Origin of the sequence: Nocardioides zeae, assembly GCF_030818655.1 — a bacterium.
Lineage (GTDB): Bacteria > Actinomycetota > Actinomycetes > Propionibacteriales > Nocardioidaceae > Nocardioides > Nocardioides zeae_A.
Genome location: NZ_JAUTAN010000001.1, coordinates 2337389 through 2395059, shown reverse-complemented (window position 1 = coordinate 2395059; position 57671 = coordinate 2337389). Strand labels below are relative to the sequence as shown.

Below are 57671 nucleotides of genomic sequence, written 5' to 3'. Positions count from 1 at the left end.
CGCTCGTGTTCGCCTCCACCGGGCCGGGCAGGGTGCTCGTCGGCCTCGGTCAGCGCCCGCTGGTGCTCCTCGCGGCGCAGCTCTCGGTCGTCGTCGGGGTGGCGGTCTACGCTCTCCGCGCCGGCCGTCGGTGACGAGCAGGACCGGGTCCGCGCCCGATTTGGTCGTGCGGGGGCCGGCACGTAGTGTGCTCCCCGCAACCAGAGACCGCCGGTTGTCGTGCCGCGCCCGTCAGGGCGGGGGACGACCGAAGGCTCCGCGTCAGCGGACGACCAGCGCAGGAAGCGGAGAGTAGACCGACGTGCAGCGCACGTCATGTCCACGCCCCGGTGCCTGCGCCGGGGCGTTCGTCGTTTCACGGGGCCTCTCGCGGACGGTCTCACGACCGTAGTTCGGAAGGAGACCCATGGCGCGGCCAGAGAAGGCAGCAGCCGTCGCGGAGATCGTTGACTCGTTCAACGATGCCGCCGGTGCTGTGCTGACCGAGTACCGCGGTCTCACCGTGAAGGAGCTGCAGACCCTGCGGCGCTCCCTCGGCGAGAACGCCAACTACGCCGTGGTCAAGAACACGCTGGCCAAGATCGCTGCCCACGAGGTGGGCATCGAGGGCTTCGACGACCTCCTGAACGGCCCCACCGCCATCGCCTTCATCACGGGCGACGTCGTCGAGGCCGCCAAGGGTCTGCGTGACTTTGCCAAGGCGAACCCCGCCCTGATCATCAAGGGCGGTGTCCTGGACGGCAACGCCCTCGACGCTGCCGAGATCGCCAAGCTGGCCGATCTCGAGTCGCGCGAGGTCCTGCTCGCCAAGGTGGCCGGTGCCCTCACCGCCACGATGGCCCAGGCGCTCTACGCGTTCAACGCCCTCCCCTCGCAGACCGCTCGCCTCGCGGGCGCGCTGCAGGAGAAGGCCGCGAACGATCCCTCGATCCTCGCAGGTGGTGCCGGTGAGCCGGCTGCAGCCGCTGCTGAGGAGGTCCCCGCGGCCGAGGCCGACGAGGACACCCCCGCCGAGGCCTGAGCTCCCGCTCAGCACCGACGCAACCACCACCTGAAGAAACCCCGGCCCGCCGGTCGAGCACCACGGGCCAGAGAAGGAAGGACGCCATCATGGCGAAGCTCAGCACCGAGGAGCTCCTCGACGCGTTCAAGGAGCTCACGCTCATCGAGCTCTCCGAGTTCGTGAAGCAGTTCGAGGAGACGTTCGGCGTCACCGCGGCCGCCCCGGTCGCCGTTGCCGCTGCCCCGGGTGCCGGCGGCGGCGCTGCCGACGCTGGTGCGGCCGAGGAGAAGGACGAGTTCGACGTCGTCCTCGAGGCCGCCGGTGACAAGAAGATCAACGTCATCAAGGAGGTGCGCGCCCTGACCTCCCTCGGCCTGAAGGAGGCCAAGGAGCTCGTCGAGGCGGCCCCCAAGGCCGTGCTCGAGGGCGTTGCGAAGGACGCGGCGGAGAAGGCCAAGGAGGCCCTCGAGGGCGCCGGCGCCACCGTCACGCTCAAGTGACCTCTGCTCGGGCGCACGCCTGAGCCGTCGGTTCGCCGACACAGCCGCGAAGGGCGGCCATCCTGCGGGATGGCCGCCCTTCGTGCGTCTCGGGGGTGATCCGCGTAACATCTCCCGACGTCGCTAGTTGACCCACCAGTAGGTCCGGCGGGACGCGAGGGAGAAGTGCACATGGGTGTCGAGATCAAGGTCGACGGGCTGACCAAGTCGTTCGGCAAGCAGGTGATCTGGCGGGACGTGTCGCTGACGGTCCCCGCGGGGGAGATCTGCGTGATGCTGGGTCCCTCGGGCACCGGCAAGTCGGTCTTCCTGAAGGCGCTGATCGGCCTGCTGAAGCCCGACACGGGGTCGATCGTCATCGAGGGCACCGACATCGCCTCGTGCTCCGAGAAGGACCTCTACGAGATCCGCAAGCTCTTCGGCGTGCTGTTCCAGGACGGCGCGATGTTCGGCTCGATGAACCTCTACGACAACGTGGCGTTCCCCCTGCGCGAGCACACGCGCAAGTCGGAGTCCGACATCCGCGACATCGTCATGGAGAAGATGGACCTCGTCGGTCTGGTGGGCGCCGAGGACAAGCTCCCCGGCGAGATCTCGGGCGGCATGCGCAAGCGTGCCGGCCTGGCCCGTGCGCTGGTGCTCGACCCGGAGATCGTGCTCTTCGACGAGCCCGACTCGGGCCTGGATCCGGTGCGCACGGCGTTCCTCAACCAGCTGATCGTGGACCTGAACGCCCAGATCGACGCGACGTTCCTCATCGTCACGCACGACATCAACACCGCTCGCACGGTGCCCGACAACATCGGGCTGCTCTACCACAAGCACCTGGCCATGTTCGGGCCCCGCGAGATGCTGCTGAGCTCGGAGGAGCCGGTGGTGCGCCAGTTCCTCAACGCCCAGCGCGTGGGCCCGATCGGCATGTCGGAGGAGAAGGACGCCAACGAGCTGGCGGCCGAGGCCGGCCAGGAGCTCCCCCCGCTGCCGCCGATCCCGATGCAGCTCGAGCCCTCCAACGGCATCCCGCGCCGCAGCCAGCGTCCGCCGGGGGAGTGGTGCCGCGACCACGGCGTGACCCCGCCCCCCGGATCGTTCCAGGCCGACGCGGCGATCGCGACCCGCTGAACGCCCGGGCGGGCGCGTCGCTTGACGCGTCCGCTTGCGGGAGCGCATAGTCTCGGCACGACGGCGGCTCTCGGACTGCCTGCTTCGCCGTGCTTGCATCCGGTTGACCAGCAGGGTATGTTAGCGCTTTGCGCCTGCCCTCAAATGCCGATCCGCCTGCCCGGTGGCCGATCGTGTGGTCGGCTGGCGCCACCTTCAGCGAACCTTTCGAAGGAATGGTCTTGGCCGCGAGCAACAACGCTGGTAACCCCCGTCGCATCACTTTCGCGAAGATCGACGAGCCGCTGGAAGTCCCCCAGCTCCTCGATCTGCAGACCAAGAGCTTTGAGTGGCTCATCGGTGACGAGGGCTGGGAGGCCCAGGTCCAGGCCCGGCTCGACGCCGGCGAGGACGTCTCCCCCAAGTCGGGTCTCGAGGAGATCTTCGAGGAGATCTCCCCGATCGAGGACTTCTCCGAGACGATGTCGCTCTCGTTCGAGAACCCGGTCTTCGTGGACCCGAAGTACACGGAGGACGAGTGCAAGGAGAAGGACTTCACCTACTCCCGCCCGCTCTACGTCTCCGCGGAGTTCACCAACAACGAGACCGGTGAGATCAAGGGCCAGACGGTCTTCATGGGCGACTTCCCCATGATGACCCGCAAGGGCACCTTCATCATCAACGGCACCGAGCGCGTCGTCGTGAGCCAGCTCGTGCGCTCGCCCGGCGTCTACTTCGAGCGCTCGGCCGACAAGACGTCCGATAAGGACATCTACACCTCGAAGGTCATCCCGTCGCGCGGTGCGTGGCTGGAGTTCGAGATCGACAAGCGCGACCTCGTCGGCGTGCGTCTCGACCGCAAGCGCAAGCAGAACGTCACCGTCCTGCTCAAGGCGCTCGGCATGACGACCGAGGAGATCCGCGAGGAGTTCCGCAACCCGGCGACGGGCGAGACCTACGAGTCGATCGCGCTGACGCTGGAGAAGGACAACACCACCGGCCAGGACGACGCGCTGCTGGACATCTACCGCAAGCTGCGACCGGGCGAGCCGCCGACGCGCGAGGCCGCGCAGACGCTGCTGAACAACTACTACTTCAACCCCAAGCGCTACGACCTCGCCAAGGTCGGCCGCTACAAGATCAACAAGAAGCTGGGCGCCGGCCAGGCCTTCGACCAGCAGACGCTGACGATCCAGGACGTCGTGGCGACGGTCCGCTACCTCGTGCAGCTGCACGACGCGGGCATCGTGCACGAGGCGCCGGACTTCACCGACGCGTCGGGCTCCGTGGTGATGGGTCCGGACGACAAGCCCGTCAAGGTCGCGGCCGACGACATCGACCACTTCGGCAACCGCCGCATGCGCGCGGTCGGCGAGCTGATCCAGAACCAGCTCCGCACCGGCCTCGCCCGCATGGAGCGAGTCGTGCGCGAGCGCATGACGACGCAGGACGTCGAGGCGATCACGCCGCAGTCGCTCATCAACATCCGGCCGGTCGTGGCGGCGCTGAAGGAGTTCTTCGGCACCTCGCAGCTCAGCCAGTTCATGGACCAGACCAACCCGATCGCGGGCCTGACGCACAAGCGTCGCCTCTCCGCGCTCGGCCCGGGTGGTCTCTCGCGTGACCGCGCGGGCATGGAGGTCCGCGACGTCCACCACAGCCACTACGGCCGCATGTGCCCCATCGAGACCCCGGAGGGCCCGAACATCGGCCTGATCGGCTCGCTGGCGTCGTTCGGCCGGATCAACCCGTTCGGCTTCGTCGAGACGCCGTACCGCAAGGTCGTCGAGGGTCAGGTCACCGACCAGATCGACTTCCTCACGGCCGACGACGAGGACCGGTACGTCATCGCGCAGGCCAACGCGCGCCTGACGGAGGACCTGCACTTCGCCGAGGAGCGGGTGCTCGTCCGCCAGAAGGACGGCGAGGTCGGCGAGATCCCGGCCGACGAGGTCGACTACATGGACGTCTCGCCGCGCCAGATGGTGTCGGTCGCGACCGCGCTCATCCCGTTCCTCGAGCACGACGACGCCAACCGCGCCCTCATGGGTGCGAACATGCAGCGCCAGGCCGTGCCGCTCATCCGCAGCGACTCGCCGTTCGTCGGCACCGGCATGGAGCTCCGTGCCGCCGTCGACGCCGGTGACGTGGTGCTCTCCGAGGCCGCGGGCGTCGTCAAGGACGTGTCGGCCGACGCGATCGAGACGATGAACGACGACGGCACGTACTCGACGTACCGCCTGGCGAAGTTCAAGCGCTCGAACCAGGGCACGTGCATCAACCAGCGCCCGCTGGTCAACGAGGGCGACCGCCTCGAGGTCGGCACGCCGATCGCCGACGGCCCCTGCACGGACGACGCCGAGATGGCGCTGGGTGCGAACCTGCTCGTGGCGTTCATGCCGTGGCAGGGTCACAACTACGAGGACGCCATCATCCTCAGCCAGCGCCTCGTCCAGGAGGACATGCTCACCTCGATCCACATCGAGGAGCACGAGGTCGACGCGCGCGACACGAAGCTCGGCCCCGAGGACATCACGCGGGACATCCCGAACGTGTCCGAGGAGATGCTGGCCGACCTCGACGACCGGGGCATCATCCGGATCGGCGCCGAGGTCACGACCGGTGACATCCTCGTCGGCAAGGTGACGCCCAAGGGCGAGACCGAGCTGACCCCCGAGGAGCGGCTGCTCCGCGCGATCTTCGGCGAGAAGGCGCGCGAGGTGCGCGACACCTCGATGAAGGTGCCGCACGGTGAGTCCGGCACGGTCATCGGCGTCCGCGTCTTCGACCGCGAGGAGGGCGACGAGCTGCCGCCCGGCGTCAACCAGCTCGTGCGGGTCTACGTCGCGCAGAAGCGCAAGATCTCCGTGGGTGACAAGCTCGCCGGCCGTCACGGCAACAAGGGCGTCATCGCGAAGATCCTGCCGATCGAGGACATGCCGTTCATGGAGGACGGCACGCCGGTCGACGTCGTGCTCAACCCGCTGGGTGTGCCGCGACGCATGAACATCGGCCAGATCCTCGAGCTGCACCTCGGTTGGCTCGCGAAGCAGGGCTGGGACCTCAACCTCTCCGGCGACCCCGAGTCGGCGGACTGGAAGCAGCGCCTCATCGCGATCGGCGCCGACAAGGCGGACCCGAACTCGAAGGTCGCGACGCCCGTGTTCGACGGTGCGCGCGAGGACGAGATCATCGGCCTGCTCGACTCGACGACGCTCAACCGCGACGGCGACCGCCTCATCGACCACACGGGCAAGGCGCGCCTGCTCGACGGTCGCTCGGGCGAGCCGTTCCCGGAGCCGGTGTCCGTGGGCTACATGTACATCCTGAAGCTGCACCACCTCGTGGACGACAAGATCCACGCGCGCAGCACGGGCCCGTACTCGATGATCACGCAGCAGCCGCTGGGTGGTAAGGCCCAGTTCGGTGGCCAGCGGTTCGGCGAGATGGAGGTCTGGGCGATGGAGGCGTACGGCGCTGCCTACGCCCTCCAGGAGCTCCTCACCATCAAGTCGGACGACGTGCCGGGTCGCGTGAAGGTCTACGAGGCGATCGTCAAGGGCGAGAACATCCCCGACTCGGGCATCCCCGAGTCGTTCAAGGTGCTCGTCAAGGAGATGCAGTCGCTCTGCCTGAACGTCGAGGTCCTCAGCCAGGACGGCTCGATGATCGAGCTCCGTGACGCGGAGGAGGACGTGTTCCGCGCCGCCGAGGAGCTGGGCATCGACCTGTCGCGGCGCGAGCCCAGCTCGGTCGAAGAAGTCTGAGGGTGACGGTCGGCGGGTGCGGGTGACCCTGCGCCCGCCGGCCCCCCTCGGTCCTTTTGATTGCTTAGAGAACTAACGAAGGAAGCAGCCACTGTGCTCGACGTCAACTTCTTCGACCAGCTCCGGATCGGCCTCGCCACTCCCGACGACATCCGCGGCTGGAGCCACGGCGAGGTCAAGAAGCCCGAGACCATCAACTACCGCACCCTGAAGCCGGAGCGCGACGGTCTCTTCTGCGAGAAGATCTTCGGTCCCACCCGGGACTGGGAGTGCTACTGCGGCAAGTACAAGCGCGTCCGCTTCAAGGGCATCATCTGCGAGCGCTGCGGCGTCGAGGTGACCCGGTCCAAGGTGCGCCGCGAGCGCATGGGCCACATCGAGCTGGCCGCGCCCGTGACCCACATCTGGTACTTCAAGGGTGTCCCCAGCCGTCTCGGCTACCTGCTCGACCTGGCGCCCAAGGACCTCGAGAAGGTCATCTACTTCGCGGCGTACATGATCACGTCCGTCGACGAGGAGGCGCGCCACCGCGACCTGTCCTCGCTCGAGGGCAAGGTCTCCCAGCAGCGCGAGCTGCTGGAGAAGCGTCGCGACACCTCCCTGGAGGACCGCACCAAGAAGCTCGAGGAGGACCTCGCGGCCCTCGAGGCCGAGGGTGCCAAGGCTGACGCGAAGCGCAAGGTCCGCGACGGTGCCGAGCGCGAGCTGAAGCAGCTCCGTGACCGCGCCCAGCGCGAGATCGACCGCCTCAACGAGGTCTGGGACACGTTCAAGAGCCTCAAGGTCCAGGACCTCATGGGCGACGAGATGCTGTACCGCGAGATGAAGCAGTGGTTCGGCAAGTACTTCGAGGGCTTCATGGGCGCCACGGCGATCCAGCGGCGCCTCGCGGACTTCGACATCGAGGCCGAGGTCGAGTCGCTGCGCGACACGATCGCCAACGGCAAGGGTGCCAAGAAGGTCCGTGCGCTCAAGCGCCTCAAGGTCGTCGACGCGTTCCGCAAGACGGGCAACCAGCCCGTCGGCATGGTGCTCGACGCCGTCCCGGTGATCCCGCCGGAGCTCCGGCCGATGGTGCAGCTCGACGGTGGCCGCTTCGCGACCTCCGACCTCAACGACCTGTACCGCCGCGTCATCAACCGCAACAACCGCCTCAAGCGGCTGCTCGACCTCGGCGCGCCCGAGATCATCGTGAACAACGAGAAGCGGATGCTCCAAGAGGCCGTCGACTCGCTGTTCGACAACGGCCGTCGTGGTCGCCCGGTGACGGGTCCGGGCAACCGGCCCCTGAAGTCGATCTCCGACATGCTCAAGGGCAAGCAGGGTCGCTTCCGCCAGAACCTCCTCGGCAAGCGCGTGGACTACTCGGGCCGTTCGGTCATCGTGTCGGGTCCGCAGCTGAAGCTGCACCAGTGCGGTCTGCCCAAGCAGATGGCGCTCGAGCTCTTCAAGCCGTTCGTGATGAAGCGCCTCGTGGACCTCTCCCACGCGCAGAACATCAAGTCCGCCAAGCGGATGGTGGAGCGCGCGACGTCCGGTGCCCGCTACGCGGTCGTCTGGGACGTGCTGGAAGAGGTCATCACCGAGCACCCGGTGCTGCTCAACCGTGCGCCCACGCTGCACCGTCTGGGCATCCAGGCGTTCGAGCCGCAGCTCATCGAGGGCAAGGCAGCCATCCAGATCCACCCGCTCGTCTGCGGCGCGTTCAACGCCGACTTCGACGGTGACCAGATGGCCGTGCACCTGCCGCTGAGCGCGGAGGCGCAGGCCGAGGCCCGCATCCTCATGCTCTCGACCAACAACATCCTCAAGCCCTCCGACGGTCGTCCCGTGACGATGCCGTCGCAGGACATGATCATCGGCCTCTTCTGGCTGACGACCGACCGCGAGGGTGAGCCGGGCGAGGGCCGGGCGTTCCGCTCGCCGGCCGAGGCCACCATGGCCTTCGACCGGGGCGAGATCACGCTGCAGAGCAAGATCACGCTCCGCTTCGACGACGTCGTCGCGCCCGTCGGCGAGGAGGTGGAGGTCGAGTCGTCCGGCTCGGTCCGCTTCACCACCACGCTGGGTCGCGCGATCTTCAACGACACCCTGCCGGCCGACTACCCCTTCGTGAACTACGAGGTGGGCAAGAAGCAGCTGGGTGCGATCGTCAACGACCTCGCCGAGCGCTACACCAAGGTCGAGGTGGCCGCGTCGCTCGACGCGCTCAAGGACACCGGCTTCCACTGGGCGACCCGCTCGGGCGTCACCGTCTCGATCGACGACGTGACGACCCCGGACGCCGCGAAGGCGGAGATCCTGGCGGAGTCGGAGCAGAAGGCCACGAAGATCCAGAAGGACTTCGAGCGCGGTCTCCTCACCGACGACGAGCGTCGTCAGGAGCTCATCGAGATCTGGACCAAGGCCGCCGCCGACGTCCGGGCCGCGATGCAGGTCAACTTCGACCGGAAGAACCCCATCTACATGATGGTGGACTCGGGTGCGTCCGGAAACATGAACCAGATCAGCCAGGTGGCCGCCATGCGTGGCCTCGTGGCGAACCCGAAGGGCGAGATCATCCCGCGCCCGATCAAGTCCAACTTCCGCGAGGGCCTGACCGTCCTCGAGTACTTCATCGCGACGCACGGTGCCCGCAAGGGTCTCGCCGACACCGCTCTGCGGACGGCCGACTCGGGCTACCTCACGCGTCGTCTGGTGGACGTCTCGCAGGACGTCATCATCCGCGAGGACGACTGCGGCACCGAGCGCGGTCTGCCCAAGCAGATCGGCGAGCGGGGCGAGGACGGCGTCGTCCGCAAGGCGGAGAACGTCGAGACCGCGGCGTACGCGCGCTCGGCGGCCAGCGAGATCACCCACCCCGAGACGGGCGACACGCTCGTCGAGGCGGGCGGCGACCTCGGTGACGTCAAGATCGCGGAGCTGGTCGCGGCGGGCATCGAGGAGGTCAAGGTCCGCTCGGTCCTGACCTGCGAGGCCGCCACGGGCACCTGCGCGAAGTGCTACGGCCGGTCGCTGGCGACGGGCAAGCTCGTCGACATCGGCGAGGCCGTCGGCATCATCGCGGCCCAGTCGATCGGTGAGCCGGGCACGCAGCTGACGATGCGCACCTTCCACACCGGTGGTGTGGCGTCGGCCGACGACATCACGCAGGGTCTCCCGCGTGTGGTCGAGCTCTTCGAGGCCCGCTCCCCGAAGGGTCGTTCCCCGATCGCCGAGGCCGCCGGCCGCGTGCGCATCGAGGACACGGACAAGGCCCGCACGGTCATCCTCACGCCGGACGACGGCTCCGAGGAGCAGGAGTACCCGGTCTCGAAGCGTCTGCGCCTCCTGATCTCCGACGGCGACCACGTCGAGGTCGGCGAGAAGCTGACGCTGGGCACGGAGGACCCGCAGGACGTCCTGCGGATCCTCGGTGTGCGGGCCGCGCAGAAGCACCTCGTGGACGAGGTGCAGCGCGTGTACCGCAGCCAGGGCGTGGCGATCCACGACAAGCACATCGAGATCATCGTGCGGCAGATGCTGCGTCGCGTGACGGTCATCGAGTCGGGTGACACCAACCTGCTGCCCTCCGACCTCGTCGACCGCGTGCGGTTCGAGACGGAGAACCGGCGGGTCGTCTCCGAGGGCGGCAAGCCGGCCTCGGGTCGTCCGGTGCTCATGGGCATCACGAAGGCCTCGCTCGCGACCGAGTCGTGGCTCTCGGCGGCCTCCTTCCAGGAGACCACCCGGGTGCTCACGGACGCCGCGATCAACGGTCGCTCCGACAGCCTCCGCGGCCTCAAGGAGAACGTGATCATCGGCAAGCTGATCCCGGCGGGCACCGGTCTCGAGCGGTACCGCAACGTGCGGGTCGAGCCCACCGAGGAGGCCCGCGCCGCGGCGTACTCCGTGCAGGGCTACGACTCGTACGACTACGAGTTCGGCAACACGGGTGGCGGCCAGGCCGTCGCCCTGGACGACTTCGACTTCGGGTCCTACCAGGCCTGATCGACCTCGTCGACCACGACGGCCCGTCCCCGCGCTGCGGGGGCGGGCCGTCGTGCGTCCTACGGCGGGGTGGGAGGATGAGCGGGTGCCCACCCAGACCCTCCCGTCCCGCACGGACGTGCTCGTCGTCGGTGCCGGCCCGGCGGGGTCCGCGGCCGCGACGTGGTCGGCCCGGCACGGCCTCGACGTGCTGCTGCTCGACGCCGCGACGTACCCGCGGGACAAGACCTGCGGCGACGGCCTGACGCCCCGGGCGGTCGGCGAGCTCCTCCGGCTCGGCCTGGGGGACTGGCTGCGCGCGCACACGGTCAACATCGGCCTCCGGGCCCACGGCTTCGGCCAGACGCTCCTCCTGCCCTGGCCCGGCGGCTCGCTGCCCAACTGGGGCTCGGCGGTCGCGCGCACCGAGCTCGACAACCACCTCCGCTCGCTCGCCGTGAAGTCGGGCGCGACGGCGGTCGACGGGGCGAGGGTCGTCGACGTACGTCGCGGTGCGGCCGGCGCCGTCACCGGGGTCGTCGTCGAGCGGGTGGCCGAGCACGGGGGCACCGAGCGCTTCGAGGTCGCCTGCGAGCGGCTCGTCGTCGCCGACGGGGTGCGCTCGCCGGTCGGGAAGCTGCTGGGTCGGGAGTGGCACCGGGACACGGTGTACGGCGTGGCGGGGCGGAGCTACGTGACCTCGACCCGCGCGGACGACCCCTGGATCAGCTCCCACCTGGAGCTGCGGGACGAGTCGGGGGAGGTGCTGTCCGGCTACGGCTGGGTCTTCCCCCTGGGCGGGGACGAGGTCAACCTCGGCGCGGGGACGCTCGCGACGGCCAAGCGGCCGGCGGACGTGGCGATCCGACCGCTGATGAAGCTGTACGCCGACGAGCAGCGCGAGGCGTTCGGCCTCGGCGACGAGCTGCGCATGCCGGCGTCCGCGCTCCTGCCGATGGGCGGGGCGGTCTCCCACGTGTCCGGCCCGAACTGGGTGCTGGTCGGGGACGCGGCGGGGTGCGTCAACCCCCTCAACGGCGAGGGCATCGACTACGGGCTCGAGACGGGCCGGTTCGCCGCCGACCTGCTGGCCGAGGGCCCGGCCGACCTGACCGAGCGGTGGCGCGCGCTGCTGGTGGAGCACTACGGCGAGGCGTTCTCCGTGGCCCGCCGCCTCGCGGGCCTCGTGACGGTCCCGGGGCTGCTCCCGCGGCTCGGGCCGATCGGGATGCGCTCGCGGCTCGGCATGACGCTCGCCCTGCGCTGGATGGGCAACCTGGTCGACGACGAGGACCGAGACCTCGCGGCGCGGGCGTGGCGGGCGGCGGGCCGCCTGTCGGCCGCGCGCGACGCTCGTCCCCCCTTCTCCTGACGCAGCGCCGGGATCCGTCGACCGTGCCGCTCCGAACGACCCTCGTGGCCGACCTGACCTACCGGGCGACGGTGCGCGCCTCCCGCGCCGCGTTCCGCGCTCTGCGCCTCGACGTGCGGACGGAGGGCGCCGAGCACGTGCCCGTCGACGGCCCCGCGCTGCTGGTGGCCAACCACGCGTCGTACCTGGACTTCCTGTTCCTCGGCGTGCCCGCGGTCGAGCGGGGACGGATGCCGCGCTTCCTCTGCCGGGAGCCGATGTGGCACACCCCGGCCGGCTGGGCCCTGGACCGCATGCACCACGTGCCGGTCGACCGCGACGCTCCCGCGGGGGCCTACCTGCAGGCGCGGCGGCTGCTGGAGCAGGGCGAGGTGGTGGGACTGTTCCCGGAGGCGGGGATCTCCTACTCGTTCACGGTGCGCGCCCTCATGCGGGGAGCGGCGGCGCTGGCCCGGGACACGGGCGCGCCGCTCGTGGCGGGCGCCATGTGGGGTGCGCAGCGCATCTGGACGGTCGGACGCACCCCGTGGGGGACCGAGCCGGGTCCGGACTTCAGCCGGCACGGGCGGGTGGTGGACATCCACCTCGACCCGCCGCGGCACGTGGCGCCGGGGGACGACCTGACCGAGGTGACCACGGCGCTCGGCTACCGCATCACGGACCTCCTCGAGGAGCTGCAGCGGCGCCCGCACCACCGGCCGCGGCCGGGGGAGCACGCGCCCTGGTACCCCGCCCACCTCGGCGGCCACGCCCTGACCCCGACCGAGGCCCGTGAGCTCGACTCGGTGCCGCGGAGCGCGGTGTGGCCGACCTGGGGGCCGGGGGCGGGCGCTAGGTTGGAGGGGTGAGCTCCCTTCCCCGTCGCCAGCGCGTCGCGGCCTACGCCGTGATCGTCCGCGACGGCGCGATCCTGCTGAGCCGCCTGGCGCAGCGGGTGACGAAGGACGAGCTGTGGACCCTCCCGGGCGGCGGCCTCGACCACGGCGAGGACCCGCGCGACGCGGTGGTGCGCGAGGTGCGGGAGGAGACGGGCCTCGAGGCGGAGGTGGGCGACACCGCCCGCGTCTACTCGGCCCACCTGCCCGGCGTGTGGCGCGACGGCCGTCGGGTCGACGCGCACGCGCTGCGGATCGTCTACGAGGGCCGCGTGGCCCCGGACGCGCCCCCGCCCCACGTGGTGGAGGTCGACGGCTCGACCATGGACGCGGCCTGGGTGCCGTTGGCCGCCGTGACCTCCGGGACCGTGCCGGTCGTGCCGATGGTGCTGGAGGCGCTCGCGGACGTGCTGCCGTCCCGGCGCCAGCGCGTCGCGGCGTACGCCGTGGTGCGGCGCTTCGCCACGGGCACGGGTCCCGACGACCCCGGCCACGACGAGGTGCTGCTCACCCGCAACTCGGTGCGCGGACCCCACCCCGGGTCGTGGACGCTCCCCGGGGGCGGCGTGGAGCACGGCGAGTCGCCGGTGTCCGCGGTCGCGCGGGAGGTCGCGGAGGAGACGGGCGTGGTCGTCGAGGTCGGGAACGTCCTCGGGGTCCACGACACGCACTTCGTCGGCACGGCGCCGCACGGCGGCACCGAGGACTTCCACGGCGTCCACCTGCTGTACGCCGCGCGCCCGGTCGACGGCGGGGACGAGCCGCGCGTCGTCGACGTCGGCGGCACGACCGACGCGGCCGCGTGGGTGCCCGTCGCCGACGTGCTCGGGGGCACGCTCGACGTGCGGGACACGGTGCTCTTCGCGCTCGGCCTCTGACAGGCCCAGGCCCGCGGGGCTAGGTTGTGGTCATGGCCACGTCGACGGAGACCGTGTTCACCTACGCCGCGCCCGCGCTCAAGATGGGCTCCGGCGCCTCGGCCGAGATCGGGCACGATCTCCTGTCCTACGGGGTGCGCCGCGTGCTCGTGGTGACGGATCCCGGGGTCGCGGCCACGGGCCATCCGGCGCGCATCGCCGAGCAGGTCGCGGCGGCGACCGGCGCCGAGGTCGTCGTCTTCGACCGGGCGCGGGTCGAGCCGACGGACGCCTCGATGATCGAGGCCGTCGAGTTCGGCCGCGCGGAGGGACCGTTCGACGCCATCATCGCCGTGGGCGGCGGCTCGTCGATCGACACCGCGAAGGCGGTCAACCTGCTCGTCACCAACCCGGGTGACCTCATGGACTACGTCAACGCGCCCGTCGGGCGGGCGCAGGCCCCGCAGCACCCGCTGCTGCCGCTCGTCGCGGTGCCCACGACCACCGGCACGGGGGCCGAGTCCACGACGATCTGCGTGCTCGACGTGCTGGCGCTGGAGGTGAAGACCGGCATCAGCCACGCCCGGCTGCGACCGACGATGGCGGTCGTCGACCCCGACCTGACGCTGACGCAGCCCGCGATGGTCACGGCCAGCTCGGGCATGGACATCCTCTCGCACGCGCTCGAGAGCTACACGGCCCGCTGGTACGCCGACCAGCCCGCGAAGCGGCCCGAGCAGCGGGTGCCCTACTGCGGCTCGAACCCCATCTCCGACGCCTGGAGCGAGAAGGCGATGTCGCTCCTCGCCTCGTCGTTCCGGGCCGCGGTCAACGCCGCGCGGTCGGGGGAGGACCCGAGCGAGGCCCGCACGGTGCGCGAGCAGATGGCGATGGCGGCGACCTTCGCCGGTCTCGGCTTCGGCAACGCCGGTGTGCACGTGCCCCACGCCTGCGCCTACCCGATCGCCGGGCGCGTGCGCGGCTACCGCCCGGACGACTACGTCGACCACGACGGCGACCGTGCGCCGATGGTGCCGCACGGCATGGCGGTCTCGCTGACGGCGCCGGAGGCCTTCCGGCTCACGTTCGAGGCCTCGCCGACACGGCACCTCGCGGCCGCGCGGCTGCTCGACCCGCACGGCGCGGTCTCCGCGCCGGACGGCCCCGACCGGCTCCCCGCCGTGCTCGCCTCGATCATGCGCGACGTCGGGATCCCCAACGGGCTCGCGGCCGTCGGGTTCGGCGAGAGCGACGTCGACGCGCTCGTCGAGGGCGCGTGGGCCCAGCAGCGGCTGCTCGCCACGGCGCCCCGCGACATCACCGAGGAGGACCTGGCCGGCGTGCTGCGCGCGTCGATGGAGCACTGGTGACGTGAGGTGACGGCCCCCTAGCGGCTGGCGCGCGCCGCCCGGTAGGACGGCAGCCGCAGGCGGGCCAGCGCCGGGTACTGCGCCAGCCCCGGCACCTGGTGGAGCACGGGGTCGAGCTCGAGCTCGTCGTCGGGACCGTCGAGGTCGTCACCCACGTGGCGGTCGAGCTCGAGGCGCCCGAAGGCGTGCCAGGCGCCCGCACCGCGGGCCCACGAGAGCGTCCAGGCGTTGCCCTGCTCGCCTGCGGTCGGCCACGCCCCGATCACGAGGGGCCCGGCGGGCGTGCGGTAGGGCAGCAGCGTCGTGAGCGGACGAGCGGCTCCCTCGCGGCGGGGTGCCAGCAGGAAGCGCAGCGGGCCGTTCCACCCGGTGCTGGCGAGGAGCACGTCGCCGGTCTCGCCGTCCGCGGTCAGGCGCAGCGCGAGACCCCAGATGTCCGGCACCGGCGCGGGCAGGCCCACGGCGCGGGAGAGCCGCGCGGTGACGAGCAGCTCGGCCCGGCGGTCGAGGAGGTCCACCCCCGTCGTGGGTCGTCCGTCGTCCTCCGCCGCCGTGGTCACGAGGGTGCCGGCCGCGACGGTGCCCGCCGGGTGCAGCGGCTGGGCGGCCGGCCGCAGCGCCGCGATCGTGCCGGTGGCCGCGGCGAGGGCGCCGCCGGCGGCGGAAGCGACGGTGGAGGTGACGGTGGAGGTGACGCGGCGGACGGGAGCGGTGAGGGGCACGGGGCCTCCTGGGAGGGAGCGGACGGGGTGCCCCTCCGGTTGCCCGGGGGCCGCGGCCCATGCGTGATCCCGGCCCCGCCGGTCCGCCTCGGGTCCACCTCGCGGCGACCGCCCTGTGGACGAAGGGGAGCCTGCGGGCCGGATCGTCGGTGGGGGGCTCCACAATGGAGGGGTGACGGTGGAGACGACGAGCTCGCGGAGCCCGGGGAGCGCGACGGACGGGTCGGGCGTGGCGACGGAGGACGTGCTGGCGGCCCTGGCCCGCCGGGGCGTCAGCGACGTGGACGCCTCCACCGTGACGCGGGCGGCGTACTCGACGGACGCCTCCCTCTTCCGGGTCGTGCCCCAGGCCGTCGTGCGGCCGCAGCACCCCGACGAGCTGGCCGCGGTCGTCGACGTCGCCCGTGAGCTGCGGGTGCCGCTGACCATGCGCGGGGCGGGCACGTCGATCGCCGGCAACGCGGTCGGTCCCGGCCTGGTCGTCGACACGGTGAAGCACCTCAACCGGGTGCTCGACGTCGACGCGGAGGCGGGCACCGCGGTCGTGCAGCCCGGCACGATCCACGCCGTCCTGCAGAAGGCGGCGACGGCGGTCGGCTGGCGCTTCGGCCCCGACCCGTCGACCCACACCCGCTGCACGATCGGCGGCATGATCGGCAACAACGCCTGCGGCTCGCGGGCGCTGGGCTACGGCCGGATGGTCGACAACGTCGAGGCGATGTCCGTCGTGATGGGCACGGGGGACACCCTGGCCCTCGGTCCGGGCGGGCTCGCCGGCGCGGTCGGCCCGGGCGACGTGCCCGCCGCGCTGGACCGCCTCGCCGGTGCCCACCTCGCCCCGATCCGCACCCAGTTCGGGCGCTTCGGCCGCCAGGTGTCCGGCTACTCGATGGAGCACCTCCTGCCCGAGAACGGACGCCGGCTCGACCGGTTCCTGACGGGCTCGGAGGGCACGCTCGGCGTCATCACCCAGGCCACGGTCCGGCTGGTGCGCGACGCGCCGGCGCGCACGATGGCGGTGCTGGGCTACCCGTCGATGATCGAGGCCGCCGACGCCGTCCCGGCGCTGCTGGCACACCCGCTCGTGGCCTGCGAGGGCCTCGACGCGCGCATCGTCGACCTCGTGCGCGGGGCCGGCAAGGCCGTCCCTGCGCTGCCGCGGGGCGCCGGCTGGCTCTTCGCGGAGGTGACCGGGGAGTCGCTCGCCGAGACGGAGGCGCTGCTCGCCCGGGTCATCGCCGACTCCGGCGCGCTCGAGGCCCGTGTCGTGCTCGATCCCGCCGAGGCGGCCGCCCTGTGGCGCATCCGCGAGGACGGGGCCGGCCTGGCCGGGCGGTCGCTCGCCACGCCGGCGTACTCGGGCTGGGAGGACTCGGCGGTCCCGCCGGAGCACCTCGGCGCCTGGCTGCGCGACTTCGACGGCCTCCTCAAGCAGTTCGGCCTCGACGGCGTGCCCTACGGCCACTTCGGCGACGGCTGCGTGCACGTGCGCATCGACTTCCCGCTCGTCCACGGGTCCGCCTCGATCGAGGAGGGGCGCGGCGTCTTCCGCGGATTCATGGAGGCCGCGGCGGCGACGCTCGCGACGTACGGCGGGTCGCTGTCGGGCGAGCACGGCGACGGGCGGGTGCGCTCGGAGCTGCTGAGCACGATGTACGACGCCGAGGCCATCCGCCTCTTCGGCGAGGTCAAGGCGATCTGCGACCCCCTCGGCGTGCTCAACCCGGGCAACATCGCCGACCCGGCGCCGCTCGACGCCGACCTCCGCACCTCGCGGCCCCGGGCCCGCGAGCCGCTGCCGCTCCTGCGCTTCACCCACGACGGTGGCTCGATGGGCGACGCGGTGCACCGGTGCACGGGTGTCGGCAAGTGCGTCGTCGGCGGTGGCGCCGGCACGGGGACGGGCGTGATGTGCCCGTCCTACGCGGCGACCCGCGACGAGAAGGACTCCACGCGCGGCCGGGCCCGCGTGCTGCAGGAGGCGATGACCGGCGACCTCGTGCAGGGTGTCGCCGACCCGGCGGTCCACGAGGCGCTCGACCTCTGCCTGGCCTGCAAGGGGTGCGCCAACGACTGCCCGACGGGCATCGACATGGCGACGTACAAGTCGGAGGTGCTCCACCAGACCTACGCGGGGAAGCGGCGGCCCCGCAGCCACTACGTGCTCGGCAAGCTGCCGATGTGGGCACGCCTGACCACGCCGGTCGCGGGCCTGGCCAACGCCTCGCTGAAGGCCGGGCCGATCGCCAAGGTGGCCCGCGCGGTCGCGGGCGTCGACCAGCGGCGCAGCCTGCCGCAGTTCGCCGGGCGCACCCTGCGACGCTCGGCCCGCGCCGACGGTGCGGCCGGTCGGCTCGGGTCGGTCGAGCAGCCGGACGTGTGGATCTGGGCCGACTCGTTCACCAACCACTTCCTCCCGGCGAGCGGCCTGGCGGCCGTGCGCTTCCTCGAGGCACAGGGCCTGACGGTGCGCGTCATCGACGAGCGCGCCTGCTGCGGCCTCACCTGGGTGACGACCGGCCAGCTCGACGCCGCCCGGCGGATCGCGGGGCGCACGGCGGCGACGCTGGCGCCGTACGTCGCGTCCGGGGTGCCCGTCGTCGGGATCGAGCCCTCGTGCACGGCCACGCTGCGCTCCGACCTCGAGGAGCTGAGCGACGCCCCCGAGGCGGCGGCGGTCGCGGCGGGCGTGCGCACGTTCGGTGAGCTGGTCGCGGGCCTCGTGGCCGACGGCCGGGTCACGCTGCCCGACCTCACCGGCACGCACGTGGTCGCGCAGCCGCACTGCCACCAGGCGTCGATCCTCGGCTGGGAGGCCGACGAGCGGCTGCTGAAGGCGGCCGGGGCGAGCGTCACGCGGGTCGGCGGCTGCTGCGGCCTCGCCGGCAACTTCGGCGTCGAGCAGGGGCACTACGAGGTCTCGGTGGCGGTCGCGGAGACGCAGCTGCTCCCGGCGGTGCGGGCGGCCTACGCGAGCGACCCCGAGACCGTGGTGCTGGCGGACGGCATGAGCTGCAAGATCCAGCTCGACGACCTCGCCGACGTGCCGGCGCTGCACCTCGCGGAGCTGCTGGCCTCGCGGGTCTGAGGCGGCAGCGAGGACGGTCGCGGAACAAGGGCCGGCGGGTCCCTGTTCAACCCCGTCGTGACCTCCTCCACGACGCCGTTGCTCCTGACGCCCACGACCCTGCGCTCCGTCACCGTCCCCAACCGGGTGTGGCTGGCGCCGATGTGCCAGTACTCGGCCACCGACGGGATGCCGAACGACTGGCACCTCGCCCACCTCGGGGCCCGGGTGACGGGCGGGTTCGGGCTGGTGCTCACGGAGGCCACCGCGGTGGTGCCCGAGGGTCGGATCAGCCCGGAGGACACGGGCATCTGGAACGACGAGCAGGCCGCTGCGTGGCGCCGCATCACCGACTTCGCCCACACCTGGTCGCCGCACGGCTCGACGCCCATCGGCATCCAGCTCGCCCACGCGGGGCGCAAGGCGTCGACGTGGGCGCCGTGGCGCGGCGGTCAGGACGGCTCGGGCCGGGGCCGCGGCTCGGTCCCGCTCGACCAGGGCGGCTGGACCACGCTGGGGCCGAGCGCGTCGGCGTACGAGGGGTTCGCCGAGCCGCGGGAGATGACCACCGACGAGATCGCGGCCGTCGTGACGGCGTTCGGCGACGGTGCGCGCCGGGCGCACGAGGCCGGGTTCGACGTGGTCGAGGTGCACGCCGCGCACGGCTACCTGCTCCACCAGTTCCTCTCGCCGCTGGCGAACCAGCGGACGGACGCCTACGGCGGCTCGTTCGAGAACCGCATCCGCCTCGTGGTGGAGGTCGTCGACGCCGTCCGCGCCGCGTGGCCGGAGGAGAAGCCGGTGCTGGTGCGGCTCTCCGCGACCGACTGGGTCGAGGGCGGCTGGACGCCGGAGGAGTCGACGCGGCTCGCCGCGGTGCTGGCCGAGCACGGGGTCGACCTCGTCGACGTGTCGAGCGGGGGCCTCGACGCGCGGCAGGAGATCACGGCGGGGCCGGGCTACCAGGTGCCGTTCGCGACCCAGGTGCGCTCGGCCGGTCTCCCCGTCGGCGCCGTCGGTGAGATCACCGACCCGGACCAGGCCGAGGAGATCCTCGCCACCGGGCTGGCCGACGTCGTGCTGCTGGCCCGGGTCGCCCTGCGCGAGCCGGCCTGGCCGCTCCGCGCGGCGGCGGAGCTGGGCGTGGGGCGCCGTTCCGCGCCGTACCCGGCCCAGTACACCCGCGGCGCCTGGCCCGACGCTGGTTGACGGGTCCTAGAATCGGCCCCTGTGAACCCCCGCCACCGCCGCCTCGTCATCCCCGTCGCCCTGGTGGCCCTGATCGTCGTCGTCGTGGTGGCGGCGATCATCTGAGCCAGCCCCACCCGAGAGCCGAGCCGTGACCGAGCCCCTCCTCCGCGTCCTTACCCGGATGCGTGCCCACCTCCTCGACCCCGACGCGCTGGTGCGCGCCGTGGGCTCGGGGCGCCAGAAGGGCACGACCCCGGCGTGGCGGCGGGTCGAGCTGCGCTACGTCGACCTCAAGGCGGGGCGGCACCTGCAGGTGACCCGGTACGACGCGACCCAGGCCCACACCGCCAACCACGCCGCCGGGTCCGCCGAGGCGCGCGAGGTGGTGGACGCGCTGCTCGACGAGCCGTTCGCGAACTGGCACGTCGACACGACGACCCAGCAGCACCAGGTGCGGGTCACGAAGCGGCTCGAGGCGGTCGTCCACACGACGGAGCGCGCGCAGGCGGTCGAGGCCGAGCGCGGGCACGACCGCGACAAGGACCGGCTGCTGGAGCCGGGCGACCCGGTGCTGGTGGCCCTCGGGATCTCCGACGCCGAGGGCCGGGTCAAGCCGACGCGGCAGGCGAAGCTGCGCCAGGTCGAGGAGTTCTGCCGGCTCCTCGACACGGCGGTCGTCGACGCGATCGCCAAGGGCCACCTGCGCCGTCCGACCGCCGAGGAACCGCTGCGGATGGTCGACCTGGGCTGCGGCAACGCCTACCTGACCTTCGCCGCGCACCGCTTCCTCAGCCACGTCCGCGGGCTGCCGGTGCACCTCGTCGGCGTGGACGTGAAGGAGCAGTCCCGCGAGCACAGCACGGCCGTGGCGGCCGGGCTCGGCGTGGGCGACGAGCTCGAGTTCGTCGTCGGGTCGATCGCGGACGCCGACCTCGGTGCGCTGCTGCCCGAGCGGCCCGAGGTGGTGCTCGCGCTCCACGCCTGCGACACCGCCACCGACGAGGCGCTCGCCCGGGCCGTCGACTGGGAGGCGGCGCTCGTGCTCGCGGCGCCCTGCTGCCACCACGACGTGGCGGCCCAGCTGCGCAAGGCGCCGACGCCCGCGCCGTACCAGGTGCTCACGCGCCACGGCATCCTCCGCGAGCGGTTCGCCGACACGCTGACCGACGGGCTGCGCGCCTCGCTGATGCGGCTGTCGGGCTACCGGGTCGAGGTCGTGCAGTTCGTGGAGAGCCAGCACACGCCGCGCAACACCCTGCTCCGCGCGGTGCGCACGGGGTCGCCGGTGAGGGGCGGCGCGGTGCGCAAGGAGTACGACGAGCTGGTCGCCACCTGGGGGATCCGACCCCGCCTGGCGGAGCTGCTGGCCGAGGGCTCCACGGGCGTCGCCGGGGACCGGTGAGACCGGTGCTGCTCCGCGCCCTGGTGACCGCCGCGGTCGCCCTCCCGTTCGCGGCCGGTGCCGCGGCGACGCCCGCCTCCACGGCGGAGGAGGGCACCGAGGTGGTGAGCTTCACCGACCCGGACATCGTCGAGTCCAGCGGCCTCGCGGTCGTCGGTGGGCGGTTCGTGACCGTCAACGACTCGGGGGACAGCGGCCGCGTGTTCGCCGTCGACCCCGCGACGGGCGACACCGTCGGCGTCACCTCGTGGACGCCCGACCCGGTCGACGTCGAGGCCGTCGCCCCGGCGTACGTCGACGGGGAGGCCGCCTCCGAGGTCTGGGTCGGCGACATCGGGGACAACCGCGCGGTGCGGGACAGCGTCGAGGTGCTCCGCGTGCCGGTCGGCTGGGAGGACGCGACGGTGGAGCCCGCGCGCTACGAGCTGCAGTACGCCGATGGTCCGCGCGACGCGGAGTCGGTGCTCGTCGTGCCCGGCACCGACCAGCTGCTCGTCGTGAGCAAGGGCGTGCTCGGTGGCAGCTTCTACGCGGCGCCCGAGCAGCTCGTGGCAGGTCAGGTGAACGTGCTCGAGCCGCTGGCGCCGGCGCTCGGCGTGGCGACCGACGCGGCGTTCTTCCCCGACGGTCGGCACCTGGTGGTGCGCAACTACGGTGCGGCCGCCGTCTACACCTACCCGGGGCTCACCGAGGTCGGGAGCTTCGACCTGCCGGAGCAGCCGCAGGGGGAGGGGATCGCCGTCGACCCCGACGACCCCGGGGCGGTGCTGCTGACCACGGAGGGTCCGCGCACGCCGGTGCTCCGGGTCGCGCTGCCGGCGGACGTGAGCGCGGCGATGGCGCCGGAGTCCCCGGACGCCGGCTCCACCGACACCCCGGACGGGGGCGCGGACGCCGATCCCGCCGTCGACCCGGCCGACGACGGGCCGGGGTGGCTGCCCTGGATCGTCGGTGGCGCCGGCGGGGTCGTGCTGCTCGTCCTGGCGGTCACCCTGGCGCGGGGCTCGCGGCGTTCCTGAGGCAGTCCTGGTGGGGGCTGGTCGGGGCTGGCTAGGGTCGTGAGGTGCCGCGACTCCGCCGAACCTCACCCGACCAGCCCGGGTGGACGCGGGTGCGCGCCGGCCGGGGGTTCAGCTATCGCGACGAGCACGGGGAGCGGCTCGACGACCGGGCCCGGGAGCGCGTCGAGGCCCTCGTGATCCCGCCGGCGTGGAAGGACGTGTGGATCACGCCGCACGACAACGGCCACCTGCAGGCGGTCGGCACGGACGACGCCGGACGGCGGCAGTACCTCTACCACCCCGCCTGGCGCGAGAAGCGCGACGCGGAGAAGTTCGCGCGGATGGTCGAGTTCGGCGCGTCCCTCGCCCGTGCGCGTTCCGTCGTCGTCGGCCACCTCGGGCTGGACGGCATGCCGGAGCCGCGGGCCGCGGCCACGGCCGTGCGCCTCCTCGACCTCGGCTACTTCCGCATCGGCAACGACGTGTACGCCGACGAGAACGGCAGCTTCGGCCTCACCACGCTCGAGCGGCGGCACGTCCGGCGCGCCGGGGAGGCGCTCGTCTTCCGGTTCACGGGCAAGTCGGGCGTCGACCACGAGATCCACATCGACGACACCGCCGTCGTGGCCGCGATCGCGATGATGCGCCGCCGCCGGGCCGAGGACCCGCGCCTGCTCGCCTACAAGGAGGTGCGGCAGTGGCGCTCCGTGCTGCCCGCGCTGGTCAACGACTACGTGCGCGTCACCACGGGCATCGAGGCCACCGCGAAGGACTTCCGCACCTGGCACGCCACGGTCCTCGCCGCCGTGGCCCTCGCCCGCACCGAGGAGCCGGGGGAGACGGCGGCGTCCCGCAAGCGGGCCGTCAGCGGCACGATGAAGGAGGTCGCGGCCTTCCTCGGCAACACCCCGACCCTCGCGCGGAGCTCCTACGTCGACCCGCGCGTGGTCACGGCGTACGAGAACGGCCGCACGATCGCGGCGGCCCTCCGGCGCGCCGACCGCGAGCACGCCGACGACGTCGACGCCCGGCAGGCGGCGCTGGAGCGGGCCACGCTGCGGTTGCTGGGGTAGGTCGGGCCCGGTCGGCTCAGATGCCCCAGTCGTCGCCGCCGCCGGGGATGCCGGTGCTTCCGTCCCAGTCGTCGTAGACGTCGATCGTGGCGACCGTGGAGAGGCCCGCCACGAAGAACGTGGCGCTCACCGTCTGTCCCCGCGACCAGCTGCCCTCGAGACCGTCGGCGTAGCACTGGTAGGTGCCCGGACCCCAGTCCTGCCTGGGGTCCACGCCCTGGAAGGTGGCGACGGGGCCACCTGCGAGCGAGTAGCTGAAGGTCGGGAGGGCCGTGGCGGGCGTGACCTCGAGGAACACCTCGAGGAGCCACCCGCTGGCGTCGTACCGGGTCCGGGTCAGGCTGCCCCCGACGTAGGCGATGCCGGTGGTCGCGCCGACCGAGACGGCGAAGGCAGGCGCGGCGACGACGACGGAGACGGCGGGCACGGTCCAGACGGCGGTGCGCAGGACGGTACGGCGTGTGGGGAGAGCGGTCATGGTGCGACCATCGGCCGAGCCAGCGGGGACCTGAGGCCAACGGTGGGCGATCTCGTCGGCGTCCTCGTGACGTCGCCCGGACCGGATCCGGAACTGTGCGGTCGGGGCGGGTCCGATCGCGCGGGGCCTGCCCCGGCGTCCCAGTTCCGGGCTCGGCATCGGGTCGAGGAAAACGCGGACGGGCTCGGACCTGAGAAGAAAACGCGGACCGGCTCGGGACCGGGGGAAAGAACACGCGGACCCGAGAGCGCGACACGCCGATCCCGCGGCCCGTCCGGTCCGCGTTTTCCTCCCCGGCGCCGCAGGGCCCGCGCACTCTCCTGCTCCGGTACGGCGCGGGGCACGCCGGTCGACGCCGGGCGCCCCCGGGGGACGCAGAACTGTGCGGCTGGGGCGGGGCCGACCGCGCGGGGCCTGCCCCGACGTCCCATTTCGGGGCGGGCCTCGCGCCGCGGCGTACGGTCGGGAGATGGGGTACGCCGAGGTCACCGTCGTCCAGGGCGACATCACGCAGCAGCACGTCGATGCCGTCGTCAACGCCGCGAACCGCCGCATGCGGGGCGGGGGCGGGGTAGACGGCGCGATCCACCGGGCGGGCGGGCCGGCGGTGCTCGAGGACTGCCGCCGCCGGTTCCCGCACGGCCTCGCGACGGGGGATGCCGGCTGGACGACCGCGGGGGACCTGCCGGCGCGCTGGGTGGTCCACGTCGTCGGGCCCAACCACGCGGCGGGGGAGACGGACCGTGCGCTGCTCGTCTCCTGCTACGCGCGGGCCCTCGCCGTGGCCGACGAGCTCGGGGCCCGCACGGTGGCGTTCCCCCTGGTGAGCGCGGGGATCTACGGCTGGCCGCGGCAGGACGCGATCGACTGTGCCGTCGCGACGCTGGCCGGCACGCCGACGGCCGTCGAGGAGGCGCGCATCGTGGCCCACGACGCCGCGACCGCCGAGCAGGTCCGCGCCAGCTTGTCTGAGTGAGTGCTCACTCACTAGGCTGGTCGATCGTGAGCCCCCGAGCGACGCCGATGGCGCCCGACGAACGCCGCCGCACGATCCTCGAGGCGGCGGTGCCGCTCATCCTCGAGCGGGGGCAGTCCGCGACGACGCGCCAGATCGCCGAGGCGGCCGGCGTCGCGGAGGGCACCGTGTTCCGGGTCTTCCCGACGAAGGAGGACCTGCTCGACGCGGTGCTCGACGCGGCGCTCGACCCGACCCGGTTCCTCGAGGAGCTCGAGGCGGTCGACCGCTCGCTGCCGCTCGAGCCGCGCCTCGTCGCCGCGACGACGGTCGTGCAGGGTCGCTTCCGGGAGATCTTCGGCGTCATGACGGCACTCGGCATCCAGGGACCGCCGCGGCGTTCCCGGCACGACGACGAGGACGCGCTCGCCGCGCGGCGGCGCTCGCTGCAGGCGGTCGTCGAGCTCGTGGAGCCGGACGCCGACGCCTTCCGCGTGCCGCCGCGCGAGGTGGCACGGATGCTCCGCCTCCTCACCTTCTCCGGCAGCCACCCGCACCTCTCGGCCGACGAGCCGCTGACGGCGGAGGAGATCGTCGCCGTCGTCCTCCGCGGCACGCTCGCGCCCACCACGACCACCCCCGACAGGAGCGCGTGACCATGCTCTTCCGCCTGCTCCGCGAGCACCTGCAGCCCTACCGGGCCCGGCTGCTCGCCATCGCGCTGCTGCAGCTCGGCTCCACGGGCGCGATGCTCTACCTGCCCAACCTCAACGCGACGATCATCGACGACGGCGTCGTGCAGGGCGACACGGGCCACGTGCTGCGCATCGGCGTCGTCATGCTCGTCGTCTGCCTCGGCCAGACCACCTGCCAGGTCGCGGCCGTGTGGTTCTCGGCGCGGGTCGCCATGAGCGTGGGTCGCGACCTCCGGGGCGCCCTGTTCAGCCGCGTCACCGGCTTCTCCGGCCGGGAGGTCGGCCAGTTCGGGGCGCCGTCCCTCATCACCCGCGTCACCAACGACGTGCAGCAGGTGCAGATGCTGACGCTGATGACCTGCAGCATCGCCATCTCGGTGCCGATCATGATGGTCGGCGGCATCGCGATGGCGCTGCACACCGACGTCGGCCTCTCGTGGATCTTCGCCGTCGTGGTGCCGACCATGTTCGTCGCCGTCGGCATCGTCGTGCGGGGCATGGTGCCGAGCTTCCGCGCCCAGCAGGGACGCATCGACGGCGTCAACCGGGTCCTGCGCGAGCAGATCACCGGCATCCGCGTCGTGCGGGCCTTCGTGCGCGAGCCCGAGGAGACCGACCGGTTCGCCGACGCCAACGAGCAGCTGACCCAGGTGTCGATCCGCGCCGGGCGCTGGCTCGCCACGCTGTTCCCCGTCGTCATGCTCATCGTCAACGTGGCCTCGGTCGCCGTCATCTGGTTCGGCGGCCACCGCGTCGACTCCGGCGACCTCGGCGTCGGCCAGCTCACGGCCTTCCTGGCCTACCTCATGCAGATCGTCATGTCGGTGATGATGGGCACCTTCATGCTCATGCAGATCCCGCGCGCCGCGGTCTGCGCCGACCGCATCGCCGAGGTGCTCGACACCAGCACGAGCGTGCTGCCGCCGGAGCAGCCGGTGACCGTCGTGTCGGGCCACGCCGAGCTCGAGCTGGACGGGGTGGGGTTCACCCACCCGGGCGCCCAGAGCCCGGTCCTCGCGGACGTGTCGTTCCGGGCCGGCCCGGGCGAGACCGTCGCCGTCATCGGCTCCACGGGCTCGGGCAAGACGACGCTCGTCGACCTCGTCGCCCGGCTCATGGACGTCACGGAGGGCGCGGTGCGCATCGACGGCGTCGACGTGCGCCGGCTGGATCCCGCCGCCCTGTGGGAGCGCATCGGCCTCGTGCCGCAACGGGCCTTCCTCTTCAGCGGCACCATCGCCAGCAACCTGCGGCACGGCAAGCCCGACGCCACCGACGGCGAGCTGTGGGAGGCGCTCGAGGTCGCGCAGGCGCGGGACTTCGTCGCCGCGCTGCCCGACGGCCTGGACGCGCCGGTCGCCCAGGGCGGCACCAACTTCTCGGGGGGCCAACGCCAGCGGCTGTCCATCGCCCGCGCCCTCGTGCGCCGCCCCGAGATCTACCTCTTCGACGACTCGTTCTCGGCGCTCGACCTCGCCACCGACGCCCGGCTCCGCGCCGGCCTCCGGCCGTGGACGACGGAGTCCTGCGTGCTCGTCGTCGCGCAGCGCGTCTCCACCATCCGCGAGGCCGACCTCATCCTGGTGCTCGAGGACGGACGCCTCGTCGGCGCGGGACGCCACGACGACCTCGTGGACTCCTGCGCGACGTACGCCGAGATCGTCGCCTCCCAGCTGAGCGCGGAGGAGGCGGCGTGAGCGAGCGCAAGGACACCGGGGAGATCACCGCCACCGAGCGCATCGCGGTGCCGCAGCGCGGCCCGGGCCCGGCCGGCCAGATGAGCGCCGGCGAGAAGGCGATGGACTTCGTGCCCTCCGCCCGTCGTCTCGTGGGCCGGATGCGGCCCCACCGCGCGAAGGCCGCGCTCGTCGCGCTCTTCGCCGTCGGCAGCGTGACGGCCACGTCGCTGGGGCCCTACCTGCTGGGCCGGGCGACCGACCTCGTGGTCGCCGGGCTCGTGGGGCGGGACCTCCCGGCCGGGCAGACGCAGGAGCAGGCCGTCGCGGCGCTGCGCGCGTCGGGGCAGGGCTCGGTCGCCGACCTCGTGGAGGGCATGCGCCACCTCGTGCCGGGCCGGGGCGTCGACTTCGACGCCGTCGGCCAGGCCCTGCTGATCGTGCTGGGGGTCTATGTCGTCGGCGCGCTGCTCGCGTGGCTCCAGGGCTACCTGCTCAACGACGTCGTGCAGAGCACGATCCGCACGCTCCGCGCCGACGTCGAGCGCAAGATCCACGCGATGCCGCTCGCGACCTTCGACAAGGCCCCGCGCGGCGAGCTGCTGAGCCGGGTCACCAACGACATCGACAACGTCGGGCAGACGCTGCAGCAGACGATGAGCCAGCTGCTGACCTCGCTCCTCACCGTCGTCGGCATCCTCGGCATGATGCTGTGGATCTCGCCGCTGCTGGCGCTCGTCGCGCTCGTCGCCGTGCCGGTCTCCCTCGTGCTGACGGGGGCCGTGATGAAGCGCAGCCAGCCGCAGTTCGTCACGCAGTGGCGGCGCACCGGCTCCCTCAACGCCCACGTCGAGGAGTCGATCTCGGGGCACGCGCTCGTCACCGTGATGGGCCGGCGGGACGCCGTGAACGCGACGTTCGCCGAGCAGAACGACCAGCTCTACGACGCGTCGTACCGGGCGCAGTTCGTATCGGGGCTCCTCATGCCGGTCATGATGCTGATCGGCAACGTCTCCTACGTGGTCGTCGCCGTCGTCGGCGCCTTCCGGGTGACTGCCGGCGCCATCACGATCGGCGACGTGCAGGCGTTCGTCCAGTACTCCCGCCAGTTCAACCAGCCCCTCACCACCGTGGCCTCGATGATGAACCTGCTGCAGTCGGGCGTCGCGTCGGCCGAGCGCGTCTTCGAGCTGCTCGACGCCCAGGAGGAGGCCGACGCGTCGGTGGTCGGCGAGGTGGGTGGAGCCGGGCGGGCCGGCGTCGGCGCGCGGGGGCGCGGCGAGGTCGCTTTCGAGCACGTCGCCTTCGCCTACGACCCCGACCGCCCCCTCATCGAGGACCTGTCGCTCGTGGCGCGCCCCGGCGAGACCGTGGCGATCGTGGGGCCGACCGGCGCCGGCAAGACGACGCTCGTCAACCTCGTGATGCGCTTCTACGAGCTCGACGCCGGCCGCATCACCCTCGACGGCGTCGACGTCACCACGCTGTCGCGCCGCGAGCTCCGGGCGCAGGCGGGCATGGTGCTCCAGGACACCTGGCTGTTCGAGGGCACGATCCGCGACAACATCGCCTACGGACGCCCGGGCGCGAGCGACGCCGACATCCTCGAGGCCGCCCGCGCGACGTACGTCGACCGGTTCGTCGCCTCGCTGCCCGACGGCTACGACACCGTCGTCACGGAGAACGGCGAGAACCTGTCGGCGGGGGAGCGGCAGCTCCTCACCATCGCCCGCGCGTTCCTCGCGGACCCGGCGCTGCTCATCCTCGACGAGGCGACCAGCTCCGTCGACACGCGCACCGAGCTGCTGCTGCAGCGGGCGATGGGGGCGCTGCGGGAGGACCGCACGTCCTTCGTCATCGCCCACCGGCTCTCCACGATCCGCGACGCCGACGTCATCCTCGTGATGGAGGGGGGACGGATCGTCGAGCAGGGCACGCACACCGAGCTGCTCGCGGCGGACGGGGCGTACGCCGCGCTCTACCGCTCGCAGTTCGCGGCGAGCGCGCTGGACTGACGACCGGGGGCGAGCTCAGAGCCGCTCGACGACCCAGTCGACGCACGCGGTGAGGGCCTCGACGTCGCTCGCGTCGATCGCCGGGAACATGGCGATGCGGAGCTGGTTGCGCCCCAGCTTGCGGTAGGGATCGACGTCGACGACGCCGTTCGCGCGCAGCACCGCCGCGACGGTGTCGGCGTCGACCCCGCCGGACCCGCTCGGCCCGCTCGTACCGCCCGTGAAGTCGATCGTGCCCACCACGTGGGAGCGGTGGGTGGGATCGGCGACGAAGGGGGTGGTGTACGCCGCCCGCTCGGCCCAGCCGTACAGCACCGCCGCCGAGGCGGACGTGCGCTCGACCATGCCCGCGAGGCCGCCGTGCTCGAGCATCCAGCCCAGCTGCTCGTTCATGAGGAACAGCGTCGCGATGGCCGGGGTGTTGAGGGTCTGGTGCTGGGCGGAGTTGGCGACGGCGGTCCCGAGGTCGAGGAAGGCCGGGATGTACCGCCCGCTCGCCTTCACCTCGTCCACGCGGGCCAGGGCGGCGGGCGACATGAGCGCGAACCAGATGCCGCCGTCGGCGGCGAAGCCCTTCTGGGGCGCGAAGTAGTAGACGTCCGTCTCCCGCACGTCGACGGGCAGCCCGCCGGCGGCCGACGTCCCGTCGACGACCACGAGCGCGTCCGCGTCGGCGCCGGGCACGCGGCGTACCGGCGCCATGGCGCCCGTCGAGGTCTCGTTGTGGGGCCAGGCGTAGACGTCGACCCCCGCGACGGCCTCGGGGACCGCCACCGAGCCGGGCGCGACGTCGAACACGGCCGGGTCGGCCAGCCAGGGCGCCGCCGTCGTCGCGGTCGCGAACTTGCCGCCGAACTCGCCGAACACGCCGTGGGCGCTGCGCTCGCGCACGAGCGAGAACGCCGCGACGTCCCAGAACGCCGTCGAGCCGCCGACGCCGAGCACGACGCGGTGGTCCTCGGGCAGCGAGAAGAGGGCGGCCAGGCGCTCCTGCACGGAGGCGACGAGGTTCTTGACGGGGGCCTGGCGGTGGGACGTGCCCATGAGCGCGCTGCCCGGTCCGGCCAGGGCGTCGAGCGCCGACTGCGCGACCTTCGAGGGGCCGGAGCCGAAACGGCCGTCGGCGGGGAGCAGGTCGGTCGGAATCCGCAGGTCACGCGTCACCGGGCTAGTCTCCCACCGCCCGCGCCGGGAGCGGGAAACGACAGCGGGGACGAGAGGGGCAGCGGTGGCACGGCAGGCCCTGCGGATCGAGCAGGTGCGGCTCACGCACCCCGACGCGCTGCGCCTCGTGGCGGACGTGCAGGCGGAGTACGCGGTGCTCTACGGCTCGCCCGACGAGACCCCGCTCGACCCGACGATGTTCGACCCGCCCGCGGGGCGGTTCTTCGTGGGGTACGACGCGGATCGGCCCGTCGCGACGGGCGCCTGGCGCGACCGCCCCGACGTCCACGACCTCGGGCTGGAGCGGGCGGCGGAGATCAAGCGCATGTACGTCGCGCCCGAGGCCCGCGGCCGGGGGCTCTCTCGGGTCGTGCTCGCGCACCTCGAGCAGACCGCCCGGGCGGCCGGCCACGACGGTCTCGTGCTCGAGACGGGCACGCGCCAGCCGGCGGCGGTCGCGCTCTACACGGCGTGCGGCTACGTTCCCGTCACCGCCTACGGCCACTACAAGGACGCGCCGGAGTCGGTCTACCTGGGCAGACGCCTGGACTGAGGCCGCCCGCGACGCAGAATGGGGGCGTGCTGCTGCCCCCGAAGGTCGCCCACGGCGTCGCCGACGGTTCCGTGTCGCTCGCGTTCCGGCGGTGGCGGCGGCCGGACGTGGGCGTCGGGTCGGAGTTCCGCACGGTCGCCGGCGTCGTGCGCGTGACCAGCGTCGACGTGGTCGACGAGCACGCGGTCGACGCGGCCGACGCCGCGGCCGCCGGCTTCGCGACGCCCGACGAGCTGCGCCGCCGCCTGCGGCCCCCGGCCGACGACGGCGACGACCGGGTCTACCGCATCGGGCTGGAGTGGGCGGGGGAGGACCCGCGCATCGCGCTGCGCAACGCCACGGACCTCGCGCCCGAGGACGTCGCCGACCTCGACCGGCGCCTCGAGCGTCTCGACCGGGCCAGCAGCCACGGACCGTGGACGATGCTCACCCTCGCGCTCGTCCGCGCGCACCCGCACCGGCGGGCGCCCGACCTCGCCGCGGCCGTCGGCCGCGAGCGCGACCCCTTCAAGATCGACGTCCGGAAGCTGAAGAACCTGGGGCTGACCGAGAGCTTCGACGTCGGGTACGCCGTGTCGCCCCGGGGCGCGGCGTACCTCGCCGCGACGACGCGGCCGGTGCCGGAGCCGCCGCCGCTCGGGTGACGCCGCCCGGGTGACGGCGCCCGGATTGCACCCGAAGGGGTGCTCAGGTGGCGGGCGTGGCCGCCGAACGTGACCCCGGACGAACTCGGAGGTTCCCATGGCAACGCTCGCCCCGCGCCGCTCGGCGCTGCTCACCTTCCTCGGCGCCGTGCTGGCGCTCGCCGCGCTGGTCGCCGGCATCGACACCCAGACGGCCCGGGCCGCGACGCCCGGCGTGCCGCTGGTGGCGGCCGGGGCCGCGGCGGCCCAGATCGACCCCTACGCGCGGTACGAGCCACAGACCGCCTGCACGGTCGTCGTGCGCAAGGGCACCCGGGCGTTCGTGGACCAGCTGAAGGCGCGCTACGGCGGTCGGATCATCGGCATCACGCGGCCCTGCAACCAGGGCGGGCAGTCGGAGCACAAGGAGAGCCGGGCCGTCGACTGGGCGATCGACGCGCGCAACGCGCAGCAGCGCCAGCAGTTCTACCGCTTCTTCAACGAGGTGACGGCGACGGTCAACGGCCACACCGACGCGCGGGCCCGCATGCAGGGGATCATGTACTTCATCTGGAACGACCGCATCTGGGCGGCGTGGAACGGCTTCGAGCCGCGGCCCTACCTCCACGCCTCGTGCTCGTCGGTCGCCACCTGCTCGCCGACGCTGCGCCACGTGGACCACGTGCACATCTCGCTCAGCTGGGACGGGGCCAACGGCCTCACCGGCTGGTACCGGTGAGGCCGTCGGTCCCTCGTCGCCGGGGACGAGCGGGGGGTCACTTCCCCCAGGCGTCGTCCCAGCCCTCGACGGCGGAGGCCGGGCGCTCGCCCGGGCCGGTGTAGACGGCGGACGGGCGGATCAGGCGACCCGTGCGCTTCTGCTCGAGGATGTGCGCCGACCAGCCGCCGGTGCGGGCGCAGGTGAACATCGACGTGAACATCGGGGCCGGTACCTCGGCGAAGTCGAGCACGATGGCGGCCCAGAACTCGACGTTGGTCTCGAGCACGCGGTCGGGACGGCGCTCCCGCAGCTCCGCCAGCGCGGCCTGCTCCAGCGCCTCGGCGACCTGGTAGCGCGGCGCGTCGAGCTCGCGCGCGGTGCGGCGCAGCACCCCGGGCCCGGGGGTCCTCGGCGCGGTAGACGCGGTGGCCGAAGCCCATGAGGCGCTCGCCGTTGTCGAGGAGCTCCTTGACGTAGGCCCGCGCGTCGCCGCGCTGCTCGACCTCCTCGATCATGCCGAGCACGCGGGAGGGCGCACCGCCGTGGAGCGGGCCGCTCATGGCGCCGATGGCCCCGGAGAACGCGGCCGCCACGTCGGCGCCGGTCGAGGTGATGACGCGGGCGGTGAACGTCGAGGCGTTCATGCCGTGCTCCGCCGCGCTCGACCAGTAGGCGTCGATGGCCTTGACGTGCTTGGGGTCGGCCTCGCCCTTCCAACGGATGAGGAACTTCTCGGCGAGGGTCGCGCCCTCGTCGACGATCTTCTGCGGCACCACCGGCTGGTGGAGGCCGCGCGCCGACTGCGCGGCGTAGGACAGCACCATGACGGCGAGGCGGCCGATGTCCTCGCGGGCCTGCTCGTCGGTGATGTCGTAGGTCTGGCGGAAGCCGAGCGCCGGCGCGAGCATCGCGATCGCGGCCTGCACGTCGACGCGCACGTCGCCGGTGTGGACGGGGAGGTTGTAGGGCTCCGCGGGGGCGAGGCCCGGCGTGTAGGCCCCGTCGATGAGGAGGCCCCAGACGTTCTCGAAGGGCACGCGCCCGACGATGTCCTCGATGTCGACACCGCGGTAGCGCAGCGCCGATCCCTCCTTGTCGGGCTCGGCGATCTGCGTCTCGAAGGCGACGACGCCTTCCAGGCCGTGGTGGACCTCGGTCATGAGGGCTCCTTCTCGTCGGTGAGGGGCGCGCGCACGGCGCACCACCGACGCATTCTGCCCGGGGTTACCGAGCGGTCGCCACGGGGGCGTCCGATGGACGGTCGCGGTAGCGTCCGGGAGCATGAGCGCAGCGCTGCCGGACCGCGACCTCGCCGACCTCCGGGAGGAGTACGCCCGTGGCGGTCTCGACGAGGCCGACCTCGCTGCCGACCCGTTCGCGACCTTCGCACGCTGGTACGACGAGGTGACCGCCGCCGGCGTCCACGAGCCCAACGCGATGGTGGTCGCCACCGTCGACCCCGACGGGGCCCCGTCGAGCCGCGTGGTGCTGCTCAAGGGCTTCGGGCCGGACGGGTTCCGCTTCTTCACCAACACCGCCTCGCGGAAGGGCGTCGCGCTCGCGGCCGAGCCCCGCTGCGCGCTCCTGTTCCCCTGGCACCCGCTCGAGCGGCAGGTGCGTGTCGAGGGGCGGGCCGTGCCCCTGGACGACACCGACGTCGCGGCGTACTTCGCGCGGCGCCCCCGCGGCTCCCGCCTCGGTGCCTGGGCCTCGCCGCAGTCCCGGGAGGTCGGTTCCCGCGACGACCTGACCGCGGCGTACGACGCGGCCGACGCGCGCTTCGGGGACGACGCCGAGGTGCCGGTCCCGCCGACGTGGGGCGGCTACCGCGTGGTGCCGGACGTCGTGGAGTTCTGGCAGGGACGGCCGAGCCGGCTCCACGACCGCCTGGTCTACCGGCGCTCGGGGGCGGACTGGCGGGTCGTGCGCCTGGCCCCCTGATAAAGCCTCCTCGCACGCCCCGGCGTGGTTCCCTTCTCCTCGTGATCGAGGCAGTGGTCGTGACACGGCCGGACGGCGTCGTGGTCTCCTGGGGCGCCAGCATCGCGCGGCTCACCGGGTTCACGGCGGAGGAGGCGGTCGGTGCCGTGTCGCCCCTGCGGCCGACGGGCTCGCCGGCCGAGCAGGACTTCCGCCGCGCCTGTGCGGCGGCGCTGGCGACGGGCCGCGCGACGTACACGCACACGGCGTCGCGTGCGCACGGCGGGGAGGTGCGGCTGACGACGACCCTCCACCTGCTCCTCGACGCCGAGGGCGGCTCCACGCTCGTCGAGGTGCACCGCGCGGCGGTCACGCGCCCGGCGGAGCCGGCGGGCGTGCAGTCCGACGCCGAGCTGCTGGAGCAGGTGGTCGGCCACGCGGTGGTGCGCCTGGACGAACGCGGCGTCGTGCGGTCGTGGAGCCTCGGCGCCGCCCGGGTGAAGGGCTATGCGGCGCACGAGATCGTCGGGCGCCACTTCTCGGTGTTCTACACCGACGAGGACCGGCGGGAGGGGCGGCCGGAGCACCTGCTGACCGGCGCGCGGCGCGAGGGGCTCGCCCGTGACGTCGGCTGGCGCGTGCGCGCCGACGGCGCCCGCTTCTGGGGCGAGATCGCGATCAACGCGCTCCACGACCCGAGCGGGCAGGTGGTGGGCTTCCTCAAGGTGACGCGCGACCTCACCGCCCAGAAGGCGCGGGCCATGGAGACGCAGCGCATCTACCGTGCGCTCGGGCACGACCTCCGCAACCCGCTCGCCGCGGCCCGCGGCTACGTCGCGCTGGCCGCCGAGGCCCTCGCCGACGACGGTGGCGGCGGCGCCGACCCCGTCGAGTTCCTCCGCCGGTCCGGGGTCGCGCTGGGTCGGCTCTCCACGATGCTCGACGAGCTGATGCACACGGTGGCGATCGCCGAGGCCGACGCCGACGCGACCGGCACCACCCGCGAGCGCGTGCGCCGCGCGGCTGCGACCGTCGTGGGCACGGCGCTGGGCCAGGCGCTCGACGACCTGGCCGTCACCCACGACGTCTCCCGCGTGCGCACCGACGTCCCCGAGGTCACGGCGCGCGTCGACCCCCTCGACCTCGAGCGGGTGCTGGCCAACCTGGTGAGCAACGCGCTGCGCTACTCCGACGGCGACGTCGACGTGCGGGTGCGCGACGAGGACGGCGCCGCGGTGCGGATCGCGGTCTCGGACGCGGGGCGGGGCATCCACCCCGACGACCTGCCCACCATCTTCGACCTCGGGCGGCGCGGCCGGCTCGCCGACGACGGCGACGGCGGCCACGGGGACGGCCTCGCCAGCGTCCGGCACCTCGTGGAGGCCAACGGCGGCGACGTCTCGATCGTCAGCACGCCGGGGCAGGGGACGACCGTCGAGGTCCTGCTGAGCCATGCGGGCTGAGAGCAGGTGGGCGGCGCTCGACCGCTCGGCGTGGGTGCTGGCCGTCGTCGCGGTGCTGCTGCTCGCGGTCGGTCGGTGGGCCGTGGGGTCCGGCGTCTACGGGGTGAACCCGATCTGGCTCTCCGTCGGGATCGGCACCGCGGTGCTGGCGCTGGCACGGGGGCTCTGGCGGGTGCTGGGCCTGGTGGCGATCCCGACCTACATCGCCGTCAGCGCGGTGCTCGTCGGCTCGCCCGTGCTGGAGGCCTGCCTCATCGCCGCGGCGGGCGCGACGGCGGCCGTCGTGGCCGCCGGCGTCCTCCGGGCCGGGGGCGTGCGCTCCATCGACTCGGTCCGCGCCCACAACGTCCTGGCGGTCGCCGCCGTGGCGGCGGGGGCGTTCGTCGCCCTCGTGACCGTGCTCGTCGCCGAGACCGGCGGCATGGACGTCCGGTCGGCTGCGGTCGTGGGGCTCGGCAACGCCGTGGCCATCTTCGTGTGGTGCCCGCTGCTGCTGGAGCGCTCCCACCGTCGCTACACCCGTTTCTCCGGCGCCGAGCTCGCGGCGCAGGTCGCGACGTTCGCGGGCCTCGCCGCCGCGACCAGCGTCCTCTCCGGTCTCGACGGGGCGGTCGTCGCGGCGCTGCTGCTCGTCACGCTCAGCTGGGCGGGACTGAGGTTCGGCATGCGCGTCACCTCGGCCGAGCTCGTCGTGCTCTCGCTGCTCGGCCTCGTCGTGTGGATCGTCGGCCCCCCGCTGCAGACGCCGAGCCTCGCCATCGTGCACTCGTCCGTCGACGACCTCGAGCGGTCGTGGGCGATCGCGGTCTTCGTCTCCCTCGCGGCGGCCTGGGCCTTCCCGCTGGCGCTGGTCGGTGACCAGCGGCGCGACGCGGAGCAGCGCGCGCAGCGGGAGGTGCGGGCGCTCGAGGCGACACGGCGCCGCTTCGTGGCGACGACGAGCCATGAGCTGCGCACCCCGGTGACCAACGTGCTGGGCCGCCTCGACCTGCTCCGCGAGGGCGACCTCGGTGAGCTGACCCCGGCCCAGCAGAGGGTCGTCGAGACGGCGACCCGCAACGCGGAGCGCCTCGCCGACCTCGTGGACGGGATCGTCGTGCTGGCGCAGCTGGAGGACCCGTCGGCGTACCCGTGCGCGCCGCTCGACCTCGAGGCCGTCGTGTGCCGGGCGATCGCCGCCGAGCAGGCGCGCCACGTCGGCGACGGGTCGATCGTGACCCTGCGCACGACCGTGACGGTGGTGACCACGCTGGTCGGCAACGAGGCCCTGCTCCACAGCGCCGTGCGCCACCTCGTCCGCAACGCGCTGACCTTTGCGCGGGCGGAGGTGACGGTCGAGGTCACGCAGGCCGACGGGGTCGCCCTCGTGACCGTGGCCAACGACGGCGTCTCGATCCCCGAGGAGGAGCGCGAGCAGATCTTCGACCGCTTCTTCCGGGGCACCCACGCCCACACGCAGGCCATCCAGGGCAGCGGCATCGGGCTCGCGATCGTGCAGGCGGCCGCCGAGCGGCACCGGGGGCACGTGGCGGTGGAGTCGGGGCCCGGCGACGGCGCGCGGTTCGAGCTGCACCTGCGGGACGCCCCGCTCGTCTGACGGCTGCTCCTGGGGCGGATGGCACGATCGGGTCCATGGCTGTCGCAGACCTGGTGCTCGGGTGCATGTACTTCGGCACGCGGACGGACGAGCGCACCGCGTTCGCCCTCCTCGACCGCTTCGTGGAGGCGGGGGGCAGCACCCTCGACACGGCCGACTGCTACGCGTTCTGGGCCAGCGGCACCGGTGCCGGCGGGCAGAGCGAGGAGGTCCTGGGCCGGTGGCTCCGCGCCCGACCCGGGGTGCGCGAGCAGGTCGTGCTGGCGACCAAGGTGGGTCCCGAGCCGGTCGTGCCGGGTGACCCCTCGCGTGGCGTCGTGGGACTCGCCCCCGAGGTCGTCCGCCGCTCGTTCGAGGCCAGCCGGGAGCGGCTGGGGGTGGACGTCGTCGACGTCTACTGGGCGCACCTCGAGGACCGGTCGGTGCCCCTCGACGAGGTCGTCGCGACCTTCGGCGGTCTCGTCGCCGACGGCGGTGTCCGGCGGCTCGGCATCTCCAACCACCCGACCTGGCGGGTCGAGCGCGCCCGGGCGATCGCCGCGGCCACGGGCGTCGAGCCCTTCTCGCTGCTGCAGCTCACCACGTCCTACGTGCGACCCCGTCCCGACGTCGAGGTGCCCGGCAAGGACCACCGCTTCGGCTTCGCGACCGACGAGACCCTCGACTACCTCGCCGAGCACCCGGACCTCGAGCTGTGGGCCTACAGCCCGCTCGTCCAGGGTTCCTACGACCGGTCCGACCGCCCGTTCCCGGAGGCCTACGACCACCCCGGCACGACGCGGCGCCTGGCCGCGCTCGCCGAGGTCGCGGCCGAGCAGGGCGTGGCGCCCGGCCAGGTCGTGCTCGCGTGGCTGCTGGGCGGACGGCCCGCCGCGCGTCCGATCGTCGGGGTCAGCTCCCTGGAGCAGCTCGACCAGGCGATCGCGGCGGCCCGCCTCGAGCTCGACGACGAGCAGCGCGGACGCCTCGACGCCGCGCGCTGACGTCTCTAGGGTCGGGGCATGGGGCTCCTCCTCACCACGCCGATCTCCCGCGCCCGTCGTCTCGCCCGCAGGGTGAAGGGTGACCCGCGCAGCCCGCTGGCCGGCCGCACCGTGATGGTCACCGGCGCCTCGTCCGGCATCGGGGAGGCCACCGCCCGGGCGTGCGCCGCGCGCGGCGCGACCGTCCTGCTCGTCGCCCGCCGGGCCGAGGCGCTCGACCGGGTGCGCGCCGAGATCGAGGCGGCCGGGGGCGCGGCGTACTGCTTCCCCGTCGACCTCACCGACGGGGAGGCCGTCGACCGGCTCGTACGGCGCGTGCACGCCGAGTTCGGGCCCGTCGACCACCTCGTCAACAACGCGGGCCGCTCGATCCGGCGGTCGCTGGAGCTCACCTACGACCGCTTCCACGACGTCGAGCGGACGATCGCGATCAACTACCTCGCGCCGGTGCGGCTGACGCTGGGGCTCCTGCCGGCGATGCGGGCGCAGGGCTTCGGCCACGTCGTCAACGTCGTCACGTGGGGCGTGCAGGTGAAGAGCCCGAAGTTCGCGGCGTACATCGCCTCCAAGGCCGCACTCGACGTGTTCGGACGCATCGCCGGGCGGGAGACCTACGCCGACGGCGTGGCGTTCACCAACCTGCGGTTCGGGCTGGTGCGCACGGAGATGATCGCGCCCACGGAGGCGTACGCGCGGCTGCGGGCCCTGACGCCCGAGCAGGCGGCGGAGACCGTGGTGAAGGCGCTCGAGGACCGCCCCGTGACCGTGGACCTGCTCTCGGCGCGGTTGCTCGAGCTGGCCAACGTCGTCGCCCCCCGGCTGACCGACCTCGCCTTCTCCCTCGCCGACCGGGCCTTTCCCGACTCCGCGGCCGCCCGCGCCGGGAGCAGCGGTCGGACGGCGCCCGAGGTCAGATCGCCTTCCCGGGATTGAGGATGCCCCGCGGGTCGAGCGCCGCCTTGACGGACCGCTGCACGTCGAGCACGTCCGCGTCGAGCTCGAGACCGAGGTAGGCCCGCTTGAGCGTGCCGATGCCGTGCTCGCCGGAGAGGGTGCCGCCGAGCGCGACGGCCAGCTCGAAGACACGCCCGGCGGCGTCGTCCACGGCGGCCGGGCGCACGGCCCCGCTGTCCTCGGTGGCGGTCCGCGGCCACGTGACGATGGGGTGCAGGTTGCCGTCGCCCGCGTGGGCGAAGGTGTAGATCTGCACGCCGGTCGCGGCGACGATCTGCTCGATGCCCCGCACCGCCTCGGCGAGGCGCGCCCGCGGCACGCAGATGTCCTCGATGAGCGCGTGGGCCTGCGCCTCGATCGCCGGCAGGGCGAGGCGGCGCGCGGTGAGCAGCGCGTCGGCGCGCGCCGGGTCGTCGCTCTGCTCGAGCGTCGCGGCGCCCTCGCGCAGCACGGCGGCGACCGCCGCGAGCTCCGCGGTCGCCGTGCCCGCGTCCGCGCCGTCGGTCTGGGCGACGACGGCGGCCCCCGCCGCCAGCGCCGCCGTGCCCGTGTGGGCGGCGACGGCGCCGAGGGTGGCTGCGTCGATGAGCTCGAGCAGGCTGGGGCGCAGCCGTGCCGCCCCCACGCGGGAGCAGGCGCGGGCGGCGGTCTCGACGTCCGGGTACGTCGCGAGGACGGTCCCTCCGACGTGGGGGCGGGGCCGCAGCCGCAGCGTGGCGCCGACGACGACGCCGAGCGTGCCCTCCGAGCCGACGAGGAGGGCCGTCAGGTCGTAGCCGACCACGCCCTTCACCGTCGCGCGGCCGGTGCGCAGCAGGCGGCCGTCGGCCAGCACCACCTCGAGCCCGAGCACGGCGTCGCGGGTGACGCCGTGCTTCACGCAGCGCATCCCGCCGGCGTTGGTGGCGATGTTGCCGCCGATCGTCGAGATGGCGGCGCTGGCGGGGTCGGGGGCGTACATGAGGCCGTGCTCGGCCGCGGCGGCGTCGAGGTCGGCCGTGAGCACGCCCGGCTCGACGACCGCCACCTCCTCGACCGGGTCGATGCGCACGATCCGGCGCATCCCCGACACGTCGAGCACCAGGGCGCCGTCGGCGACCGCGCCGCCCGCGAGCCCCGTGCCCGCGCCGCGCGGCACGACCGGCACCCGGTGCTCGTGGGCCCACGCCAGCACGGCGCGCACCTCGTCGACGGACCCGGCCCGCACGACCGCCAGCGGGTCGGCGGTGCCGGGCGTGCCCGACCGGTCCGTGCGGCCCCGGGCCAGGGCCTCGGCGTCGGCCCGGGCGCCGGGGAAGCGTGCGAGGACGTCGGCCCGCAGTGCCGCGGTCATCGGTCGGCCGGAGCCACGATCGTCGGGAGGTCCGCACCGCGGCGCAGGCTCTCCAGGAACAGGACCACGGTGGCGGCGACGGAGCGGTGGTCGACGTCGTTCAGCACGTCGTGGCGACCGCCCGCGACGACGGCGGCCCGGGCCCGGCTGCCGTCCGCGACGAGGGACAGCACGTCGTCCACGGGCGTCAGCGGGTCGGACTCGCCGTGGAGCACGAGGGTGGGCAGGTCGCCCGTGAACAGGTCGTCCCCGGCCACCTCCGCGGGCAGGTCCGCCTCGAGGGCGCCCCGCACGAAGTCGGTGTCCTCGCCGATCACACGACGGTAGGCCGGACAGGCCGAGCGGGTCTCCAGCTCGTCGTCCCAGCTCGGCGCCGGGCCGTCCGCCGGAGCCGTGCCGGGGCCGGGCAGCACCACGCCGGCCAGCACGAGGGCGTCGACGAGGTCGGAGCGGCGACCGGCCAGGCGGGCCGCCACGTTGGCGCCGGCGTCGGAGCCCAGCAGCACCCGCGGACGCACGACGTCGTCCGGCGCCGCGCCCCCGAGCGCGTCGACCACCGCGGCCTCCACCGCGTCGAGGTCGTCGAGGTCGGTGGCGACCACCCGCACCCGGTAGGCGTCCGCCGACAGCCGGCGCCCCAGGCGGGCGTACCCGGCCGGGGTCTCGCCCCGTCCGGTGAGCACCACGAGCGTCGCGCGCGCGGCGACGCCGGCGGGCTCGTCGTACGTCGTGGGGGAGAGGAGGGTGCGGGGGGAGGCGGTGAGCGTCATGCCCTGCAGCCTCCGGCCGGGGGCGGGGTGCTGTCCAACAGCGGTCGGTGATCGGTACCGATCCGGAACGTCGTGGCGTGCGGGGATGAGACGCGTGTCCGGATCGCAAGATCTACTAAACGGGTGCACTAAGTCGCCTATGGTCGCCCCATGAGCTCCACCCTCGACCTCGAGCACCTCCGCACCCTCGTCGCCATCGCCGAGTGCGGCGGCTTCAGCCGCGCCGCGGCCGCCCGCCACATCAGCCAGCCGGCGCTGAGCCAGCACGTCCGACTGCTGGAGCGCGCCCTCAAGCGCAAGCTGTTCGCGAAGGAGGGGCGGGGGATGCGCTTCACCCCCGACGGGGACGCGGTGCTCGCCGAGGCCCGGCGGATCCTCGTGGTCCACGACGACGCCCTCGCCCGGCTCCGCGTGCCCCAGGAGCAGGTCGTGGTGGTCGGCTCGACGGAGCACTCCGCGGAGCACGTGCTCCCCGAGATGATCCGCGCGCTCGCCGACGCCTTCCCGGGCGTGACCACCCGGTTCGAGATCGGACGCTCGACGCAGCTGGAGGAGGCGGTCGGCCGCGGGGCGATCGACCTCGCCTTCGTGCTCGCCTCGCGCGGCAACGAGGGCGGACGGGAGATCGGCCGGCTGCCGCTGTCCTGGTATGCGGCGCCCTCCTGGCAGCCGCCGGGCCCCGACGACGACACGATCGAGCTCGTGGCCTTCGAGGAGCCGTGCGCCCTGCGCGAGCGGGCGATGGCGGCGCTCGGCGCCGAGGGACGGCGGGTCACCGTCGCCGCCCAGTCGAGCACGCTCGAGGGCGTGCTCGCCGGCGTGCGGGCCGGCGTCGGGGTGGCGCTGCTGCCCAGCGTCGCGGGCCGCGTCCCGGCGGGCGTCGTCGCCCGCGACGACCTGCCCGCCATCGGCTCGGCCGGGCTCAACGTGCTGGCGCGCCGGGGTCTCGACCCCGACGTGGAGGCCACGGCGCTCGACGCCGGCGAGGCGTTCTTCGCGACCTCCCAGGCCCCGCGGCTGCAGGTCGCGGGTTGAGCCGGCGGGTCGGACAGGTAATTCAGGAGGATGCGGCCATGACCTCTGACGTGCTGGTGTCCGCGGCGGAGCTCGCCGCCCAGATCGCCCGCGGCGACGACCTCGTCGTGCTCGACGTGCGCTGGCGGCTCGGCGGGCCGCCGGGCCACGGCGAGTACCTCACCGGGCACGTCCCCGGTGCCGTCTACGTCGACCTCGACACCGAGCTCGCCGCCCACGGCGAGCCGACGGACGGGCGCCACCCCCTTCCCGACGTCGCCGCGCTGCAGGAGGCCGCGCGCCGCTGGGGCGTACGGCGCGGGTCGCGCGTCGTGGCCTACGACGGCGCCGGCAACCTGGCCGCCGCCCGGGCCTGGTGGTTGCTGCGCTGGGCGGGCGTCACCGACGTCCGCCTCCTCGACGGCGCCCTGCCCGCCTGGACCGCGGCCGGCGGCGGGTTGGAGACGGACGACGTGGTCCCCGAGCCCGGCGACGTCGAGCTCACGCCGGGCGGGCTGCCGACCGTGGACCTCGCGTCGGTCGGGGACGTCCCGCGCGACGGGGTGCTGCTCGACGCCCGCGCCCCGGAGCGCTTCCGCGGCGAGGTCGAGCCCGTGGACCCCAAGGCCGGCCACGTGCCCGGCGCGACGAGCGCCCCGACCGGGGACAACCTCGACGCGGACGGCCGGTTCCTGCCGGCCGACGTCCTGCGCGAGCGGTTCGCCGCCCTGGGGGCGGACGGGTCGCGGCCGGTGGCCGTCTACTGCGGGTCGGGCGTCACCGCCGCCCACCAGGTCGCCGCGCTGGCCGTGGCGGGGGTGGACGCGGCGCTCTACCCCGGGTCCTGGTCGCAGTGGAGCAACCACGACCTGCCGGTGGCGACGGGGAGCTGAGCCTGTGCTGTCGGGCCTCGCTCCGCTCGGCCGTGCCCGCGGCGCTGCGGGCTCCTGCCCATCGGTCGATCCCGACCACGACTCCTCCGCTGCGCTCCTCCGACGTGGCCGCTCCTCCCGCTGGGCACGAGCGCGCCGCGGGCGTCGGGGGGCGGGGGGGTGAGCACGCGGCGTACCCGGGTCGCGAAATGTGCGGTGGGGGTGGGTCGGGTCGGGGTGGCGGCGTACGAGCGTCCCAGTTCGGGCCGCCCCTCGGGGGGGCGCGGTGGGGCGGGCAGCTGACCGGTTCGTGTTCTGCGGAACGGATGCACTCTGGGCGGTGGTCGGGTTGCGTCCGTTCCGCAGAACAGGCTGCGGTGTCTTCTGGCCTCGCTCCGCTCGGCGTGCCCGCGGCGCTGCGGGCTCCTGTCCGTCGGTCGATCCCGACCACGTCTCCTCCGCTGCGCTCCTCCGACGCGGCCGCTCCTCCCTCTGGACACGAGCGCGCCGCGGGCGGCGGGGGGCGTGCGGTGGTGAGCACGCGGCGTACCCGGGTCGCGAAGTGTGCTGTGGGGGTGGGTCGGGTCGGGGTGGCGGCGTACGAGCGTCCCAGTTCGGCTCGCCCCCCAGGGACGTCATGCGCACCGCGGGCCCGGGGCGCCGGGGCGCATGACGTCTAGGGAAGGGGTGGGGCCGGCCCGCCACCCGCCAGGCCAGCCTCAGCCCGCGAGCGTGCGTACGTCGCCGACGCTGTGCACCCCGGGTCCCTCGCCCTGCGCGGCGGAGCGCCCGAGCACGGTCTGGAGGGCGTGGTTGAGGGGGGTGGGGACGCCGTGCAGCCGGCCGAGCAGTGCGACCTCGCCGTTGAGGAAGTCGACCTCGCTGCCGGCGCCTCGCGCGAAGGCCTGCCACGGGGACTGCTGGCCGGAGCCGTGGGCAGCGCTCGGCGCCACCGCGGCCAGGGTCCGGTCGTGGGTCAGCTCGCGGGCCGCGTCGGCGAGGTCCCGACCGGCGGCGGCGAGCACGGCACGCGCCTCGGCGGCGAGGTCGGTGCGCAGCCGGGCTCGCTCGTCGTCGTCCCCGGACAGCACGCCGACCGCGAAGGTCACGCTCGCCACCAGCTTCCAGGCCAGCCACCGCTCGATGTCGGTCACGGGCTGGGCGAGCCACCCCGCACGGTCGAGGTCCGTGGCCACCTGCTCCGCGACCGCCCGGGCGGCCGGCGGGGCGGTGGCCGACGGGTAGGCGCCGAGCACGACCTCGCCCAGCCGGGGCGCGTTGGCGACGTCGACCTCGCCGGTGACGACGTGCCGTGCCGCGATGAGGGCGACCCCGCCGACGACGGTGGGGAAGCAGCGCAGCGCGACGCGTTCGGTCTCGAGCCCGTTCTGGAGCAGCACGAGGGGGAGGTCGGCGCCGACGCCGCCGTCCGTGCGCGCCGCCCAGGCCCAGCGGGGGAGCGTCGCGGCGGCGTCCTGCGACTTGGTGGCGAGCACGAGCACGTCGCCCGCGCGGAGGCCGACCTCGTCCGGGCCGCCGGCGACGGGGACGTCGAGCACCCGGGTGCGGCCCGCGTGGGTGAACCGCAGTCCACGTTCGCGCACCACGCCGAGCGTCGCGCCCCGCGAGACCAGCACGACGTCCAGCCCCGCGTCGGTGAGCCCGGCAGCGAGAGCCGCACCGACGCCCCCGGCCCCGATCACGACGTAGCGGCGGACGGCGGTTCCGGTAGGACCGGTGGTTCCGGTGGGGCTCATGCGTCGGGACTCCATCCGAGGGCGGGCGCGACGGTCGTCGCGAGGTCGCGCAGCAACCGCACGTCGGCCGCCAGGTCGAAGGCCGGCGGTAGGAACAGCACGAGCTCGTCGGCGGCCGCGATGCCGGGGTCGGCCAGCACGGCGGCGGCGACGGTGTCCGGGTCGCCGTGGTGCACCGGACTGATGACCGTCCCGGCCGGCAGTGCGGCCGTCTGGACGGGGGTGAGCGCGCCTGCGGGGCGCGACGCGGCCATGCCCTCGGTACGACGCTGGTGGTCGTACGCGGCGTACCGCTCGCGCAGCGCCGCGCTCGTGCCCGGCAGCACCGAGGCGGCGACCGCGACGGGCGGGACCGGGGTGCTCTGCACCGCGGCCCAGGTCCGGCGGTAGGTCGCGATGATGCGCGCCTGGTGCTCTCCGAAGGAGTCGCCCGCGGGCACGTCGGTCAGCACGGTGCCGGTGATGAGGCCGAGGCCGAGCCGGGCCGCGTGCTCGGCCGAGCCCAGGCTGGTCACCCCCTGGCGCAGGCGTGCGCGGAGGCCGGGGCTGTGCGGCGTCACTCGGATCGGGGTGCCGACCGGTGCCCCCTGCCCCTCGCCGTCGACGACGTGCAGCACCTCGCCGGCCACGGCGTCGAGGAACCGGCGCAGCCGCCGCCGGGCCTCGGTCCGCGCGTCGACCTCGACCGCGCCGAACACGCCGTCCCAGCTCGCCGTCGCGCCCGCGGACAGCGCCAGCTCGAGCCGGCCCCCGACGAGCAGGTCGGTCGTGCCGGCGGCCTCGGCGAGCAGCACGGGGTCCTGGTAGCGCATCGGCAGCACCGCCGACCCCAGGGTGATGCGCCCGGTCCGCTGGCCCACGGCCGCGAAGAAGGGCAGCGGCGACGACAGGTAGTGGTCGAAGTGCCGCTGGTAGGCCCAGCCCGCTTGGTAGCCGAGCTCCTCGGCGGCGGCGAACAGGCGCACGCCGTCCTCCAGCCCGGCTGCCGGTCCGGCGTCGTCGGAGAACGACACCCGGGTGTTGAAGCCCAGCCGCTGCGTGGTCCGTGCCGCGGTCACGTCGGCGGTGTCCGGAGCCGTGGCCGTCACCGCTCGGCCCCCCGCGGCACCGAGGCGAGCAGGGTGCGGGTGTAGTCGTGCTCCGGCGCGGCGAACACCTCGGCGACCGGCCCGGACTCGACCACCTTCCCGTGCCGCATGACCGACACGGTGTGGGCGAGCTGGCGCACCAGCGCGAGGTCGTGGGAGACGAACAGGTAGGTCAGCCCCCGCTCGGCCTGCAGCCGGAGCAGCAGCTGCACGATGTCGGCCTGCACGCTCACGTCGAGCGCCGACGTCGGCTCGTCCAGCACCAGCACGTCGGGCTGCAGCACGAGCGCGCGGGCGATCGCCACCCGCTGCCGCTGACCGCCCGAGAGCGCGGCGGGCCGACGGGTCAGCAGCTCCTCGGACAGGCCCACGGACGCGACGGCCTCGCGCACCCGGTCCCTCCGCTCGGCGCGGGTGCCGACGCCGTACCGGTCGAGCGGCTCGCGCACGAGCCGCTCCACCTTCCACAGCGGGTCGAGGGAGGTGAACGGGTTCTGGTAGACGAGCTGGAGGTGGCGCCGGGCCTCGCGCAGCTCGGCGCGGTCGTGCTGGTGCACCGCCGCGCCGGCCACCTCCACGGAGCCGCTGTCGGGCGTCTCGAGCCCGACCAGGAGGCGGATCGTCGTGGTCTTGCCCGACCCCGACTCGCCCACGAGCGCGTGCGTCGTGCCGGCGGGCACCGAGAACGACACGTCGTCGACGGCGACCAGCGCGTCGTCGCCGCGGCCGAAGGTCTTCGTCAGCCCCGCGACCTCGATCCGGGCCGGGGTCGCGTCCGCGCCGTGACGGCGGCGCTCACCGACGTCGCGCAGGTCGGCGTACCGGTCCGGGTTCAGCGACGGGACGTCGGCGTGCAGCCGCCGCGCGTACGCCGAGGAGGGGGCCGCGAAGACCTCCGACGTGGCACCGGACTCGTGCACCGTCCCGTTCTTGAGCACGACGAGGGAGTCGGCGCGCTCGGCCGCGATGGCCAGGTCGTGGGTGATGAGCAGCAGGCTGTTGCCGAGGTCGGCCCGCAGGTCGGAGAGCAGGTCGAGGATCCGCTTTTGGATGGTGACGTCCAGGGCCGAGGTCGGCTCGTCGGCGACGAGGAGCGCGGGGCGGGGGAGCACGGCGAGGCCGATGAGCACCCGCTGCAGCATCCCGCCGGAGAGCTCGTGGGGGTACGACGCGGCCACCCGCCGAGGGTCGTCGAGCCCGACCTGGGCGAGGGTCTCGAGGACGGCCTCCCGGCGCTCGGCCTTCGAGTCGAGGTCGAGCAGCGCGGCGGCCTCGAGCCCCTGGGCGCCGATGGTGCGCACCGGGTTGAGGGAGGCGCCCGGGTCCTGGGGCACGAAGCCGATCGAGCGGCCCCGCAGCGGCCGGAAGCGGCGCTCGGGCAGGGCCAGCACGTCGACCCCCTCGAAGACCGCGCGTCCCTGGGCCCGACCGCCCTCGGGCAGCAGGCGCAGCAGCGCCCGGGCGATCGTCGACTTGCCGGAGCCCGACTCGCCGATGAGGGCGAGGCTCTGCCCGCGGCCGATCGCCAGGTCGACGCCGTGCACGACCTGCGTGCCGCCGTACGCGATCGTCAGGCCCTCGACGGCGAGCACCGGGGGGACGTCCGGGGGCGTCGCCCCGGTGGGCTTGTCGAGCAGGGTCGTCAGTCGGTCGTGCGGAGCCATCGGCTGATCCTGTTCACGGAGAGGACGGTGGCGACGGTGACGATCGCCGGGGCGTAGACGAGCCAGGGGGCGAGCGGGTAGTCCTTGCCGACCGAGATGAGCAGGCCCCAGTCGGAGGCGGGCGGCGGGTCGCCGTAGCCCAGGAACGCGAGGCCGGCGATGACGAGGATCGACAGGCCGAACTGGAGCACCGCGAGCTGCAGCACCGAGCGGGAGGCGTTCGGCAGCACGTGGCGGGTCAGCACCTGCCAGCGGTTCGCGCCGAGCACCGCGGCGGCCTCCACGAAGACGGAGCTGCGCGTGCGCAGCACCTCCGCGCGCATCACCCGGGCGAAGACCGCCACCGCCGAGACGCCCGTCGCGATCGCGGCGTTGATCGTCTCGAAGCCGAGCGCGCTGACCACGACGACCGCGAGCAGGAAGCTCGGGATGGCGAGCAGCACGTCGACGAAGCGGGCGAGCACCACGTCGACGAGCCCGCCGAGGAAGCCCGCCAGCAGTCCGACGAAGCCCCCGACGAGCAACCCGATGGCGACGGCCACGAGCGCGCTCGTCACGGACGAGGCGGTGCCGTGCACGACCCGGGCGTAGACGTCGCGGCCGAGGTGGTCGGTGCCGAACCAGTGCGTGGCGCTGGGCGGCTGGAAGAAGTCGGCCGTCACCCCGACGGCCGGGTCGTAGGACGTGAAGAGGTTCGGCGCGACCGACCAGGCGAGCACGACGGCGACGACGACGAACGACAGCAGCACGCTCGGGCGCACCCGCGCGAGGAACCCACGGGCCCGGGCGGGCCCGAGGCGGGTGCCGCGCCGCTGCGGTCCGCCGGAGCCGTCGGCGGCGGGCGCCGGGGGCGGTGCGGCCTCGCCGCCCGTGGAGATCGAGGTGAGCGTCATGCGGAGACCTCCTTCTTCGGTGCCGGTGAGGCGTCGAGCCGGACGCGGGGGTCGAGCAGCGGGTAGACGAGGTCGGCCACGAGGTTGACGACGACGAACACGACGGCGGCGAGGGCGACGACCGCCTGCAGCACCGGCAGGTCCTGCGTGGCGACCGAGCGCTGCACGAGGTTGCCGACGCCGTTGCGCCCGAAGATCGTCTCGGTGATGAGCGAGCCGCCGAGGAGCTCGCCGACCGTGAGGGCCACCACCGTGACCACGGGCAGCGACGACGGCTTGAGCAGGTGGGCCGTGAACAACCGGGCCCGGCCGAGCCCGCGGGAGCGCGCCACCGCGGCGTACTCCTGGCGTGCCTCGTGGTCGAGGTTGGCGATGAGCACCTCGGCGATCTGCGCCGAGACCGGGATGCCGAGCGCGACCGCCGCGAAGAACGTCGCCCACAGGCTCTCGGCGTCGATCACGAGGAACAGGCCGAGCTGGAACGAGAACCACTGGATGAGCAGCAGCCCGATGAGGAAGTTCGGGACCGACAGGAAGAGCGAGGGGAACGCACGCAGTGGACGGGCCAGCGCGGCCGGCAGGTTGCGCACGCCGAACGCGATCGCGAAGGCGAGCACGAGCGCGACCGCCAGGGCGGCGCCGGCGAGGCGCAGGGTCGAGGGCAGCACGTCCGCGAGCAGCCCGGACACGGGGAGGTTGGAGCGGAGGGAGACCCCGAGGTCCCCCACCACGAACCGGGACAGCGCCTCGGACAGCTGGACCCAGAGGGGCTGGTCCAGGCCGTAGTAGGCCACGATCCGCGCGATCTCCTGCTCGGAGAAGTTGTTCTGCGGGTCGCGCAGGATGTTGCTGACGGGGTCGCCCGGCAGCACGCTGATCACGAGGAACGTGAACACGTAGGCCAGGAGGACGACCGCGACGGCTTGGGCGAGGCGCCGGACGGCGTAGCGGCCGTAGGCCCGGCGGGCGGCGGACCGGTTCGTGGTGGAGGACATCAGTGCCGGGCCGTCACTCCGCCAGCCAGGCGGTGTAGTAGTTCGCGTAGGCCACGCCGTTGTAGGTCACGCCCTGCACGTCGGGGGACTGCAGGTAGAGGCGCTGCGCGATCTGCGTGAGCGGCACGAAGTAGGCCTGGTCGAGCACGTAGCCCTGCAGCTCGTCGAGCGCCGGGTCGCGCTCCTCGGTCGTCGTCGCGGTCGCGACGTCCTGGGCCAACCCGGTCAGCGTGGGGTCGGACTGGCCGACGTTGAACCAGTTCTCGCCGTTGTCCGCGTCGGTGAGGACACCGGCCACCGTGCCCGCGTCGATGAAGCTGCGGGTCACCTCGTAGGTGGGGATGCTCGGGTTCGCGAAGGAGACCCGCTCGCCGTAGGTGATGACGTCGTAGGCCTGGATGTCGACGTCGAACCCGAGCTCGGCGAGCTGCTGGGCGACGAGCTCGTCGACGGCCTGCGAGGTGGCCAGGTAGGGGTTGGGGTGGAGCGTGAAGGCGAGCCGCTGCCCGTCCTTCGTGCGCACGCCGTCGGAGCCCTCGACCCAGCCGGCCTCGTCCAGCAGCGCGGCGGCCGCGTCGGCGTCGTGCACGAGCGCGTCGCTGTGGTCGGTCGCGCCGGGCACGTTGGACTGGATGAAGGACTCGGCCGGCAGCCAGTCGTCGGTGTAGACCGTGGACAGGATCTCGTCGCGGTCGATGCCGACCTGCAGCGCCTGGCGCACGCGCACGTCGTCGAAGGGGGCGACCTGGGTGTTGATGGCGTAGCCGTTCACGAAGCCCAGGTAGCGCGGCGCGGCGACGGTGAAGCCCTGCTCGCCGTAGAACTCCAGCTCCTGGGGCGAGGGGTTGTAGGCGACCTGCGCCTGGCCCGACTGGACGGCCGACGTGCGCACCGACGGCTCGGCCACCACCTTGTAGGTGAGGGTGTCGAGGTAGGCCGGACCGTCGTGGTCCAGCGCCGCCGGCGCCCAGTCGTAGTCCTCGCGCTTCTTGAGGACGACCTCGTCGCCCTCGGTCCAGGACTCCACGACGAACGGGCCGCTGCCGATGTCGTTCGCGAGGTCGGCCTGCTCCTCGGCCGAGGACGCCAGCGTCTCGGGGGCGATGAGGATCGAGCCGTGGTAGCCGAGCGTGGGGATGAAGCCCAGCGTCGGGGCGTCGAAGTCGACCTGCACGGTGAGGTCGTCGAGGGCCTCGGAGCCCACGTACGTCTTCGGGAAGAGACCGATGGGGTTGATGCCGCGCTCGACGTCGCCCCGGGCCCAGATGTCGAGGTTGGCGACGACGGCCTCGGCGTCGACGGGGGTGCCGTCGGAGAAGGTGACACCGTCCTTGAGGTGCAGGGTGAACTGGGTGGCGTCCTCGTTCTGGTCCCAGCTCTCGGCGACCCAGGGGCTGACGGCGCCGTTCTCGTCGACGTACACGAGCTTGTCCGTCAGGTGGCCCCAGATGTGGCCCTGGAAGCTGGAGATCGACGAGTTGTTCGGGATCCACGTGGGGCCGAGCGAGTCGATGAGGAAGACCAGGTCGCCGCCCTCCTGAGGCTCCCCGCCCGCCTGGCTCTGCGCGCCGCCGGCCGAGCAGCCGGCAGCCACCATCAGGGTGGCGAGGAGTCCGGCGGCGGCGGTGGTGGCACGACCGGCGCGGGGCCGGCGTGGCGAGCGGGGGATGGTCATGGTGGTCCTTCGGGTCGGGACGTGGTCGCGTAGAGCGGTTTTGTCGATCGGGTTACTACGTTTTGACCCTAGGGTCTGGCGGCGTCCGACCTCCAACAGCAACCAGGGATGAGATCCGATCGCAGACGGTGATGGTCGGGTGTAGGCCCACCCGCGAGCGCCGGCCCTAGGGTCAGGGCCGTGGACACCGGACGCACCGTCGAGACCAGCGCCCACTGGGGCACCTTCCTCGTCGACGTCGCAGCCGACGGCGCCTCGGTGGCGGCGCGACCGCACGCGGACGACCCCGACGCCGCTCCCGCGATCGGCAACGCCGCCGCGGCCCACCGCCACCCCAGCCGGGTCGCGCGGCCGAGCGTGCGGCGGGGGTGGCTCGAGGACGGCCCCGGGGCCGACGACCGGCGCGGTGATCCCGACGAGCCCTACGTCGAGGTCGACTGGGACACCGCGCTCGACCTGCTGGCCGCGGAGTACCGACGCGTCCGCTCGACGTACGGCGACGCCGCGGTCTTCGGCGGCTCCTACGGCTGGGGCAGCGCCGGCCGCCTGCACCACGCGCAGAGCCAGCTGCACCGCTTCCTCAACCGCACGGGCGGCTACACCCGGTCGGTCGGCGACTACAGCCGCGGCGCCAGCCTCGTGCTGCTGCCGCACCTCCTGGGCGCCGACGGCACCCTGGCGCTGCGGCGCCGCCCGGTGTCGTGGCAGCACGTCGCCGACCACACCGACCTCGTCGTCACCTTCGGCGGGCTGCGGCGCTCCAACACCTGGGTGGTGCCGGGCGGGCACGCCCGCCACCGCGGCTCGGACCTCGCGCGCGGGGCGGCCGCGACGACGCGCTTCGTGGCGCTCTCGGCCCAGCGCGACGACGCCTGGGACGAGCTCGGTGCCGAGTGGATCGGCGTCATGCCCGGCACCGACGTCACCGTGGCCCTCGCGCTGCTGCACGTGCTCGTCACGGAGGGCCTCGCCGACGAGGAGTTCCTCGCCACGCACTGCGTGGGCGCGGAGGAGGTCGCGGCGTACGTGCGGGGCGAGAGCGACGGCGTGCCGAAGACGCCCGAGTGGGCGGAGGCCATCTCCCGCGCACCGGCCGGTGCGCTGCGCGACCTGGCCCGCCGCATGGCGGCCGGACGCACGCTCGTCAACGTGGTCTACGCCGTGCAGCGCGGCGAGGCGGGCGAGCAGGCGGTGTGGGCCGCGCTGACCCTGGCGGCGTTCCTCGGCCAGGTGGGCCTGCCCGGTGGCGGGTTCGCGCACGGGTTCGGGTCGATGGGCGACTACGGTGTCGGGCTCGACGACGGGCGGCTGCCGGTGCTCGACCAGGGCCGCAACCCGGTCCCCGACCTCATCCCCTGCGCGCGGATCGTCGACCTGCTGACGTCGCCGGGTGGGGAGCTGCCGTTCGACGGGGGCGTGCTGCGCCTGCCCGACGTGCGTCTCGTGCACTGGGCGGGCGGCAACCCGTTCCACCACCACCAGGACCTGCGGCGGCTGCGGTCCGCGTTCCGGGGCGTCGACACGCTCGTCGTCGACGAGACCCACTGGACCGCGACGGCCCGCCACGCCGACGTGGTGCTGCCCGTCGCCAGCTCGCTCGAGCGGGACGACGTCGCCGCCGGCGCAGGCGACACGCGACTGCGGGTCTCGCGGGCGGCGACCGCGCCGTACGGCGAGGCGCGGGAGGAGCTCTGGATCCTCGGCCGGCTGGCGGAGCGCCTCGGTGCCGACCACGACGAGGGCCTCGACGCGCGCGGCTGGCTCGAGCGGATCTACGAGGAGTGGCGCGCCGCGCCCGGTTCACCGCCGGCGCCGGACTTCGCCCGGTTCTGGGCCGACGGCGGCCTCGACCTGCCGGCGTCGCCCTACCCGCCCGAGGACGCCGCGTTCGCGGCGTTCCGGGCCGACCCGGTCGGGGCGCCCCTGGGCACCCCCAGCGGGCGGATTGAGCTCGTCTCGTCGACCATCGGCGGCTTCGGGTTGCCCGACGTGGGCCGGCACGCGCGGTGGCGACCGCCGACCGCGTGGTGGGGCGCGACGGACGCCGCGACGTACCCGCTGCACCTGCTCTGCAACCAGCCCACCCACCGCCTGCACAGCCAGCACGACATGGGCGCGGCGAGCGCGTCGACGAAGGTGGCGGGACGGGAGCCGGTGCGGCTGCACCCCGCCGACGCGGCGGCGCGCGGGATCGCCGCGGGCGACGTCGTGCGGGTGCGGAGCGCGCAGGGGTCGCTGCTGGCGGGCGCGGTGCTCAGCGACGCGCTCATGGTCGGGGTCGCGCAGATGCACACGGGCGCGTGGTTCGACCCGAGCGCGCCGGAGGTGGCGGACTGCGTCCACGGCAACGTCAACGTGCTGACCCGCGACGTGCCGACCTCGACGCTGACGCAGGCGACGAGCGGGGCGCACGTGCTGGTGGAGGTCGAGCGCCACGACGGCCCCGTGCCCCCCGTCCGCGCCTTCGAGCCGCCGGTGTTCGTGGGGCGCTGAGGGCGCGTCGAGTTGGGTTGTATGGCGCGGCGTGCGCGTCGAGTTGGGTTGTATGGCGCGGCGTGCGCGTCGAGTTGGGTCGTACGGCGCGGTGCACCTGCCGTACGACCCAACTCGACGTTTCTGCCGCGGCGTTCGACCCAACTCGACGCGGATCAGACCCCCAGCACCCGGCGGCCGGCAGCCAGGAGGGCGGTGTCCTCCTGGGGTGGGTGGACGCGCACGCAGAGCACGTCGCGCAGGTGCCGCTCGAGGGAGCCGTGCCGCGACAGCGCGGGGTTGCCGAGGGCCGCGACGGCCGTCTGCACCGCCGCCACCACGGACCGCGCGATCGCGACCTTGATGCCCGAGAGCTCGGGCACGATCGACGTGTCGCCGGCCTCGAGCCGGAGCAGCGCGCCGTGCAGCAGCGTCTCCGCCTGCACCACGAGCACGTCGACCTCGCCGGCGACCGCCTGGATCCGCTCGGTCGTCGCGATGGGGCGGCCCAGCGCCGCGGGCACGCGGGTGCTGGCGAAGTCCACGAAGGCCGCGCGGGCGGCGCGCGCCACCCCGACGTACAGCGCCGCGTGGCCCAGGCTGCCCGGTCCCGACGCCGCGGCCGGGTCGCGGTAGACGCCGTCGGCGCCGCGCGGGATCTCGACGAAGGACGCGGCGGGCACGCGCACCCGGTCGTAGACGACGTCGTGCGTGTTCGACGCCCGCAGCCCGAGGTGGTCCCACGTCTCGATCCACGTGATGCCCTCCGCGTCGGCCGGCACCAGCACGTGCCCGACGCGCGGCCGCTCGGGGTCGCCGTCCGGCTCGTCGGCCACCGCCCACACGACGTGGTAGGCCAGGGCCGTGCCGCCGGTCGCGTAGGCCTTGTGGCCCGACAGCTCCCACCCGTCGTCGGTGCGCCGCGCCGTCGTCGTCGGCAGGCCGCCACGCGCGGGCGCACCGAGCTCCGGCTCCGCGCGGATCGCGTTGACCGGGGCCGGCCCGTCGAGCGAGCGGCGCAGGAGGTCGTCGTACGCCTCCGCCGGCCAGTGCGGCCGCTCCGCCTGGGCGGCGTGCGCGTTGAGGGTGTTGGCGACGATGAGCGCCACCGAGGCGTCCCCCTGGCCGACGGCCGTGAGGATCCGTGCGGCGTCGCGCGGCCCGAGCCCCGGGCCGCCGTGGGCGGTCCCGACGGTGGCCGTCAGCAGGCCGGCACGGTGCACGGCCTCGAGCCCGGGGAGCGGTACGGCGCCGCTGCGGTCGTGCTCCGCGGCGTACGTCGCGACCTCGGCCGTCACCGCCGCGAGGGCCGCGGGGGAGAGGTCCGGGACGGGCAGCGTGCGGACCGGTTCGGTGGTCGCGGTCACGCGCGCCCCGCCGTCGCGAGCTGGCGGTACTCGTCGGTGTAGCCGCCGAGGTGCTCGGCCTGTAGGGTGCCGCGGCGGCCGGTGGCCGTGCGGTGCGCCAGCTCCTCGCGCACCAGGGGCAGCACGTGCTTGCCGTAGTCGACGGCGTCGTTGAGCGTGTCGTAGCCGCGGATGCTGACGAGGTCCGCGCCGCGGTCCACGTAGTCGAGGATCGCCGCCGCCACGGTCTCCGGCGAGCCGACCAGCGCGGTCGAGGCGCCGGCCGCGTTGGTGGCGGCCGCCGTCTTCGTCCACAGCGCCCGGTCGTAGAGCTCGGAGGCGTTCGCGAACGTCAGCGCCCGCTGCGAGCCGACGTTCTGCGGGTCGCCCTTCTGGTGCAGCTGCTTGCCGAAGACGCCGCGCTCGAACGTCGCGGCGATCCGTGCGACGTAGTCGTGCGCCTTCTCCCACGCGAGCGCGTCGGTAGCCGCCACGATCGGGCGGAAGGTCACCCAGATCCGGGGGAGCGTGGTGCGCCCGGCGGCCCGCGCGATGGCGTGCACGCGCTCGATCTCGCCGCGCAGGTCGTCGAGGGGGCTCGCCCCAGAAGCTGAACACGTCCGCCTTCTCGCCGCCGACGGCGAACGCCTCGTCGGACTGGCCGCCGATCGAGATCGGGATCGGGGAGTCGTACGGCGCGAACCCGGGCCCGAAGCCGTCGAAGTCGTAGAACTCGCCGTGGTGGTCGAACGGCGCCGGCTCGGTCCACGCGCGGCGCAGCAGGTCGATGTACTCGCTCGTGCGGGCGTAGCGGCGCTCCTTCGGCAGGTAGTCGCCCTGCCGGGCCTGCTCCGCGTCGCTGCCGCCGGAGATGAGGTGGACGACGGCGCGGCCCTCGGTGAGCTGGTCGAGCGTCGCCAGCTTCTGGGCGGCGACGAGCGGGAACGTCGTGTTCGGCCGCAGCGCGACGATCGGCTTGATCCGCTCCGTCAGCTGGCCGACGGCCGAGGCGACGACGAACGAGTCCGCGGTGCCCGAGCCGTAGGGCAGCAGCGTGTAGTCGTAGCCGCCGTCCTCCAGCGCCTTCACGTAGCGGCGGAAGTAGGGCAGGTCGATGCCGCGGGACGGGACGGGCTCGAGCTCGGTGGACGGGTTGAGGTGCGAGAGGCTGATGAACTCGACCTCGCGCGCCGCGGTCTCGGGGATGGTGGGGTCGAACTCGGGGGTGCTCACCGTGGGCTCCTCGCGTCGGTACGTCGGGTGCGCGGCACGTGGCGCGCCGGCGGCTCGACGCTAGGCGCGGACACGGTGCGGGGTCCAAGAGCAATGGGGGATGGGGATCGATCGGCGGTGCCTATGCGTCGGGCGGGTTCCTCCGTTCGGGTGCGGCGAGGCCCTCGAGATCACTAGGGTCGGAACCTCGGCGAACGTCTCGCCGACGCTCACCCAGGGGGAACGCATGATCACCACCACCCGCCGTCGCGTGCTCGCCACCGCCGCGTGGACCGCCCCTGCCGTCGCCGTGGTCTCGGCCGCGCCGGCGTTCGCGGTGAGCACGGCGAACGGCACGCTGACGATCAACCGGGGCGCGAGCCGGTTCGGAGCGCCTCCGAACGAGTACGGCGATGCGGGGGCTCGGTCGGTGCTCTTCAACGGGTTCTCGATCACGCCCAGCAAGACGAGCCCGGCGCTCCTCACCCTGACGGTGACGAACAGCCAGAACGCGATCGCCTCCTACGACTACGTCCCGGCGGCGCCGAGCGGCTGGTCGCGGACCTCCGGGCCCGACGCCAACCCGGTCACCTACGTCTCCTCCGGCGCCCTCACCGCCGGCACCGCCGTCCCGTTCGGTCCCACGGGCTCCGAGGGTTACTACTTCGACGACAACGTCGTGCGCGGCGTCTACACGATCACGGCCAGCGCGCCCGGGTTCGACTCGCAGGCCGTGTCGTTCGGCCCCCCGTGAGCGGCCGAACCGCCTGACGGTTCTCCGCGCCGTACCCGGGACGTCATGCGTTCCGTAGCCCCCGGGCCGCGGTTCGCATGACGTCCGCGGGGGCCTGACCCTCGGTGCGCGCGGGGCGGCCCAGCCGGGGCTCGGAAATGGGACGTCGGGGCGGCGCCGACCGCCTCCGGCCCGCCCCAGCCGCACATTTCCGGGCTCGGTCCGGTCCGGGCCCGTCGCCCTCGCGCGCCGGCCCCGCGCCGTACCCCGGACGTCATGCGCTCCGGTGCCCCTGGCCCGCGGTTCGCATGACGTCCGCGGAGTGGAGCGCCCGTCAGCTGGCCTTCTTCGCCGCCGTCTTCCGGGAGGTGGTCTTCTTCGCGGGAGTCTTCTTGGCCGCCGTCTTCTTCGCGGCGGTCTTCTTCGTGGACGTCGTCTTCTTCGCCGTCGAGGCCTTCTTCGTCGCCGCCCGCTTCCTGGGCGCCGGCTTCTCCTCCGCCGCCTCGTCGCCGTCGTCCGCCGCCTCGTCGCCGTCGTCCGCCGACGAGTCGGACTCGTCCACGTCCTCGCCCCGCGACTTCTTCGCGGCCTGGACGGAGCGCTGCAGTGCGGCGAGCAGGTCGACGACCTCGCCGGAGCCCTTCGTGGTGGTCTCGGTGCGCTGCACCTCGCCGCCCTCGATCTTCGCCTTGACGACCGCCTCGACGGCCTCCGCGTAGTCGTCGGAGAAGTCGCTGGCGTCGAAGTCGCCGGCGAGGGTCTCGACCAGCATCTGCGCCA

At 73.8% G+C, this 57671-nt stretch carries 45 protein-coding genes and 2 pseudogenes (2 of these 47 running past the window's edge); 31 read left to right on the top strand and 16 right to left on the bottom strand.

What is annotated here, in order from left to right; translation table 11 throughout:
- The 10 genes from QE405_RS11415 to QE405_RS11370 form a co-directional block, all read left to right on the top strand.
- A protein-coding gene (locus QE405_RS11415; protein ID WP_307200788.1) for a hypothetical protein crosses the window boundary here: on the top strand, positions 1-134 show its end. The gene continues 430 nt to the left of window position 1, outside the view; the window shows 134 of its 564 coding nt (coding positions 431-564); its start codon lies off the left edge, out of view; it ends in the stop codon at positions 132-134.
- A gap of 272 nt (positions 135-406) precedes the next feature.
- Positions 407-1021 (top strand): 50S ribosomal protein L10, encoded by a 615-nt coding sequence (rplJ, locus tag QE405_RS11410; protein ID WP_307200786.1) that lies wholly within the window; start codon positions 407-409, stop codon positions 1019-1021.
- 89 nt (positions 1022-1110) lie between these two features.
- Entirely contained in the window at positions 1111-1503 is a 393-nt protein-coding gene (gene rplL, locus QE405_RS11405) for a 50S ribosomal protein L7/L12 (protein ID WP_307200784.1), read from the top strand.
- 171 nt (positions 1504-1674) lie between these two features.
- The gene (locus QE405_RS11400; protein WP_307200782.1) at positions 1675-2625 is read left to right on the top strand and encodes an ABC transporter ATP-binding protein; all 951 of its coding nucleotides are present in this window, start codon (positions 1675-1677) and stop codon (positions 2623-2625) included.
- A gap of 221 nt (positions 2626-2846) precedes the next feature.
- A complete protein-coding gene (rpoB, locus tag QE405_RS11395) occupies positions 2847-6371 on the top strand; it encodes a DNA-directed RNA polymerase subunit beta (RefSeq protein ID WP_307200780.1) in 3525 nt (1174 codons plus the stop codon).
- Positions 6372-6464: 93 nt separating this feature from the next.
- Positions 6465-10361 (top strand): DNA-directed RNA polymerase subunit beta', encoded by a 3897-nt coding sequence (locus QE405_RS11390; RefSeq protein ID WP_307200778.1) that lies wholly within the window; start codon positions 6465-6467, stop codon positions 10359-10361.
- An 85-nt stretch (positions 10362-10446) separates the two neighbouring features.
- Positions 10447-11712: a geranylgeranyl reductase family protein gene (locus QE405_RS11385; RefSeq protein WP_307200775.1), complete on the top strand. Its 1266-nt coding sequence runs from the start codon at positions 10447-10449 to the stop codon at positions 11710-11712.
- Positions 11713-11735: 23 nt separating this feature from the next.
- Positions 11736-12560: a lysophospholipid acyltransferase family protein gene (locus QE405_RS11380; RefSeq protein ID WP_307200774.1), complete on the top strand. Its 825-nt coding sequence runs from the start codon at positions 11736-11738 to the stop codon at positions 12558-12560.
- A complete protein-coding gene (locus tag QE405_RS11375) occupies positions 12557-13465 on the top strand; it encodes an NUDIX hydrolase (protein WP_307200772.1) in 909 nt (302 codons plus the stop codon). The genes QE405_RS11380 and QE405_RS11375 overlap by 4 nt, the downstream gene beginning before the upstream one ends.
- A gap of 32 nt (positions 13466-13497) precedes the next feature.
- Entirely contained in the window at positions 13498-14814 is a 1317-nt protein-coding gene (locus QE405_RS11370; RefSeq protein WP_307200770.1) for a hydroxyacid-oxoacid transhydrogenase, read from the top strand.
- A 17-nt stretch (positions 14815-14831) separates the two neighbouring features.
- On the opposite strand, the gene QE405_RS11365 is transcribed toward QE405_RS11370, so the two are convergent.
- Complete coding sequence (locus QE405_RS11365; RefSeq protein WP_307200768.1) at positions 14832-15536, bottom strand: hypothetical protein; 705 nt, start codon at positions 15534-15536, stop codon at positions 14832-14834.
- Between the two features lie 178 nt (positions 15537-15714).
- Here QE405_RS11365 and QE405_RS11360 point away from each other — a divergent pair, with 178 nt between their 5' ends.
- From QE405_RS11360 to QE405_RS11340, 5 genes are all read left to right on the top strand, one after another.
- Entirely contained in the window at positions 15715-18624 is a 2910-nt protein-coding gene (locus QE405_RS11360) for an FAD-binding and (Fe-S)-binding domain-containing protein (protein ID WP_444939696.1), read from the top strand.
- A gap of 57 nt (positions 18625-18681) precedes the next feature.
- On the top strand, positions 18682-19812 hold the full coding sequence (locus QE405_RS11355) for an NADH:flavin oxidoreductase/NADH oxidase (protein ID WP_307200764.1): 1131 nt from the start codon (positions 18682-18684) through the stop codon (positions 19810-19812).
- Positions 19813-19942: 130 nt separating this feature from the next.
- A complete protein-coding gene (locus tag QE405_RS11350) occupies positions 19943-21196 on the top strand; it encodes a class I SAM-dependent methyltransferase (RefSeq protein ID WP_307200762.1) in 1254 nt (417 codons plus the stop codon).
- A gap of 5 nt (positions 21197-21201) precedes the next feature.
- Positions 21202-22215, top strand: a complete 1014-nt coding sequence (locus QE405_RS11345; protein ID WP_307200760.1) for a hypothetical protein — start codon at positions 21202-21204, stop codon at positions 22213-22215.
- A 44-nt stretch (positions 22216-22259) separates the two neighbouring features.
- Positions 22260-23270 carry a DNA topoisomerase IB gene (locus QE405_RS11340; RefSeq protein ID WP_307200758.1) on the top strand — a complete coding sequence of 337 codons (1011 nt, stop codon included), beginning with the start codon at positions 22260-22262 and terminating at the stop codon, positions 23268-23270.
- Positions 23271-23286: 16 nt separating this feature from the next.
- Here QE405_RS11340 and QE405_RS11335 read toward each other — a convergent pair whose 3' ends face one another.
- Positions 23287-23748: a hypothetical protein gene (locus tag QE405_RS11335; protein ID WP_307200756.1), complete on the bottom strand. Its 462-nt coding sequence runs from the start codon at positions 23746-23748 to the stop codon at positions 23287-23289.
- Between the two features lie 469 nt (positions 23749-24217).
- Between QE405_RS11335 and QE405_RS11330 the strand changes: the two genes are divergently transcribed.
- From QE405_RS11330 to QE405_RS11315, 4 genes are all read left to right on the top strand, one after another.
- Positions 24218-24724 (top strand): O-acetyl-ADP-ribose deacetylase, encoded by a 507-nt coding sequence (locus QE405_RS11330; RefSeq protein ID WP_307200755.1) that lies wholly within the window; start codon positions 24218-24220, stop codon positions 24722-24724.
- A gap of 26 nt (positions 24725-24750) precedes the next feature.
- Entirely contained in the window at positions 24751-25359 is a 609-nt protein-coding gene (locus tag QE405_RS11325; protein ID WP_307200753.1) for a TetR/AcrR family transcriptional regulator, read from the top strand.
- Positions 25360-25361: 2 nt separating this feature from the next.
- Entirely contained in the window at positions 25362-27095 is a 1734-nt protein-coding gene (locus QE405_RS11320) for an ABC transporter ATP-binding protein (RefSeq protein ID WP_307205786.1), read from the top strand.
- 80 nt (positions 27096-27175) lie between these two features.
- Positions 27176-29089: an ABC transporter ATP-binding protein gene (locus tag QE405_RS11315; protein ID WP_307205783.1), complete on the top strand. Its 1914-nt coding sequence runs from the start codon at positions 27176-27178 to the stop codon at positions 29087-29089.
- A 15-nt stretch (positions 29090-29104) separates the two neighbouring features.
- Here QE405_RS11315 and serC read toward each other — a convergent pair whose 3' ends face one another.
- Entirely contained in the window at positions 29105-30253 is a 1149-nt protein-coding gene (serC, locus tag QE405_RS11310) for a phosphoserine transaminase (RefSeq protein WP_307200751.1), read from the bottom strand.
- Between the two features lie 64 nt (positions 30254-30317).
- Between serC and QE405_RS11305 the strand changes: the two genes are divergently transcribed.
- The 3 genes from QE405_RS11305 to QE405_RS11295 all read left to right on the top strand — a co-directional run bounded on the left by QE405_RS11305 (position 30318) and on the right by QE405_RS11295 (position 32168).
- On the top strand, positions 30318-30806 hold the full coding sequence (locus tag QE405_RS11305) for a GNAT family N-acetyltransferase (RefSeq protein WP_307200749.1): 489 nt from the start codon (positions 30318-30320) through the stop codon (positions 30804-30806).
- Positions 30807-30832: 26 nt separating this feature from the next.
- A complete protein-coding gene (locus tag QE405_RS11300; protein ID WP_307200748.1) occupies positions 30833-31450 on the top strand; it encodes a hypothetical protein in 618 nt (205 codons plus the stop codon).
- Positions 31451-31547: 97 nt separating this feature from the next.
- The gene (locus tag QE405_RS11295; protein ID WP_307200747.1) at positions 31548-32168 is read left to right on the top strand and encodes a hypothetical protein; all 621 of its coding nucleotides are present in this window, start codon (positions 31548-31550) and stop codon (positions 32166-32168) included.
- 37 nt (positions 32169-32205) lie between these two features.
- On the opposite strand, the gene QE405_RS21075 is transcribed toward QE405_RS11295, so the two are convergent.
- Both QE405_RS21075 and QE405_RS21070 read right to left on the bottom strand, forming a co-directional pair.
- The gene (locus QE405_RS21075) at positions 32206-32541 is read right to left on the bottom strand and encodes a citrate/2-methylcitrate synthase (RefSeq protein WP_444939695.1); all 336 of its coding nucleotides are present in this window, start codon (positions 32539-32541) and stop codon (positions 32206-32208) included.
- Positions 32542-32602: 61 nt separating this feature from the next.
- Positions 32603-33310, bottom strand: a pseudogene (locus QE405_RS21070) (citrate synthase); the annotation flags it as partial.
- A gap of 121 nt (positions 33311-33431) precedes the next feature.
- Here QE405_RS21070 and pdxH point away from each other — a divergent pair.
- The 5 genes from pdxH to QE405_RS11265 are packed head-to-tail and all read left to right on the top strand — an operon-like array spanning position 33432 to position 39046.
- Positions 33432-34091 (top strand): pyridoxamine 5'-phosphate oxidase, encoded by a 660-nt coding sequence (gene pdxH / locus QE405_RS11285; RefSeq protein ID WP_307200746.1) that lies wholly within the window; start codon positions 33432-33434, stop codon positions 34089-34091.
- 41 nt (positions 34092-34132) lie between these two features.
- The gene (locus QE405_RS11280) at positions 34133-35533 is read left to right on the top strand and encodes a PAS domain-containing sensor histidine kinase (RefSeq protein ID WP_307200745.1); all 1401 of its coding nucleotides are present in this window, start codon (positions 34133-34135) and stop codon (positions 35531-35533) included.
- Positions 35523-37130, top strand: a complete 1608-nt coding sequence (locus tag QE405_RS11275) for a sensor histidine kinase (protein WP_307200744.1) — start codon at positions 35523-35525, stop codon at positions 37128-37130. Before QE405_RS11280 ends, QE405_RS11275 begins: the two co-directional genes overlap by 11 nt.
- Positions 37131-37165: 35 nt before the next feature.
- Positions 37166-38113 carry an aldo/keto reductase gene (locus tag QE405_RS11270; protein ID WP_307200742.1) on the top strand — a complete coding sequence of 316 codons (948 nt, stop codon included), beginning with the start codon at positions 37166-37168 and terminating at the stop codon, positions 38111-38113.
- A gap of 18 nt (positions 38114-38131) precedes the next feature.
- Entirely contained in the window at positions 38132-39046 is a 915-nt protein-coding gene (locus QE405_RS11265) for an SDR family NAD(P)-dependent oxidoreductase (RefSeq protein WP_307200740.1), read from the top strand.
- Here the strand turns inward: QE405_RS11265 and QE405_RS11260 are convergent.
- Complete coding sequence (locus tag QE405_RS11260; RefSeq protein WP_307200738.1) at positions 39024-40400, bottom strand: FAD-binding oxidoreductase; 1377 nt, start codon at positions 40398-40400, stop codon at positions 39024-39026. The two genes, QE405_RS11265 and QE405_RS11260, sit on opposite strands and share 23 nt — an antisense overlap.
- Entirely contained in the window at positions 40397-41170 is a 774-nt protein-coding gene (locus QE405_RS11255; RefSeq protein ID WP_307200736.1) for an alpha/beta hydrolase, read from the bottom strand. The genes QE405_RS11260 and QE405_RS11255 overlap by 4 nt, the downstream gene beginning before the upstream one ends.
- 150 nt (positions 41171-41320) lie before the next feature.
- On the opposite strand from QE405_RS11255, the gene QE405_RS11250 reads away from it, so the two are divergent.
- Positions 41321-42205, top strand: a complete 885-nt coding sequence (locus QE405_RS11250) for a LysR family transcriptional regulator (RefSeq protein ID WP_307200735.1) — start codon at positions 41321-41323, stop codon at positions 42203-42205.
- Positions 42206-42243: 38 nt separating this feature from the next.
- A complete protein-coding gene (locus tag QE405_RS11245) occupies positions 42244-43077 on the top strand; it encodes a sulfurtransferase (protein WP_307200733.1) in 834 nt (277 codons plus the stop codon).
- A gap of 698 nt (positions 43078-43775) precedes the next feature.
- Here the strand turns inward: QE405_RS11245 and QE405_RS11240 are convergent.
- From QE405_RS11240 to QE405_RS11215, 6 genes are read right to left on the bottom strand one after another with little or no spacing between them, the layout of a single operon-like run.
- Positions 43776-44813, bottom strand: a complete 1038-nt coding sequence (locus tag QE405_RS11240; RefSeq protein WP_307200731.1) for a ketopantoate reductase family protein — start codon at positions 44811-44813, stop codon at positions 43776-43778.
- A complete protein-coding gene (locus QE405_RS11235; protein WP_307200729.1) occupies positions 44810-45871 on the bottom strand; it encodes an LLM class flavin-dependent oxidoreductase in 1062 nt (353 codons plus the stop codon). Before QE405_RS11235 ends, QE405_RS11240 begins: the two co-directional genes overlap by 4 nt.
- 26 nt (positions 45872-45897) lie before the next feature.
- Complete coding sequence (locus QE405_RS11230; protein ID WP_307200727.1) at positions 45898-47565, bottom strand: dipeptide ABC transporter ATP-binding protein; 1668 nt, start codon at positions 47563-47565, stop codon at positions 45898-45900.
- A complete protein-coding gene (locus QE405_RS11225; RefSeq protein ID WP_307200725.1) occupies positions 47544-48458 on the bottom strand; it encodes an ABC transporter permease in 915 nt (304 codons plus the stop codon). Before QE405_RS11225 ends, QE405_RS11230 begins: the two co-directional genes overlap by 22 nt.
- A complete protein-coding gene (locus tag QE405_RS11220) occupies positions 48455-49453 on the bottom strand; it encodes an ABC transporter permease (RefSeq protein WP_307200723.1) in 999 nt (332 codons plus the stop codon). The genes QE405_RS11225 and QE405_RS11220 overlap by 4 nt, the downstream gene beginning before the upstream one ends.
- Positions 49454-49466: 13 nt before the next feature.
- The gene (locus QE405_RS11215; protein ID WP_307200720.1) at positions 49467-51128 is read right to left on the bottom strand and encodes an ABC transporter substrate-binding protein; all 1662 of its coding nucleotides are present in this window, start codon (positions 51126-51128) and stop codon (positions 49467-49469) included.
- Between the two features lie 180 nt (positions 51129-51308).
- On the opposite strand from QE405_RS11215, the gene QE405_RS11210 reads away from it, so the two are divergent.
- Positions 51309-53621, top strand: coding sequence for a molybdopterin-dependent oxidoreductase (locus tag QE405_RS11210; RefSeq protein ID WP_307200718.1), 2313 nt, complete (start codon positions 51309-51311; stop codon positions 53619-53621).
- Positions 53622-53776: 155 nt separating this feature from the next.
- On the opposite strand, the gene QE405_RS11205 is transcribed toward QE405_RS11210, so the two are convergent.
- On the bottom strand, positions 53777-54967 hold the full coding sequence (locus QE405_RS11205; RefSeq protein ID WP_307200716.1) for an acyl-CoA dehydrogenase family protein: 1191 nt from the start codon (positions 54965-54967) through the stop codon (positions 53777-53779).
- Positions 54964-56035: pseudogene (locus QE405_RS11200) on the bottom strand (LLM class flavin-dependent oxidoreductase). The gene QE405_RS11205 and the pseudogene QE405_RS11200 overlap by 4 nt, the downstream one beginning before the upstream one ends.
- 370 nt (positions 56036-56405) lie before the next feature.
- Here QE405_RS11200 and QE405_RS11195 point away from each other — a divergent pair.
- The gene (locus tag QE405_RS11195; RefSeq protein WP_307200714.1) at positions 56406-56912 is read left to right on the top strand and encodes a hypothetical protein; all 507 of its coding nucleotides are present in this window, start codon (positions 56406-56408) and stop codon (positions 56910-56912) included.
- Between the two features lie 313 nt (positions 56913-57225).
- Here the strand turns inward: QE405_RS11195 and ku are convergent, their stop codons facing one another.
- Positions 57226-57671 carry the end of a non-homologous end joining protein Ku gene (gene ku / locus QE405_RS11190; RefSeq protein ID WP_307200712.1) on the bottom strand. 583 nt of this gene lie beyond the right edge of the window, so the window shows 446 of its 1029 coding nt (coding positions 584-1029); its start codon lies off the right edge, out of view — the gene reads right to left on this strand; it ends in the stop codon at positions 57226-57228.

What these genes read in the sequence shown, in the direction of transcription:
- rplJ (WP_307200786.1), top strand. Translation starts at nt 407, where the DNA reads ATGGCGCGGCCAGAGAAGGCAGCAGCCGTCGCGGAGATCGTTGACTCG.
- rplL (WP_307200784.1), top strand. Translation starts at nt 1,111, where the DNA reads ATGGCGAAGCTCAGCACCGAGGAGCTCCTCGACGCGTTCAAGGAGCTC.
- QE405_RS11400 (WP_307200782.1), top strand. Translation starts at nt 1,675, where the DNA reads ATGGGTGTCGAGATCAAGGTCGACGGGCTGACCAAGTCGTTCGGCAAG.
- QE405_RS11370 (WP_307200770.1), top strand. Translation starts at nt 13,498, where the DNA reads ATGGCCACGTCGACGGAGACCGTGTTCACCTACGCCGCGCCCGCGCTC.
- QE405_RS11335 (WP_307200756.1), bottom strand. Translation starts at nt 23,748, where the DNA reads ATGACCGCTCTCCCCACACGCCGTACCGTCCTGCGCACCGCCGTCTGG.
- QE405_RS11330 (WP_307200755.1), top strand. Translation starts at nt 24,218, where the DNA reads ATGGGGTACGCCGAGGTCACCGTCGTCCAGGGCGACATCACGCAGCAG.
- QE405_RS11320 (WP_307205786.1), top strand. Translation starts at nt 25,362, where the DNA reads ATGCTCTTCCGCCTGCTCCGCGAGCACCTGCAGCCCTACCGGGCCCGG.
- QE405_RS11315 (WP_307205783.1), top strand. Translation starts at nt 27,176, where the DNA reads ATGAGCGCCGGCGAGAAGGCGATGGACTTCGTGCCCTCCGCCCGTCGT.
- QE405_RS11295 (WP_307200747.1), top strand. Translation starts at nt 31,548, where the DNA reads ATGGCAACGCTCGCCCCGCGCCGCTCGGCGCTGCTCACCTTCCTCGGC.
- pdxH (WP_307200746.1), top strand. Translation starts at nt 33,432, where the DNA reads ATGAGCGCAGCGCTGCCGGACCGCGACCTCGCCGACCTCCGGGAGGAG.
- QE405_RS11275 (WP_307200744.1), top strand. Translation starts at nt 35,523, where the DNA reads ATGCGGGCTGAGAGCAGGTGGGCGGCGCTCGACCGCTCGGCGTGGGTG.
- QE405_RS11270 (WP_307200742.1), top strand. Translation starts at nt 37,166, where the DNA reads ATGGCTGTCGCAGACCTGGTGCTCGGGTGCATGTACTTCGGCACGCGG.
- QE405_RS11265 (WP_307200740.1), top strand. Translation starts at nt 38,132, where the DNA reads ATGGGGCTCCTCCTCACCACGCCGATCTCCCGCGCCCGTCGTCTCGCC.
- QE405_RS11260 (WP_307200738.1), bottom strand. Translation starts at nt 40,400, where the DNA reads ATGACCGCGGCACTGCGGGCCGACGTCCTCGCACGCTTCCCCGGCGCC.
- QE405_RS11255 (WP_307200736.1), bottom strand. Translation starts at nt 41,170, where the DNA reads ATGACGCTCACCGCCTCCCCCCGCACCCTCCTCTCCCCCACGACGTAC.
- QE405_RS11250 (WP_307200735.1), top strand. Translation starts at nt 41,321, where the DNA reads ATGAGCTCCACCCTCGACCTCGAGCACCTCCGCACCCTCGTCGCCATC.
- QE405_RS11245 (WP_307200733.1), top strand. Translation starts at nt 42,244, where the DNA reads ATGACCTCTGACGTGCTGGTGTCCGCGGCGGAGCTCGCCGCCCAGATC.
- QE405_RS11240 (WP_307200731.1), bottom strand. Translation starts at nt 44,813, where the DNA reads ATGAGCCCCACCGGAACCACCGGTCCTACCGGAACCGCCGTCCGCCGC.
- QE405_RS11230 (WP_307200727.1), bottom strand. Translation starts at nt 47,565, where the DNA reads ATGGCTCCGCACGACCGACTGACGACCCTGCTCGACAAGCCCACCGGG.
- QE405_RS11225 (WP_307200725.1), bottom strand. Translation starts at nt 48,458, where the DNA reads ATGACGCTCACCTCGATCTCCACGGGCGGCGAGGCCGCACCGCCCCCG.
- QE405_RS11220 (WP_307200723.1), bottom strand. Translation starts at nt 49,453, where the DNA reads ATGTCCTCCACCACGAACCGGTCCGCCGCCCGCCGGGCCTACGGCCGC.
- QE405_RS11215 (WP_307200720.1), bottom strand. Translation starts at nt 51,128, where the DNA reads ATGACCATCCCCCGCTCGCCACGCCGGCCCCGCGCCGGTCGTGCCACC.
- QE405_RS11195 (WP_307200714.1), top strand. Translation starts at nt 56,406, where the DNA reads ATGATCACCACCACCCGCCGTCGCGTGCTCGCCACCGCCGCGTGGACC.